This is a genomic window from Exiguobacterium sp. s70, assembly GCF_018618315.1.
GTDB lineage: Bacteria > Bacillota > Bacilli > Exiguobacteriales > Exiguobacteriaceae > Exiguobacterium > Exiguobacterium chiriqhucha.
Genome location: NZ_JACSLV010000001.1, coordinates 859803 through 915762, shown reverse-complemented (window position 1 = coordinate 915762; position 55960 = coordinate 859803). Strand labels below are relative to the sequence as shown.

Below are 55960 nucleotides of genomic sequence, written 5' to 3'. Positions count from 1 at the left end.
CGAGTTCGGATCGATGGAAGATTTCGATCGACTGTTGACGGAAGTCCATGCACGCGGCATGAAGCTGTTGCTCGACCTCGTCGTCAACCATACGTCGGACGAGCACCCATGGTTCATCGAATCGAAGAGCTCGAAAGATAACCCGAAACGTGACTGGTACATTTGGCGTGACGGCAAACCCGACGGCTCGAAACCGAACAACTGGGAGTCAATCTTTGGCGGGTCGGCCTGGGAGTTCGATGAGACGACGGAGCAATACTTCTTGCACGTCTTCTCGAAGAAACAACCGGACCTGAACTGGGAGAACGCCGAGATGCGCCAGACGATCTATAACATGATCAACTGGTGGCTCGACAAAGGCATCGACGGCTTCCGTGTCGATGCAATCAGCCACATCCGCAAACATCCATCGTTCGGCGATTTGCCGAACCCAGAAGGCCTCGACTTCGTGCCATCGTTCGAGATGCACATGAACGTCGATGGGATTCACGGTTATTTGGAAGAGCTTCGCGACGAGACGTTCAACAAGCACGACATCATGACGGTCGGGGAAGCGAACGGCGTGTCGCCTGACGACGCCCACCTTTGGGTCGGCGAGAAGGAAGGCAAGATGAACATGGTGTTCCAATTCGAACACATGGGTCTCTGGCGTGAAGACGCCGAGTCGAAGCTCGACGTCGTCCACTTGAAGAACGTCCTGACGAAATGGCAAAAAGGTCTCGAAGAAGACGGCTGGAACGCCCTCTATGTCGAGAACCACGACCAGACACGGACCGTGTCGTCATGGGGTGATGACGAGCGCTATTGGAAAGAGAGCGCGAAATCGATTGCGATGATGTATTTCCTCATGCAAGGGACGCCGTTCATCTATCAAGGCCAAGAGATCGGTATGACGAACGTGAAGTTCGACTCGATCGACCAGTACGACGATATCGCGACACGCAACCGCTATTACATCGGTCTCGAACATGGCAAGAGCCATGAGGAGATGATGGACATCACGTGGAACTCGTCACGTGACAATACGCGGACGCCGATGCAGTGGAACGCGGGACCGAATGCTGGCTTCACGTTCGCTGATACGCCTTGGTTCGGTATCAACCCGAACTACACGGACATCAACGTCGATGCTCAGCTCGAAGATGAGGACTCGATTCTCAACTTCTATAAAGAGATGATTCGTCTTCGCAAGCAAGACGAGACGTTCGTTTACGGGACGTATGACATCGTCTTGCCGGAACACCCGGAGATTTACGCGTACACGCGCACGCTCGGTGACTCGCAATACCTCGTCATGACGAATTTGACGGGCAAAGAAGCCATCTTTGCGACGGAGCTCACGCTTCGCTCGGAAGATGTCGTCTTGCAAAACATGCCGCTCGAGCCGCATGATGAGACGACACTCGTCCACTTGAAGCCGTTCGAGGGGCGCGTCTATAAAATGAGTTAATCGAAGACAGGGACATTCCCTGTCTTTTTTTGCGTACAGGGAAATGACGAGAGAGCACGAATTCATATATAGACAAGACGAGGAGGGGTTGGAATGAGACTGTTACTGACATCGGCCGGGATTAAAAATGACCGGATTAAACAAGCGTTACTCGAGTTGTTAGGGAAACCGATTGAGGAGTGTACCGCCCTGTGCATCCCGACCGCGATTTACGCGTTGCCGGGTGGGACGAATCACGCGTGGAACTTTTTCAACGGTGATTTCTCGACGCCGATGTGTGAGTTAGGGTGGAAGTCGGTCGGGGTCCTCGAATTGAGTGCCCTCCCAAGCCTTGATGAAACGGTGTGGAGACCGGCGTTCGACGAGGCGGATGTGTTGTTGGTCAACGGAGGCGACCCCCTGTTCTTGCATTATTGGATGCAGCAGTCCGGTGTCGCGCAGCTGTTACCGGATTGGAATGGCGTCTATGTCGGTTTGAGTGCCGGCAGCATGGTCATGACCCCGCGCATCGGGGAGGCGTTTGTCGGTTGGCAGGCACCGGGCGAGCAGGGCGATACGACACTAGGGTATGTCGATTTTTCGATTTTCCCTCACCTCGATCATGAGATGTTGCCGGAGAACACGTCCGAGCATGCGACCGAATGGGCAGGCATGTTGGCTGGGCCGAGCTACGCCATCGATGACGAGACGGCGATTCGAGTCGTCGACGGGCGTGTAGACGTGATTTCGGAAGGGAATTGGCTGAAGTTTTAACGAAACGAACAATCGCGAAGCCTCACATCCGCGATCGTTTTCGTAATGCTCCCTCCCTGCATCCGCATCACGTAAATTTGATCGGGCCCGACGTGTGAAGCGCGTGCGAACCGGGAAAGAAAAAGTTACCGATTCCGGACCATTCGCGAGATATGGTACGATGGGACAGCGGAAAGGGGAATCACCATGGCAATTGAACCGAAACGCGTACGTGTGCGCCAAAAGACGACGATCAGTGAGATCGCGGAACCAATCGAGCTGCAAACCGAGGGGCTCTATTATGAATTGAAGACCGGCTTCATCTTGACGTTCGATCAAGAACGGGAAGACGGTGTCGTTCCGACGACAATCAAATATACGACAGGCCGGCTCGCGCTCATCTGTAAAGGACCGATCGAGATGAATCATTCCTTTATCGAAGGACGTTTGACGCAAAGCCTATATAAAAACCCATATATGTCGATGACGATGGCGACGACGACAGAGCGACTCGATGTCGCGGACGGCCGTTGCCGCTTCGTCTACGAGTTATCGATGAACGAAGACGTGGCGGGCAGTTATGACGTCGACGTCACATGGACGTTTGAAGGAGGAGAGTTCGCATGAATTTTGCAGAACGCGTGAAAAAGATTGAAGAGATGTTGAACGAGGATTGGTTCGAGATGCTCGAGACGAACGAGGACGAGTATGAAGAGTGGCGTGGCCGCCTCGAGGACCATGCTGAGCAGGTCGTCGGGCACTATGACAACGAGACCGGCGTCGATATGGACTCGGTCGACAAGTTGCTCCAGTTGAACGATGAGTTCCCGCTTCTTTATGGAGAAGATACGGTCCGGCTTTACGTCGCGTTGATCGAGGCGCGGCCGGAAGACAAGTCGGTGTACGAACGCTATATCGATTATTTGGCGGCCATCGGTGACGCGACACATGAGGAATTTTTACGGTTCCACACGCTCGTCGAGGCTGGCCGTTTAGACGAGGCCCGTACGCTCGCCCCACAGATGCCAAAACGACTAGGATTAGAAGACTGACCCGCAATCGATTGCGGGTTTTTTGCTAGATGATTCTATGAAAAAGGCGACATCTCGTCACAGGAACGTCTGTTTTCAACGTGAATCGGCTTCGTTATGATGAAGAGAGACCAATCAATTAGGGGGACGTCAGATGCTACAGCTCGTCAAAACAACGATGGCGCAACAAGCGCAAGTACTCGAATTTTTAAAGGAGTGGCGGGAGCGGGAAGAGACGATCGTCCCGAACGCGGTCGACCGCGACGCGTCTGACTTTGCGTCGTACGTCAAACAGATTCGTGATAAAGAGATACGGGTGAACAACGTCAGTTGGGTGCCGAGCACGACGTATTGGCTGACGGACGGGGACGAGTTGCTTGGGGCAGCGAATATCCGCCACGAATTGAATGACAACCTCCTCAACTTTGGGGGCCACATCGGTTACGGCATCAAGCCGAGCGCACGTGGACGCGGTCTGGCAACGAAACAGCTCGAGCTCGCGCTCGAGAAAGCGAAAGAACTCGGGATTGAGCGGGCGTTGATTACGTGTGACCGGACGAACGTGGCGTCACGCCAAGTCATCTTGAATAACGGAGGAATACCGGACACACCGTTCACAGCGGAAGGCGGGAAAATCGTCGAGCGGTTTTGGATTGAACTGAAAGGATGACGTGAGATGGCGAATTGGATCGTGTTCTATTTAGCACTGATCAATTTTTGGGGAATCTATCTGTTTCCACGAGACCGGGTACCGTCTCAAAAATGGTTCTCGTTTTCGAGCGGGATCGCCATCACGTACTTTTTCATGTATCTCTTGCCGTCTTTGAATAAGCGGCAAGACACGCTCCGGGTCGAATGGCTCGACCTGGCCTTGCCGTCGGAGATTTATGTCATCAGCTTGCTCGGCTTCACCGTCTTTTATGGGACGATGCGTGTCGTTCGAACGCCACACTTCAAAGACGAGACGATTGATCAGAACGTGTCGTATTGGCTCCAAGTGACGCTGTTGACGGCATATATGTCGTTCTCGGCTTACGTCGTTACGGCATCATCCGTCACGTTCGTCGCCCGCAGCTTCTACGCAACGGCGCTCGGCGTCCACTTCCTCGCTGTCGGTCACGACTTGTATCGCCATTACGGGGAACGCTACCTTCGGCAAGGACGTTATTTGTTGAGCGGCGGCATCCTCATCGGCGGTTTCTTTTCCCGTTTCATCGATCTCGCCTCGCACGTCGAGGCCATCTTGTTCGCGTTTGTCGCCGGGGCGATGATTCTGAATATCGTCAAGTTCGAACTTCCAGCCGACCGCAACCTCCACTTCCGGACGTTCGTCCTCGCGGTAGTCGGGTATGGCGGCATCCTCTTATTCTTGAAGCATGTGCTCAATTTTTGACCCCTTCGATAAAAATGAATGACTGTTCATTCATTGTTTGATATACTGAATTCAAGATTGAATCCGTTTTCATAAGGGGGAGTTTTGGGGATGTCTACATTTTTAATCGTCAACTGGATTCTATTCTTGCTCGTCCTCGGCTATGGACTGTATTTGTTCGCCTCGCTGGTCTATCAGCGCTATACGTTCATCAAGCTCGGGAAGCAGGCAGAGTGGAGCCAAACGAATAAGGAACGGCTCGAACAGGTCATGATCAATGTGTTCGGCCAAAAGAAATTGTTAAAAGACAAGAAGAGCGGCATCATTCACGTCATGATGTTCTATGGGTTCATCCTCGTCCAGTTCGGGGCCATCGACTTCATCTGGAAAGGGCTTGCTGTCGGGACGCGTTTCCCGCATATCCCGCTCGGTCCGCTCTATCCGATTTTCACGTTCATGCAAGAAATCGTCATGCTCATGATTCTTGTCGCGGTCGTTTGGGGATTCTACCGCCGTTACATCGAGAAGCTCGTGCGCTTGAAACGAAACTTCTTGGCCGGCCTCGCCCTCATCTTCATCGGTGGGCTGATGGTATCGGTCTTGTTCGGGAACGGGTTCTACCTCGTCTATAAGGAAGAACTTCCGATGTGGGGTGAACCGGTCGCGACGCTCATCGGTTCGGCGTTTGCTTGGGTACCGGGCGGTGTTGCCTTCGCCTTGTTCGTCGTCTTCTGGTGGCTTCATCTCTTGTTCTTGCTCAGCTTCATGATTTATATCCCGCAAGGCAAGCACGCCCACTTGATCGCCGGGACGCTCAACGTCTGGCTCGGACGGACGCACCAGGTCGGTCGTCTCGCTCCGGTCGATTTCTCGGCGATGGAAGAAGCCGAGGAGTCGGACGAAGAAGTCATCTTCGGGGTCAATAAAATCGAAGACTTCAACCAAAAACAACTCGTCGATTTGTATGCCTGTGTCGAGTGCGGACGCTGTACGAACGTCTGCCCGGCGACCGGGACCGGTAAGATGCTGTCGCCGATGGACCTCATCGTCAAGCTGCGCGACCATATGAACATGAAAGGGGCCGCCGTCACCCGGAAGTCACCGTGGGCACCGGCGCTCTTGTTCCAAAACACGCAAGGGGCCGAGATTGCCGCCGCGGCCCAAGACGGACATATGCTCGTCGCCGATGAGTTGATCGGCAACGTCATCACTGAAGAAGAAATTTGGGCATGTACGACGTGCCGCAACTGTGAGGACCAATGTCCGGTCATGAACGAGCACGTCGACAAGATTATCGATTTGCGCCGTTACCTCGTCATGATGGAAGGCAAGATGGATCCAGAAGCGCAGCGTACGGTCGCCAATATCGAACGTCAAGGCAACCCGTGGGGGATGAACCGGAAAGAGCGTGAGAATTGGCGCAAAGACCGGGAAGAACTTGTCATCCCGACGGCGAAAGAGAAGAAGAAGGCCGGCGAAGAGTTTGAATTCCTCTTCTGGGTCGGAGCGATGGGCTCATACGACAGCCGTAGCCAAAAAGTCGCGCAAAGCTTTGCGAGCGTCTTGAACAAGGCCGGCGTCTCGTTCGCCATCCTTGGTAACGAAGAGAAGAACTCAGGGGATACGCCACGCCGCATCGGGAACGAGCTGTTGTTCCAAGAGCTCGCCGAAGCGAACATCAAACTGTTCGAGAAGTATGGGGTCACGAAAATCGTCACGGTCGACCCGCACGCGTATAACACGTTCAAAAACGAGTATCCGGACTTTGGACTCACGGGTGTGAAAGTGTATCACCATACCGAGCTCCTCGCCGAGCTGCTCGATACGGGCCGTGTCAAACCGGACTTCTCCGTGAACGAGCGTGTCGTCTATCACGATTCATGTTATCTCGGGCGCTATAACGGTATTTACGACGCCCCGCGTTTCGTCTTGGAACGCATTCCAGGTGTTGAACTTGTCGAGGCGGAGCGGAACCGTGAGAACGGCATGTGCTGCGGCGCCGGCGGCGGTCTCATGTGGCAAGAAGAGAAAGTCGGAACGCGCGTAAACGTGGCCCGGACCGAGCAGTTGCTCGAGACGAAACCGACGGTCATTGGATCGGCGTGTCCGTACTGCTTGACGATGCTCTCGGACGGAACGAAGGCGAAAGAAGTCGATGAGACGGTCGGTACGTTCGACGTCGTTGAACTGCTCGATCGCTCACTTGCTCCAATCGAAGTACCTGAACCACTCGTTCAATAAAAAACAAGGCACGGTCCGCGGACCGTGCCTTGTTCTGTCGTCAGTGCATCTCGGAAGTGGCCAATAAGGAAGACGTCAGGTGTGATAGTCCTTGTGTCGTCTCATTGATGGCCGAAATCGTCTCGACCATTTGGCCGAGGTCTTGTTTGTTCCGTTCGAACGACAGGACGTAATTGCCCATCTCGTCTTTGACGGTCGAGAAGCCAGCTTTGACGGCACCGAGTTGACGCATTGCCTCGTCGTTCGTTCGATGCATCTGTCCCATTTGATCGAGCAGGGCGGCGATGTTCGCTTCATTCTCATGGATGAGGACGTTGATTTGACTGCTCAGCTGTTTTGCATTCTCGGCAAGCGTCCGCACTTCGGTCGCGACGACGGCGAAGCCTTTACCGTGTTCACCGGCTCGGGCCGCTTCGATTGATGCGTTCAACGCCAACAAGTTCGTCTGGTTGGCAATCTGTTCGATACTCCGAGTCATGCTGACGATTTCTTGCGAGCCGTCCTTGAGCGCGGTGATGCGATCGAGCGAGGCGTCGACGTACGTCGCTGACTGTTTGAACTCGGATTCCATCTGTTCGATTTGCTCGCCGTTCGTATGCGTCAAGCTCATCAAGTGACGGCTCATCTTCTCCGTCTGCTCGGTCTCGGACAACACTTGATGGGCTCGCTTGCTCGTCTCGGACATGGCGTGACCGGTCTGCTCCATCGTCGTCGCGACTTCCGTGCTAACGCGGCTGACATCGTTCAATAGCGTCGCTCGGGCGACGTTTGCCGATTCAATCTCATCGAGACGCGCATCGACGTACTGCTCAGTGACGATTTGGGCGTCCAAGTTCATCGCATGGGACAATGCGAGGAGCGATTCGGTCAATGTGGCCGGGTCGTGTTGGTACGTCTCGACGATTTTTGGGACGAGCAACGTGTTGAAGGCAGAATAGGTCGCGAGGAACCAGACGACCGGTACAGCATAGTGGTGATGCGTCTGGCCCATCCGTTTACGCATCGCAAGGAACTTGTCATCGATGTTTCCGGTCAATAGACTACGGAAATAGTCAGCGAACACTTTTTTAAGTCGCTCCCGTGTCGACGAGGCGTTGGCGATTTGGACCATCTCGGGTTGCAACATTAAATGATCGAGCACGTTTTCGAGGACATCGTCTAACACGGATTCGACGAGCGGGGCCATGTCTTGAAGTCGCTTCACTTGCGACGCCGTATAACCCATATAATGGGTGCGCCCGTTCAAATTTGGATCGGTCGGTCGTGCGGTCTTCGCCACATCAGGGAAGCCGATCGACGCGGTGTAGGCGGTAGGTTTTGATTTACGGAACAGTGCCATGTTTCATTCTCCTTTTTCTCGTACAGCTAAAATAGCGTTCTTCTCTATATCGGCAAAAATGTGAAAAAACTGAGAAATCGATGTGCGATGAAGCTTGTTGTTATTGCGCTAGAAGCGGGAAAGAGAAGAAAGAGAGATTGGCTCGGCCATTTTTGAGAAATGAGGTGTCCGTTGTGAAGAACACGGTCGTGTTATTGACGATTGTCAGTGCCCTTAGCAGTCAAATCTTGCCTCAAATTTTATTTTTGTCCATCATGGCGGTCGAAGACGGCGTCGGGCGATTAATCCCGTTCATGATTTTTTACGTGGCGAGTATGTCGGGACTGCTTCTATGGGTGTATATCATCGGGCGGCTCGGCTCGAAACGGACGTTTTTAGTGGCGCTATCCGTCTTGGTCGCGGGCCTTGTCTGCTTCTTGTGGCCGTTCGATTGGGCGATTGAATTGAGCGCTTTTCTTGTCGGTGTCGGATCGATCGGTGTCGGGTCGATTATGACGACGATTTTGTCACAGCTGAAGGAACTGTCCACCACAGACGAGTCGACGGATCAGAAAGGGAGTTCGCTCCCGCTCGTACTCGCACTCGTTGCCTGGATCATCATTTTCTCTTATGTGCTGACTCGATCATATGACGAGGCTGTCATCCTCTTCCTCGTCAGTCTGATCCTGCCTTGGCTGTTCGTGAGAAAGTTGCCGCTCGAGAAAACGGCGACGTGGGCATGGGCGACAGGGAAGTTCGTGCTTGCCTTCATCACCGTCACCGTGTTCACGTTGGTGAGCCGTCTCCTCAGCCTGTTGGAAGGGGCGAGCGGGTATGTGGAAATCTTTTTATTGATGATTATTTTGCTCGGCTACGTCGGGTGGGTATTGTTCCAGGAGCGGACGAGAACGTACGTCAGTGCCACCCGGACGCGCCAAGTTCAACTGCTCGCGTTCGTCGTCGGGTTGTTCGGCGGCTGGACGTTGATTGGCGCCGTATTCATTAGTCTGGCCCTATATTCGTTTCAAGTGCTCTTGTTCTATGTGTTCATGCCGTTCTTGGCGGGCGTCATCGGCTGGATATTATTGAACCGTGTGTTCGACGTGGCGCGTCATCCTTACTACGTCCTGCTCGTCACGTCGCTGCTATTCTTCCTCGGTTTCTTGGAGCCGATCGTGTTTATTCCGGTCCTGTTTGTGAGTGGGTACGTCCAGACGATGTACGCGAGTGCGGGTCACGTCTATCTATATGCATCGTATGGGGACAATAAAGAGTTCGCCTCGCTGCTCTTGCAACTATGGAAACGGTTCGGGATGGTCGTCGCTTATTCCGCGCTCATGGTTGGATTGCTCGGCTACGGTCTATATACCGGCCAGTCCGTCAATGCAGAGTTGTCCTTTAAAATCCCGCGTGGTTGGATGCTCGGGGTGCTCGGTTTGACGTGGATCTTCAACGTCGGATTGATTACGCTGTATTGGTTGCGCATCCAAAAAACCGTTGAAACTTCAAAATAATTTCCTCTAGCTTTTTCATATCGGTTTTGTTTATAATGAGGAGTGATGTTTAACTAGTGACGGAAAAGGAGTGTCCTTTAATGAATAAATCGTTGATCGATTTCGTTTACGAAATTCTTCAAAAGACTGGCGAGCAACCAGTGTCATTTGATGAGATTCGTGAGCTGATCAGACAAAACTATACGTTCGCAAGTGAAGAGGAAGAGCTCGAGAAAATCGCGCAACTCTACACGGACATGAACATCGACGGACTATTCGTCAACTTGGGAGCTAACCGTTGGGCGCTTCGTGTTTGGTATCCGTTCGATAAGTCAGACGAAGATCTCGTCATCGAAGCACGCCAACGCGGTGAGCTCGATGAGTTCGAAGAAGAGATCGATGAGACGGATGAAGGCATCGTCGACATTGAAGACGACCTTGACGTCTTTGCAAAAGGTGAAGATTTTGACGCATCTGAGTTCGATGCCGAGGATGAAGCCGAAAAAGTGGAAGGCCTTGACGAGTTCGAGGACGAAGACTTGGACGACGACCTCGACTTAGAAGACGAGGATGATTTATAAGAGACCGCAAAAAGCCGGGCATTTGTCCCGGCTAGGCGTGTCTCTTTTTCTTTTTTGACAGTTGAAAAAAAGAAAAAATAATGACTTGACGACTGCATCGTCTCTGACGTAAATTAGTCATGGGCTAGTTTAGCACGTAACGATGCAGCAAAAGTGTCCTCCATTTCAGTGGGGGCACTTTTGCTTTTTTTGTTTTTTCGTTTCCCGTTGTGGCATTTAAGAGAGGAGAATGATGATGACAAAGTATATTTTCGTAACAGGTGGGGTAGTATCTTCACTCGGTAAAGGGATCACAGCCGCTTCACTCGCACGTCTACTCAAAAACCGAGGTTTGAACGTGACGATTCAGAAGTTTGACCCGTATATCAATATCGACCCAGGAACGATGAGCCCGTACCAGCACGGAGAGGTGTTCGTCACAGATGACGGCGCTGAGACGGACCTTGACCTCGGTCACTACGAGCGCTTCATCGACATCAACTTGTCGCAAAACGCCAACGTGACGTCAGGTCGCATCTACTCGACGGTCTTGAAAAAAGAACGCCGTGGCGATTATAACGGGGGTACGGTCCAAGTCATTCCACACATCACGAACGAGATTAAAGACCGCGTCTTCCGCGCCGGTCGCGAGACGAACGCGGATGTCGTCATCACAGAGATTGGTGGAACAGTCGGGGACATCGAGTCGCTTCCGTTCATCGAGGCCATTCGTCAAGTGAAGAACGACATCGGCAAAGAGAACGTCATGTACGTCCACTGTACGCTCGTCCCTTACCTTCGCGCTGCCGGTGAGATGAAGACGAAACCGACGCAACACAGCGTCAAAGAGCTCCGTAGTTACGGGATTCAGCCGGATATCATTGTCCTCCGTACCGAGCACGACATCCCAGAAGAGATGCGTGAAAAGATCGCCTTGTTCTGTGACACGCGTAAAGAAGCGGTCATCGAGGCACAAGATGCGTCGACGCTTTACGAAGTGCCGCTCAACCTTCAAAAGCAAGGAATGGACCAACTCGTCAACGATTACTTCGGCTTCAACACGCCGGCCGCTGACATGACGGCTTGGAAAGAGCTCGTACACACGGTCACGCACCTCGAGAAGAAAGTCAAAATCGCTCTCGTCGGAAAATACGTCGAACTTCGTGACGCGTACATCTCGGTTGCAGAATCGCTCAAGCACGCCGGTTATGCCTTCAACGCCGATATCGATATCGATTGGGTCAACGCTGAAGAGGTGACGGCAGAGAATGTCGAGACGCTTCTCGGAGACGCAGACGGGATTCTCGTCCCAGGCGGATTTGGAGAACGCGGCATCGAAGGGAAAATCGAAGCGACGCGTTATGCGCGTGAGAACAACGTCCCATTCTTCGGGATTTGCCTCGGCATGCAGCTCGCGACGGTCGAGTTCGCCCGTAACGTCTTGAAGCTCGACGGTGCCCACTCGGCCGAAATCGATCCGACGACGAACTATCCGATTATCGATTTGCTTCCAGAACAAAAAGATATCGAGGACCTCGGCGGCACGCTCCGTCTCGGCCTCTATCCATGTAAGCTCGAGCCAGGCACGAAAGCGCACGCCGCTTACAACCAAGAGCTCGTCTACGAGCGCCATCGTCACCGTTACGAGTTCAACAACGAGTACCGTGAAGCGTTCGAGGCAGAAGGGTTCAAGTTCTCAGGAACGAGCCCGGACGGCCGTCTCGTCGAAATCATCGAGATTCCAGAGCACAAGTGGTTCGTCGCGTCACAGTTCCACCCAGAACTCATTTCGCGTCCAGAGCGTCCGCAACGCTTGTTCCACGATTTCATCCAAGCCTCACTCGGCGAGTGAGTGGCAGGTCACAGTCTATGACTGTGGCCTTTTTTCTCGGGCAAAAGGCTGATGCGCGCAACAGCTTCAGGTGGATACATGTTGCCCGAAATCCGGGTACACTAATAGTAGAACAGGGAGAGGGCGATGCGACATGCGAGAACGAACTATGATTTATGCAGGATACGGGGGAGCGCTCGTCACGCTCAGCCTGTTGCCGTTCGTCGTCTTGCCGACGCTATTATTGCCGTATCAACTCGGGTGGACCGGAATTGTATTGCTCGCACTGTCGATTGGTCTATTGCGGTCGATTCGCGAGGGCTCGAATACGTACTTGAAACAGATGCTCAAAGTCACGTTCACGTTATTTTTGTTGTTCGTCTTCGTATACTACGTCTCGTTTGGACTCGTCTTGTACGACTCGTACGGGCTCGAACGGTTGCTCGAAAAGTATGGCGACCAGGCGATGTGGGTGTTCGCCGCCTTCAGCTTCTTGCAACCGATCGCGCTTCCGGTCCCGGAGGCGGTCAGTGTCCCGATTGGTAGTGTCGCCCTTGGGCCGCTTCGGGCGGCCTTAATCGGGAGCGTCGCGACGACGCTCGGCATCCTCGTCATGTACGGGCTCGCTCGGTTCGGGCGGGAGCGGGTGATGCGGCTTATCGACGCCGACAAGCTCGCGACGTATGACCGTTACGTCGACAAGTACGGGCTCGGTGTGTTGCTCGTCTTGTTCATCATCCCGATTTTGCCAGATGAGGTCATCTGTCTCGCGGCCGGGTTCAGCCGGGTGCCATTCCCGCGATTCGTTTTGATCGCCATCGGCGCGAAGCTCGTCACGTCGTTCGGTCTCGCCTATTCGGTCTCGCTCGGCGAACTGTTTATCACCGGTGCGAGTCCGTTCGCCGTCGTCTCGGTCACGGCGAGCCTATTGCTCGTCATCTTGGCGCTCGTCTGGCGCAAACGGAAAAAAGGGAATTCGAACTGACATCGCGAAACCGTCAAGAGCACAGTTAGAGAGGAAGACGTTATGGTTCGCGATGAAGAATTAGTGATTCGACCGATTGCGTCACGCGACTTGGATCGGTTATGGGAATTGATGTATAAGGACGAGGCGCCGGAATTCAAAAAGTGGGATGCGCCGTATTTTGAACATCGGGCGCAGACGTATGAGGTGTACTGTCAGAATGCGGGCGAACACGTCGGCCGTGACGACATGTGGGTCATCGAGGTCGATGGGACCGTCTACGGGACGGTTTCCTTCTATTATGAAGACGCCGGACAGAATTGGCTCGAGGTCGGGATCATCCTCCATCAAGCCGACCGCTGGAATCGTGGCATCGGCACGCGGGCGCTCAAGCTGTGGGTCGGCCATCTGTTTCAGACGTTGCCGACGGTCCGGGTCGGATTGACGACGTGGTCGGGCAATGAGCGGATGATGAAAGTGGCCGAGAAAATCGGCATGCGACTCGAAGGTCGGATTCGTCAGGTGCGCGTCGTCGACGACGTGCGTTACGACTCGATTCGCATGGGTTTGTTGCGAGAAGAATGGATGACAGAAAGCGCTAAGTCTCGGTAGAGGCTTAGCGCTTTTCACGTGTGGAACAATTGGCGGTATTGGAGCGGGGTCATTTGTTTGTACGTCTTGAACGTGTTGATATAGGCCGTGCACGAGGCGAAGCGATATTTCTCACCGATGGTACAAATCGGCAAATTCGTTCCGAGCAAATCGGCGATGGACGCATCGATGCGGCGGCGCCGGATTCGTTCGGGTACACTCTCGCCGACTTCCTGTTTGAACAGGGCCGACAAATAATTGTTTGATAACCCGATTTGTTGGGCGATCCACGGGAGCGATAGTTCTGGCTCTTTCAAATGGTCTTCAATCAAATGGATGGTCGTCGTGACGTTCGGGTTCGTCGACACGGGAGGGGATAGAAACGCCATCATCTTCGTCAAATGGTCGACGATGACGGGAATGGCATAGATAAAGTCGAGTGTCGTCGTCAGTTCATCGATTAAGATGAGAAGAGCGCTCGTATAATTGAGCGCGGTCTGGACGTTTGGGTTATCGACTGGAATCAGACGGATGACGTGATAGACGAGGCCGCGGTAGTAGAAACGGACACTCATATACTCATCGGAGACCGGAAGTTTCAATAGGTCGAGCGTCAGCGTCTCGAGCAGCTGTTCGGCCCGAATCGGATGGGCGCTGCGGAGCGCACTCACAATCTGTTGATCGAGCGTATAAAAGTTATCCACATGCTGAAAATCATCGAACAAATTTTTGTCACGATGCAGATGATTCAGAAATTGGCGTTTGATTTTGTTTTCCACCGGATGAGTCACTTCTTTCGTCGTACGATCGGGAACCGTTTATTTATTTCGTGGAACGTTCCGTTTAGTCACTTGCTTTAATTCGGCGATTTCGCGAGCGAGTGCTTCTTCACGGGAACGTGCGGATGATTCGAGGTGGTGTTCGAGTTCCTTACTTTTTTGTCGATACGTTTCAGCGACTTCTTTCGTACGCTGTTGATGCTGATTGAGTTGTTTGTTGTACGCATCGAGATCAATTGGCTTTTTCGTCATACATCATATGCCCCTTTCAAAAGACGGTCAAACAGACAGACAGGCGCGGTGCAAGCGAGGCTTGGCCCGCAGTTTCATCGAGGAAACGGTTCCTGTCCTTAGCTTACGAAGGGGGTGAAAGGTTGGAAAGTTAGGTCAACACGAAAGAAGTGGTGAAAAAGATGAAAAATGTGACGAAATTGTGTCCGTAGCATATCCCATTTCTCACACTACTCGATGAATTGCACAAACCACAAAAAAACCGCAGACATGAAGTCTGCGGTTGAAGGCTTATTTGACGGCTTGGTCTTTGATTGGGAACCAGCCGGCACGTGTTGTGATGGCGTTCCAGAGCGGAGCCGGGACGGCGAGTTCGGCTTGTTTGTTCAAGTCGAGTTCGGTCTCGATTTCGTCTTCACGACCGTCTTTCACTTTCTCGAGCCAATCCGGGTCGATGATGAGTTCGCGGCCGAGCGCGGCGAGGTCGATGACGTTCAGTGCGTCTTCGACTTGACCTGGGCGCTGGAGCTGTCCGACTCCGATGAGCGGGACGGCACCGTTGATGCGTTTAGCGATGCGATCAATCGACCGCTCCGTCACGTTCTCGTTCCGCATTGAACCGATATTGAAGTTCCAGAGCGAGGCGTGGAGGTAGTCGAGATTTTCTTCGAGCAACATATCGATCAATACGTCCGTATCGTCGAGCGTGATGCCTGGCTCTTCGACTTCTTCAGGCGAGAAGCGGTAGCCGATTAAGAAATTGTCCGCGCCTTCAGCTGCACGTTTGACCGAGCGAATGACTTCACGCGGGAATGTGAGGCGTGCGTTTACGTCGCCACCGAAGCGATCGTCGCGTCGATTCGAGTGAGGTGAGAAGAACTGTTGAATCAAATACGTGTTCGCCCCGTGAATCTCGACGCCGTCAAAACCGGCCTCAATGGCACGACGTGTCGCTTCGCCGAACGCCTCGATGATGGCTTCGACTTCTTCAGTCTCAAGGGCGCGTGGTGTGGCGGCACCTTCACGGACCGGTGCGATGGCGCTGGCGCTTACTGGTTGTTCGTTCGGAACGAGTTCCGGAGGAGACATGCGTCCTGCATGGAAGATTTGAAGAATCGCTTTCGCGCCTTCCGCTCTCAAACTTTCAGCGAGCTGACGAAGCCCAGGGATGAACTTGTCGTCATTCACACCGAAGGCGTTCGGGAACCCTTTGCCGTCTTCGGTCACGTAAGCACACGCCGTGATGGCGAGGCCGACGTTCTTCGCTCGCTTGCGGTAATAGGCGAGTTCGTGTTCCGACACTTCACCCGTCGGTTCTGACGAATAATGGGTCATCGGCGCAAGTACGAGCCGATTGTGGAACTCGACGCCGTTTTTGAATTGGAAAGGTTGTAACATGCGTTTCATAAAAAAACTCCTCCTTGTTGGTGATACCTTGAAGTCTAGTCTTCTCATTTTGAAATTGCGAGCGGGACGCTTTCTGAGGAGCAGGTTGCACACTCCGTGAGCGGGTCGATGGTTGAATGCTAGAAAATGGGGTATAATACAGGAGAAAAGTTGATAACCGGTTGGAGACTACAGAGAGACCACGACATGGGGGGCGAAGCCTTGTTTTGTTGTGGTCTCTTTTCGCATACATCGAACCGGATTCATTATAGGAGGGGACAAGATGGAAATCAGAAATTTCTCAGCAAAAGAACGTGCCAAACGATATGAACAGTTAACGGGTGAACGTCACGATGTGCTCGTCGTCGGCGGAGGAATCACCGGTGCCGGAATCGCGCTCGATGCCGCGTCTCGCGGAATGAAGACGGCCGTGCTCGAAATGCAAGACTTCGCAGCCGGAACATCGAGCCGTTCGACGAAACTCGTCCACGGAGGGTTGCGCTACTTGAAACAGTTCGAAGTCGCGCTCGTCGCCGAAGTCGGAAAAGAACGCGCCATCGTCTATGAGAACGGGCCACACGTCACGACGCCAGAACGCATGCTGTTGCCGATGCATAAAGGCGGCACGTTCGGACCGCTCTCCACAGCGGTCGGCTTGATGGTGTACGATTTCTTAGCGGGCGTCAAACGCGCCGAGCGACGTTTGATGTTGAAGCCGGATGAAGTCATTCAAAAAGCGCCGCTCGTCAAAAAAGATGGTCTTGTCGGTGGCGGTTATTACGTCGAATATCGGACAGATGATGCCCGTATGACGATTGAAGTCGCGAAAGAGGCGGCCAACCACGGCGCTCTCCTCTTGAACTATTCGAAAGTGACTGGTCTAATCTATGAGCAAGGCAAAGTCGTCGGCGTCCACGTTGAAGACCAAATCGACGGCAAGACGTACGAAGTCTATGCGAAGAAAGTCATCAACGCGACCGGACCTTGGGTCGACGTGCTCCGCGAACAAGACGGCTCGAACAAAGGGAAGATGCTCCGTTTGACGAAAGGGATTCACCTCGTCATTGACCAGTCGAAATTCCCGCTCAAACAAGCCATCTATTTCGATACACCAGACGGCCGGATGGTGTTCGCGATTCCGCGTGACGGCAAAGCGTACGTCGGGACGACAGACACGTTCTTCGATAAGGATAAAGCTCACCCACGCATGACGACCGAGGACCGCGACTATATTTTAGAGGCAATCCACTATATGTTCCCAGACGTGAACGTGACGGCAGATGACGTCGAGTCGAGCTGGGCCGGGATTCGTCCGCTCATCTATGAAGAAGGCAAAGACCCGTCTGAAATCTCACGGAAAGATGAGGTTTGGCAGTCGGAAAGCGGCTTAATCACGATCGCCGGTGGGAAGTTGACCGGTTATCGCAAGATGTCAGAGACGGTCGTCGATTTGGTGGCGAAACTGCTCAAGCAAGAAGAAGGCATCGTCTTCCTCGCTTCGCGCACGAAACATATGCCGATGTCGGGAGGCCATGTCGGCGGTTCGAAAGGGTTCGATGACTTCTTGACGAAAAAGAAGGCTGAACTGAAAAACCTTGGTCTCGATGACGTCAAAGCCGAGCAACTCGTCCGTCTCTACGGATCGAACATCGATCGTGTCATCGAACGGATGGACTCGAACGCGTACGACCTTCCAGAGTACGTCTATGCACAACTCATGTACGGCATCGAAGAAGAGTCGGTCGTTCGGGCCATCGACTTCCTCGTCCGCCGCACCGGAGCGATGTTCTTCGACATCGACTTCGTCCGCAACTATAAAGACGGCGTGCTCCGTTGCATGGCCGATGTCTTCAAATGGTCGGATGCTCGTCTCGCTGAAGAGCGGGCCGAGATCGAGAAAGAGATTGATCTCGCGGTCGTCCCTGTCACGGTCGACTAACGAAATAAAAGGAACTTCGCCGCGGCGAGGTTCCTTTTCATATGCCTAATTCTTCATAATACGCCATGATGCGTTCGTCGAGCGCCTCGACGACGTCCGGTTCGCCGAATAAATAGAGATAAAGATACGTGCCGTCCTCGCGATATATGTCCGTTTCGAGTGTCAGCGTGGTCGGGCGTCCCTCGAAGATGACCTCGATTGTACCGAGTGCGTGCTGGTTCATTTCGTCGAGTTCCGGATTAGAAGCCAGCTTTTTAATGCGGGCGACGTCACTGTCTGCGATGGGCTCATCGAACGTCTCGGACAAGACGGCGAACGTCTCCGGCAAATCCTCGAGATCGGTTTCGACGGCAGCGGCGAGTGGTGTCTCTTCTATTTCTTCCCCGAAGACGTTCACGACGAGTCCGACCATACTTCCAAGTGCCAAGACGAACAATACGTATAACAAATATGGTTTCATGATTTCGCTCCTGTTCGTTTCATGTTTTCAGTATATCAGCGTACCGGGTGTTTAGAAATAGGGAGACAATGGTATTGAAAAAGATGGAAAAGAGAAAGGCGGGGGAGTTACGATGAAACGAGCATGGGCAATCGGTGGCGTCGTCCTCATCTTATTTCTCGGTTGGCAGTTCGTCGATACGAATCGGCTGTTTGCCGACGTCTACTATACGAAAGTGCCGAGCACAAACGTCACCGACCAAGGAAAGAGACATACGTATGAAACGATTGGCTATGATGAAGACGGCAAGAAACGACCAATCACGTTCGAGGCACCGATTCGGCTGGCCGAAGGCGATTTTTTGAAACTGTATGTGAAAGACGAGCAGACGGTGACGGCCTACGAGCCGGTACCTGAGTCGGAAGTACCGGCCCAGTTAAAGGACGAACAGACCGAAGAACCGGTATCGATACCGTTGCCTTGATTTCAAAATAGGTCCGTCGCCAAACGAAATCGGATTTGGTATGGTTAGACTAGTGCAAACTATGGAGAGAAGGTAGATGGATGTCACGGATGTTGATCGCAGACGACCAAGACGGGATTCGGTTGATGTTGGCGCAAGTGTTCCAAAACCTCGGCATCGAGGTCGACACGGCGAACGACGGACAGAATGCTTGGGAAAAGCTCGAACAGAACGGATACGATTTAGTCTTGCTCGATATGAACATGCCGCGCATGTTCGGTCATGAAGTACTACGCAACATGCGCCAACGGAACATCGACACCCCGGTCATGATTATGACCGCGTTCGGGGAAAAATCGACGCTCGAAGAAGTGCAACGACTTGGCATTACCGCGCAATTTGAAAAGCCGTTCGATATTTATCGGATGATTGAAAAAGTGAAGGAAGTCCTCAAAATCACGTAATTCGTCACGAAGATGACATATGTAAACGCTTGCGCAGAGCCATTTCTATGCCCGAATAGCATAGGCACAAGTTTCGACGTGTGTTATAATGGGAACGAATTGCACGGGGGCATTTTTCCCAAAGTGCACAATAGCGAACAGACAGGAGGATGTCATTATGCCATTAGTATCAATGACAGAAATGCTTAACAAAGCATTCGAAGGCAAGTATGCAGTAGGCCAATTCAACATCAACAACCTCGAGTGGACGCAAGCGATTCTTCGCGCTGCGGAAGACGAGAAATCACCAGTTATCCTCGGTGTGTCAGAAGGTGCAGCGAAGTACATGGGTGGCTTCACAACAGTTGTTAAAATGACTGAAGGTCTCATGCACGACTACAACATCACTGTTCCAGTTGCAATCCACCTCGACCACGGTTCATCTTTCGACAAGTGTAAAGCAGCGATTGACGCTGGTTTCACGTCTGTTATGATCGACGGTTCACACCACCCGATCGAAGAGAACATCGAAATGACGAAACAAGTCGTTGAATACGCACACGCTAAAGGCGCTTCAGTTGAAGCGGAAGTCGGCACAGTCGGCGGCGAAGAAGATGGCGTTGTTGGCGGCGTACAATACGCTGACCTCGACGAGTGCGTACGCGTCGTGAAAGAAGCGAAAGTTGACGCTCTTGCGGCAGCACTCGGTTCTGTACACGGAGAATACCAAGGCGAGCCTAAACTCGGCTTCAAAGAGATGGAAGAAATCGCAGAAGCGACTAAAACTCCACTCGTTCTTCACGGCGGTTCAGGTATTCCTGAGCACCAAATCAAAAAAGCAATCGAGCTCGGTCACAGCAAAATCAACGTTAACACAGAGTGCCAACAAGAATGGACTCGTGCTGTACGTGAGAAGCTCAACACTGACTCGAAAGTATATGATCCACGTAAAGTCATCGGCCCTGGTGTCGAAGCGATCTACAACGTCGTTACTGGCAAAATGCGTGAGTTCGGTTCAAGCAACCAAGCATAATCCTGTCACATCAGTCGGTTCTCCCTGTGAGAACCGGCTTTTTTTATTGAAACGTAAGCGGTTAGGGTACCGTATATAGATGAAAAGGGGGGGAGTTTGCATGAAGTATCAAGAACGTTCGACAGAATCATTTTGGCGCATTTTCTATATCGTCGGTCCCATCATTATAATTGGTGTGACGTTGGCCTTTGCTGCGCTGCCGGTCATTCTCATCCTCATGAATCCGAAACCGTGGTTGATTCCGCTGTTGTCACTCACCGTCCTCGGCGGTTACGGCGTGTATCGGTTCTTGCAACTGTTTCGCCAGCTGTTCTGGAAAGAGCGGCACCAGTCGCACTATGAAGTGACCGCGACATATATTGAGGGGACGACGTATCGGCACGAGCCGGGTGAGTCAGTCGAGCAATCGTTCCCGCTCGACGCAATCAAGCAAGTCGTCTTCTTCCCGGCCATCGTCCGAAAGACAGAAGCGGCCATGCCGCATCCCTATAGACGACGGACGATCGAGTTGTGCCCGATGCTCGCCATCATGACTGACGAGGATTCAATGGAAATCTTGTTCGACCAACGCGATCTCGCCACGTTCGAACAGTGGATTCAGTATTTTATCGGAGATAGCGTGCCAGTTTTCTATACACCGAAACGGCTCTACTGGATCGGGGCGAACATCGCGACACGGCGGGAGCGGTTCGACATGCTCCGTCGACCCGAAGAAATCATCCCGTTCACGTATACAGGCAATCTCGTGACTGACGAAGAGACCGCGGTCGGACTTTGGATCGAGACGCATGGGTCGGAGCGCTTAAAGGAAGGGCCGTATCAAGCGTATGAGACAAAACAAAAAAACGTGAAACGATGGACGGCAGTGGGGACGCTTGTTGGCGTTGGTTTACTCATCGGATCGATGTTCGCCATCGCCGGCTTGACGTAAAGGGTGTAGCAATTCCATGACAATTTCCTCATAATAAGAAGTGTAAGCGATCACAACACCATTCGAGGAGGAATTGTACATGCGTTTTTTCATTGATACGGCAAACGTGGAAGACATCAAGAAAGCTCATCAGATGGGCGTCATCGGGGGAGTGACGACGAATCCATCGCTCGTCGCCAAAGAAGGCGTCGATTTCCATACACGGCTACGCGAAATCTGTGAGATCGTCGGGGATCTCTCAGTCAGCGCGGAAGTTATTGCGCTCGACGCAGCGGGTATGGTGGAAGAAGGAAAGGAACTTGCGGCCATCGCGCCGAATATTACTGTCAAGGTACCGATGACGCCAGCAGGGATGGAAGCGGTCAATACGTTTTCACAGCTCGGCATCAAGACGAACGTGACGCTCATCTTTAACGCCAACCAAGCGCTACTCGCGGCTCGGGCCGGCGCGTCATACGTCTCGCCATTCATCGGTCGTTTGGACGATATCGGTCAAGATGGTCTCGACCTCGTCGAGACGATTGCCAATATCTTTGCCATCCATGGTATCGATACAGAAATCATCGCAGCTTCCGTTCGCCATCCGGTCCACGCGACGAAGGCGGCTCTCCTTGGAGCCGACATCGCCACGGTACCATACAAAGTCATCGAACAGATGATGAAACATCCGCTCACTGACAAAGGGATCGAGCAATTCTTAGCGGATTGGAACAACGCTCAATCCAAATAAGTTTGTCGCAGAAAGGTTTGATCTTCGTGGAAATTCTCCATATCGTAGGACAGCAAAAACTTGAAGGAACAGTTGACATTAGCGGGGCCAAACAGAGCGCCTTGCCTTGTCTCGTCGCAGCACTTTTGACGGAAGAACCGGTGACGATTGAGAACGTCCCCGTCATCGAGGACGTCGAAGTGATGCTCAGTCTATTACAAGAACTCGGCGTCGCGATTGAACGGGACGGGGAGCGGATGACGCTTCATGCGAAAGATGCCGTCGCCATGCCGCTGCTCGGCTCAGAGACGCGTAAAGTCCGAGCCGCTGTCTATTTGCTCGGGGTGTTTGCGGCTCGTTTTGGGAAAGGGGCCGTCGGACTTCCCGGTGGATATGCGATTGGTCCACGACCGATCGATTTACATTTGAAAGCACTCGAACGTCTCGGCATTAAAGTCGAGAACGAGTCGGGACTTTATCATGTGAACGCCGAAAAATTGGAAGGAAATCGAATTTATCTCGATCTCCGTTCGTTCGGGGCGACAGTGAGCGCCATGCTCGCGGCCGTGCTCGCTGATGGGACGACCGTCATCGAGAACGCGGCCATCGATCCGGAAATCGTCGACGTCGCGACGATGCTCACTTCGATGGGGGCCCACGTCATCGGGGCGGGCACCGACGAGATTCGCATCAAAGGGGTCGACAAGCTCCATGGCTGTACACACACGCTCATTCCCGATCGGTTAGAGGCTGGGACGTTCATGATTTATGGCGCCGTCGCGGGTGAAGTGACGGTACGAAACGTCATTCCGACGCACTTAGAAGGCGTCATTCAAAAACTACTGGATTACGGGGCCGACGTCGAAGTCGGGGAAGAGACGATCACGGTGCGGGCGAACGCCTTTAAACCGATTGATATCCGTGTCTTCCACTATTCGGGGTATCCGACCGACCTGCAGCCGATCATGTCGGCCGCACTGTTGAAAGCGGACGGGACGAGTATCGTCACCGACAAGCTGTACGCCCAACGGTTCCGCCATATCGCAGAAATGCGGCGCATGAATGCACAGATTACGCTCGAGGACGCTTCGGCCGTCATTCGCGGCGGGACAACGCTTGCCAATGCGGAAATGGAATGTGCAGACGCACGGAGTGGGGCAGCCCTCGCCTTAGCTGGGCTTCAAGCGAGTGGCGAATCCACGGTGATCCATGCGGAAAAATTGAACGATTCATATGTCGATTTCGTCGGCAAACTAAAACAACTCGGCGCACTCGTCTGGGTCGATGAGGTGTCCGAGTAAAAAGGGGAGAATTCGGGTGGAACGTAGTTTATCAATGGAATTGGTCCGAGTCACAGAAGCGGCAGCGCTATCTTCGGCTCGTTGGATGGGTAAAGGCTTGAAAGAAGAGGCGGACGACGCGGCGACGACCGCGATGCGTGAAGTATTTGATACGATTCCGATGAAAGGGGTCGTTGTCATCGGGGAAGGCGAGATGGACGAGGCACCGATGCTCTATATCGGTGAAAAAGTCGGGAACGGCTATGGCTCACGCCTCGACGTCGCTGTCGATCCACTCGAAGGGACGAGTATCGTCGCGACGGGAACGTGGGGAGCGCTTGCCGTTCTCGCTGTCGCTGACGCCGGTGACCTTCTTCACGCGCCGGACATGTACATGGATAAGATTGCCGTCGGTCCGGAAGCGGCCGGATTGATCAGTCTCGACAACTCGATTGAAGAGAATATCGCCATCGTCGCCAAGGCGAAGAACAAGAACGTCGAAGACGTCGTCGTCACGATTTTACATCGTGATCGTCACGAAGAGATGATTCAACGTGTCCGCGCGACGGGTGCCCGCATCAAGTTGATTCCCGATGGAGACGTGGCCGCGGCCATTAACACGGCGTTCCCGAAAACAGGTGTCGATTTGTTGCTCGGTTCGGGTGGTGCGCCGGAAGGCGTCATCGCGGCCGTCGCGATGAAATGTCTCGGCGGTGACTTCCAAGGTCGTCTGCTTCCTGAAGACGAAGCCCAAGAGAAGCGTTGCCAAGACATGGGCATCGCCGATACGGGCCGGATTTTGCTGTTGGACGACCTCGTCAAAGGTGAAGATTGCATCTTCGCGGCGACGGGCGTGACGGACGGGGAACTCCTCCGCGGCGTCCAGTTCACCGGGCAAGGCGGTCAGACACACTCGGTCGTCATGCGAGCCAAGTCAGGAACGGTCCGCTTCGTCGAAGGCATCCACTCCTTGAAGAAAAAACCGAAAATGGTCATGAAACCTTGATTCTCCTGAACCGTGGACACTTCCGTCCGCGGTTCTTTTTTGATGTGTCGTTTCATATTTAATATACATCGAGAACGGGAATGAATAGGGAGGAGGTGTGTGTCATGATTGAAGTGGAATCACTCGTCAAAACGTTCGGGGACGTGCCGGCCGTCGATGGCATCTCGTTCTCGGTGCAAGAAGGAGAGATTTTCGCCTTCCTTGGACCGAACGGGGCTGGCAAGTCGACGACCGTGCAAATGTTGACGACGCTCGTCCGACCGACCGAAGGGAAGGCGCGGGTGAATGGATTCGATGTCGTCAAACAAGAGAAAGACGTCCGCCTGTCGATTGGCGTCGCCCTGCAAGAGACCGGAATCGACAAAGTGTTGACCGGGCGGGAACTGCTCGTCTTGCAAGGCCGGTTGTTCAAGATGACGAAACAAGAGGCGGAGACGCGCGCCGAGGAACTGCTCCGTGTCGTCTCGCTCACGGAAGCGGCCGACCGGAGAAGTGGCACATATTCGGGCGGGATGCGGCGTCGGCTCGATTTAGCGCTCACGCTCGTCCATCGACCGACCGTCTTGTTTTTAGATGAACCGACGACCGGGCTCGACCCGGCGAGCCGCATCGAGATTTGGAACGAGGTGAGACGGCTCAACGAGGAGTTCGGCACGACGATTTTTTTGACGACCCAGTACTTAGAAGAGGCGGACGAACTGGCCGACCGGATCGCCATCATTAATCATGGAAAAATCGTCAGCGAAGGGACAACGGAAGCGTTGAAACGACTCGTCGGCGGCGAGACGATTGCGATGACGTTCCACAGCGATCAAGAAGCATCTGCAGCCGCTGCGTTGTTCGGTCATACGGCGACCGGGCAACACGTGGCGTTCGAGCTCGTCAATCATACGCTGATGGAAGTCGTGCGCCAGCTCGATGAACGGTCGCTTCAACCGGAACGTCTGACCGTGAAGCAACCGTCGCTCGATGACGTCTTTTTGAAAGTGACCGGTGAGTCATATGAAGGAGGTGTGCCCGATGTGGACTGAGACATGGCTCTTCACGAAACGGAGCCTCATTACGACGATTCGGAATCCGTTTTCGTTCATCCCGAACTTGATTATTTCCGTCTTCTTCCTACTCGTTTACACGAGCGGATTATCGAGCGTCGCATCGCTTCCTCAGTTTGATGGGAGCGCCTATTTGAACTTCATCTTGCCGGTCTCCATCGTGTCCGGGGCGGTCGGTGGGGCCGGGGGGACGGGACAAGCGCTCGTCCGTGATATCGAGAGCGGCTACTTCGCCCGCTTGCTTCTGACTCCCGCGACGCGGACGGCGATCGTGCTCGGCCCGATGATTGCCGGGATGTTGCAACTGCTCGTCCAGACGCTCCTCATCTTCGGGGTAGCGTTCTTGCTCGGTTTGTCGATTCCGGTCGGTCTGCCTGGCTTCTTGTTCACGGTGCTGCTTGCCATCGGATTCGGCCTTGGTTTTGCTGGTTACTCGGTCGGTGTCGCGTTAAAGACACGGAACGCTCAGGCTGCACAAGCCGGGACGCTCTTGTTCTTCCCGCTCATCTTCTTGTCGACGACGTTCGTCCCGAAAGAGTTGATTGAGGCAGAATGGCTCAAAGTAGCGGCGACGTTCAATCCGACGACGTACATCTTTGAAGGGATGCGTGCCGTCTTGACGCAACCGACGATCGACTGGAGCGCGTTATCGGCCGGACTTGCCGTCGCCGGGGCGATGAGCGTCATCATGGTCGTGTTCGCGGCGACGAACGCACGCGGTGCCTTGAAACAAAAATGACGAGCGGGGTTCAGCCCCGCTCGTCCTGGTCGATCATGAACGTCACAATCAAAAAGAGAATAAAACTGATTAACGAGACTGTGCCCCCGACGATGAAATACACAAGGGTGACGGTCTCATTCCATTGGAACGGGTTCATCGTGTAGAACCACATCCCGCTCGTCAATCCGATTGATCCGATGACGGCCGTCCATCCGTGAATCGTGACGAGCAGTTGGTTCTGGACCGCATATAAGCGATAGAAGACTCCCCAGGCGAAGACCGATAGCCAACCGGCGAGCAGAATATGGGCGTGAATCGGACGAAAGGCATAACTGCCGGCACCCGACATATGCGACCCGAGCGCCGTCCCGATGACACCGAACAGCGCGGCGAGGCGAATTAAGCGAAGACTCCAAATCTTTTCCATGGCATAGAACAACTCCTTCAACGTGATGGCTTTATCGTAACGAAGCCAGATGAACGGAAGATGAACAGCGATTGAATGTTGGTGCTTCGTGGAACAGCAGTAGAGAAGGAGGGAGACGATGGACCAACTGCGAACGATGTTGCATATTATACTGACCGGTGTGGGGGGCTATTTGGCGATTATCTTCATCTTGCGGGTCTCCGGCAAACGGACACTTGCTAAAATGAACGCTTTTGATTTTATCGTCACCGTCGCGCTCGGATCGATTCTGGCCACGACACTCACGAGTCAACAGACACCGCTATTGAACGGACTGACCGCGTTTGCGACGCTCGTGTTCATGCAATACGTGATGGCCAAGTTGGCGACCCGCTCGAAACGCGTGAATCAATTGATCAAGTCGACGCCGGCGCTACTTTACTATGATGGGACATATTTAGAAGAAACGATGCGGCGGGAGCGGGTGCTCGAGATTGAGGTGTTGCAGGCGATTCGATCGAGCGGTACGGATTTCAATCAAGTCGAGGCTGTCGTTTTGGAGACGGATGGGACGTTCTCGGTGTTGACGAGCACGGACACGGTATTACGAAACGTTGAGACGAAAAAAACGACCCAGTTCCTATGAACCGGGTCGTTTGGTCGTTTAAATTAGAGATATGATCCTGCACCGACATAACGTGGTGCCCAGTAACCTGATGTGAAGCTCGCGTATTTCACGCCGCCTGTTTCAGAGTTGATCATTTGTGTTTTGCTGAGTGCCATTCCAACGTGTTGGATCGTGCTTCCGTTGTGTGAGAAGAACACGAGGTCGCCGGCTTGAATCGCTGACTTCGAAACTTTTTTCGAGTTAGCGTATTGCGAGCGTGAATCACGTGGGATCGATTTGTTGATGGCTTTCTTGTAAACGTGACCTGTGTAACCTGAGCAGTCAAAGCCAGAAGTTGTCGTTCCGCCGTAACGGTAAGGTGTACCGAGGTACTTCTTCGACTCAGCGACAAGTTTTGTACGAGCGCTTGATGCAGAAGCAGTTGTTACTTTCTTCGCAGTCGCTGTCTTCGTGTTTGCTTTCAAGTACGTGTAAGTAGATGAAGCTGAGATATAACGGTGAGTCCCTTTGTAGTTGATTTTGTAGAACGAACCAACTTTACCAAGGTATGTATAGCGTTGGCCTTTGTTCATCGTTGTCGTGACTTTCGATTTGAGCGACGGTGCTGTACGGATGTTCAAGCCGTTAACTTTCGAGTAAGCGAATTTTCCGGTAGCGGCTTCTGCTTGTTCACCTGTTGTGAAAGCAAGACCCGAGAAAGCGAGAGTGGCAGCGACAATGATAGATGCGAAACGCTTTAACATAGTGTATTTCCCTCCGTTTTTTAAAATAAAACCCTAAGTGGCTGTATATGATCGATGTGTGTTAACGAGATTAGAGCACAAGTTGCGGATATTACCCGGTTTCCTGTGCAAATAAACTATATCATGCGCAAGACCGATAGCATTTTTCAATCACAAGACAAAAACAGTTTTCTTGTAACATATTTGAAACAATATGCGAGAATAAAGACTTGTTTGTTACATAGAAAGCGAAAAGGCTGTTATGTTTTTAACAACAGGGGAATAGACTGACATAAAGCCGTTTTTCAAACAGTGACGGTTTGGCAGAAGTGTGATTAGATGAATGAGGACTGAACGTTTACTTTTGAAATATAGAATCATGAAAGACAGGTGACTTGAATGAGTCAAACGACTGAACCGGCTAAAAACTATACGCTTCGAGAACTCGAAACGAAGACGTTGAAAGAGTTATATGAAATCGCGAAAGAAGTGAACGTGCCCCAATATCGGGAGGCACGTAAGCGCGAGCTCATGTTCCGGATATTGAAATCCCAGGCAGAATCAAAAGATCTTTATTTCCTCGAAGGAATCCTTGAGATCATTCCGCCCAACCCACAGTCGCAAAACGATGGCGGTTTTGGCTTCCTGCGCCCCATCAATTACTCGCAATCGTCTGAAGACATTTATATCGCGGCCTCGCAAATCCGCCGCTTCAACCTCCGTAACGGCGACCTTGTGACGGGGAAAGTCCGTAAACCGAAAGAGAATGAACGGTTCCAAGGGCTTCTCAGCGTCGAGGCGGTCAATGGCGAGACGACGGATTCGACGCGCAACCGGGATTACTTCCCGGCACTCACGCCGATTTATCCGGAACAACAGATGGTGCTCGAGACGGAGCCGAACCATTTGTCGGTCCGCGTCATGGACATGATCGCTCCCGTCGGCTTCGGGCAGCGTGGGTTGATCGTCGCACCGCCGAAAGCAGGGAAGACTTCCCTCTTAAAAGAGATTGCCAATTCGATCACGACGAACCATCCGAACGTCGAGTTGATTATCCTGTTGATTGATGAGCGGCCGGAAGAAGTGACGGACATCCAACGTTCGGTGCCGGGCGCGGATGTCGCTTACTCGACGTTTGACGAGACACCGGAGAACCATGCCCGCATCTCGGAACTCGTTCTCGAACGGGCGATGCGCCTCGTCGAACATAAGAAGGACGTCGTCATCTTGCTCGACTCGATCACGCGTCTGACGCGGGCGTACAACTTGTCCGTCCCGCCGAGCGGACGGACGCTCTCCGGCGGGATTGACCCGGCCGCGTTCCATAAACCGAAGAAATTCTTCGGGGCGGCTCGTAATATCGAGGACGGCGGCAGTTTGACGATTCTTGGCACGGCACTCGTCGACACGGGTTCGCGCATGGATGACGTCATCTATGAAGAGTTCAAAGGAACAGGCAACATGGAGCTGCACCTCGACCGCAAACTGGCAGAACGCCGGATTTTCCCGGCCATCGACATTCGTCGTTCGGGAACGCGCAAGGAAGAATTGCTGCTCGGCAAAGGCGAACTCGACTCGCTTTGGACGATTCGTCGCACGATGAACGAGTCGCCAGACTTCGTCGATCAGTTCTTGCGCCGGGTCCGCGAAACGAAAACGAACCTCGACTTTTTTGCGGCGCTTGAAGCCGATAAGAAAAAGAGTCGACGCCCGGTGAAAAAAACGAAAACGGACTTGTAAATCCTTGAACAGGGTGCTATTATATTCTAGTGAACTTTCTCTAGGTTGAAAGAATACTTAGGGCAGAAGGAGTTGAAAAGCAATGAAACAAGGAATCCACCCAGAATACCGTAAAGTCGTATTCATGGACTCGACGACTGAGTTCAAATTCATCTCTGGTTCGACTCGTTACTCTAACGAGACAATCACGATGGAAGATGGTAACGAATACCCACTCATCCGTGTCGATGTATCTTCTGATTCGCACCCGTTCTACACAGGTCGCCAGAAATTCGCATCTGCGGACGGTCGTATCGAGCGCTTCAACAAGAAGTACCAACGTTAATCGTCAACTTGTATGCACACCGCCTAGGGATTGCCCTTGGCGGTTTTTATTTTTTTTAGATAGAAGTCAACCCTTTTTCTTCAAGAAAAAGATGGGTATAATCGGGAAGCGATTAACGAAGGAGAGGGCGAAGTAGAATGATGCATGTGACGAACCGTTACGGTTGGATAGAAGTGATTTGTGGGAGTATGTTTTCTGGGAAATCGGAGGAACTGATCCGCCGTGTCCGTCGGGCGCACTACGGGAAAATCCCTGTCCAAGTGTTCAAACCGGCAATCGACGATCGGTACCACGAAGAGAACGTCGTCTCCCACAGCGGCAACTCGGTCGTGGCCGTGCCGATTCAATCGAGTCAAGACTTATACGATGCGGTGCGTGAAGAGACGCAAGTCATCGCCATCGACGAGGTTCAGTTCTTCGACGAAGGGATCGTCGACGTGATCGAGCAATTGGCGTCAGAAGACAAACGTGTCATCTGCGCAGGGCTCGACATGGACTTCCGAGGTGAGCCGTTCACGATGATGCCAGAGCTATTGTCGCGTGCCGAATTTGTCACGAAGCTGCAGGCCATCTGTCTATCATGCGGGGCGCCAGCTTCTCGGACACAACGATTGATTGACGGTGAACCGGCGCGTTTCGAAGACCCGGTCATCTTGGTCGGCGCTTCCGAGTCGTACGAACCGCGTTGCCGTCATTGCCACGACGTCCCGAATAAACCACGCCCAGTCCGCCATACAGTGGCCGACTGACGTCAACGGACCGCCCTTGGCGGTTCGTTTTTTGCTATAATGAAGACAGTTCGATTTGACGGAGAAAGGACGGATCATCATGTTTGACCGTTTGAGCGTATTAGAAGAACGCTATATGCAATTAAATGAGATGCTCGCTGACCCTGAAGTGCTCAGCGACGCGAATAAATTACGACAATATTCAAAAGAACAGTCGCAACTCGAAGAAACGGTGCAGGCGTACCGTCACTATAAAGAGACGAGCACGGCGTATAAAGAAGCAAAAGCGATGCTTGAGGACCGCACGCTCGATGCCGATATGCGCGAGCTCGCCAAAGAAGAGATGTCACTCCTTGAGCCGGAAGTAAAGGCGCTCGAGGCGAAACTGCGCGTCTTGCTGTTACCGAAAGACCCGAACGACGACAAGAACGTCATCGTCGAGATTCGCGGGGCAGCCGGCGGAGACGAGGCGGCACTGTTCGCAGTCGACCTGTACAAGATGTACACGCGTTTCGCCGAGCGGCAGAACTGGAAGGCGGAGTTGATTGACGCCAACTATACGGAACTCGGTGGTTTCAAAGAAGTGACGTTCCTCATCAACGGGACGGGTGCCTATTCGAAACTGAAGTTCGAGAATGGGGCGCATCGGGTCCAACGTGTCCCATCGACCGAGTCGGGCGGACGCATCCACACGTCGACGGCGACCGTCGCCGTGTTGCCGGAAGCAGAGGACGTCGAAGTGCACATCGATATGAAAGATGTCCGTGTCGACACGTTCACATCATCGGGTCCGGGCGGCCAGTCGGTCAACACGACCCAATCGGCCGTGCGCTTGACGCACATCCCATCGGGGCTCGTCGTCTCGTGTCAGGACGAGAAGTCACAACATAAAAACAAAGACAAGGCGCTCAAAGTACTCCGAGCCCGCCTGTATGACAAGATGCAAAGCGAACACCTACAAGAACTGTCGGCGCAACGCAAATCGGCCGTCGGGACGGGAGACCGCTCAGAGCGGATTCGGACGTATAACTTCCCGCAGAGCCGTGTGACCGATCACCGCATCGGGCTGACGCTCCAAAAGCTCGACCGCGTCCTCGCCGGGGAACTTGAAGATATCATCGACGCCCTCGTGATGGACGAACAGGCCCGTCTGATGGAGGATGTCGATTGATGCGGATCGCAGCGAGGCTGAAACAAGCAGAACGGGAGCTCGCGCTCTCGGGTCGTGACGTCTCGATGGCGGAGTGGTGGCTCATGCACGTCCTTGACGTCGATCGGACGGGACTACTCATCCGTTTGTCCGATGAATTGACGACGGAAGAGGCGAAGTCGTTTGACGCCGGGTTCAAGCGTCTCTTGGCAGGTGAGCCGGTCCAGCACTTGATTGGTCACGCCCCGTTTTATGGACGGATGTTCGAGGTCAATCGTGACGTCTTGATTCCGCGTCCGGAAACGGAAGAGCTAATTGAATGGGTCGTCGAGCATGTGCATAATGTCTCCGACGATGAGATCGTCGACATCGGGACGGGTAGTGGCGCAATCGCCGTCACACTCAGTCTCGAGCTCGGTGTCCGTGTCCAAACGGTCGATATTTCCCGGGAAGCAATCGCTGTCGCCGAGCGTAATGCAGCGGCCCTCGGGGCGGATGTGTCCTTCCATGAAGGAGATTGCCTCGCGCCGATTGCCGACAACTCGATTCGCGTCCTCGTCTCAAATCCGCCTTATATCGAGGCGGACGAACTGCTCGATGAGACGGTAGTGGGCTTCGAGCCTCACCTCGCCTTGTTCGGCGGAGCAGACGGGCTCGACTTTTATCGAACGATCATCGCCGACTCGATGCGCGTCCTGTGTGCCGATTGGCAATTGATTGCATTTGAAATCGGGTATAATCAAGGACAAGTTGTGAAATCGTACCTGTCCGAACGTTATCCTGAAGCAGAAACGGGTATTTTAAAAGATATAAACGGCAAAGACCGAATCGTCTACGCCGTGAGGGAAGGGATTGCGCATGGAAACGAAATGGATCAAGCCGACAGAAGTTGAGGAAGGGGTACGTCTCTTGAAGGCTGGCGAGGTGATTGCCATCCCGACGGAGACTGTCTACGGACTCGCCGGAGATGCGACGAACGATGTCGCCATCAAAAAGATTTTCGAGGCGAAAGGAAGACCGTCGGATAACCCGCTCATCGTCCACGTCGCTACGGTCGAGCAGGCCGAACATTTCGCGCAAACCATCCCGCCGGTCGCGAGACGCTTGATGGAAGTGTTTTGGCCCGGTGCCTTGACCATCATCTTACCGTCGAACGGTCGGGCGTCGTCACTCGTGACGGCTGGTCTGGATTCGATTGGATTGCGGATGCCGGACCATCCGGCCGCACTTGACTTGATCCGCACGTCCGGTCTTGGACTGGCAGCACCAAGTGCGAACCGTTCGGGACGTCCATCACCGACGTCGGCCCGGCACGTGGCAGATGATTTGACCGGTCGGATCGCGGGTATTATGGATGGGGGACCGACAGGCATCGGCGTCGAGTCGACCGTAATCGATTGCACGGCAGAACCGGCGACGATTTTACGTCCGGGCGGCGTGACGAAAGAAGCGATTGAAGCGGTTATTGGCCCGGTCATTCTCGATGCCAACTTGAGCGATGAAACAGCTGCGCCACGATCACCAGGAATGAAGTACACCCATTACGCCCCGAGTGCGCCCCTGTATTTAGTCGAAGGGGGACGTCAAGACCTCGTCCGTGTCGTCATGGCGCGGCAGGAAGCGGGCAAGCGAGTTGGCGCACTCGTGTTCGATGAAGCGACGACCCCGGCTGACGTCACCCTCTCTCTCGGCACTTCGATGGAGACGGCGGCCCAGCGTCTATACGAGGCGTTGCGTAAATTTGATGAGACGGATGTAGAAGAGATTTACGTGAATCGGATTGAACCGACGGGAGTCGCTCTTGCCGTTTATAACCGCCTCTACAAGGCGGCTGGCGGTAAAGTCATCCGTCCATAGGAAGAGGCTTAAGGACATAGAGGAGGATCACGCGATGTCGATGAAACGCGTATTATTCATATGTAGTGGGAACACATGCCGAAGCCCGATGGCGATGGCCCTGCTCCGTTCGAAAGTGACGGGGGACGAGTTCGATATTCGTTCAGCCGGGCTTCGGACGATGCAAGGGTTTGACGCATCAGAAAATGCACTCCAAGTGTTGCGTGAACGAGGAATTGAGCTCGAGCACGTGACGCAAACGTTTGACGACGTCCTCGGACGCTGGTCGGACGTCATCTTGACGATGACACGGGCGCATCGTGAACAGATTCGGGATACGTATCCGGATTTGGCCGATCGCACATTCACATTATATGAGTTCGTCACGGGACTCGAGCGTGATATTAACGACCCGTTCGGAGGGTCGATGAACGTCTACCGCCAAGTCCGAAACGAACTCGAACCACTCGTGAATCGACTTGTGCTAAAATTGACGAATGACGGGTCAAAGGTGACGAAACCACCGAGACGCCTACCAAAGAAGACGGGGGAATGACGGAATGAAAATCGCAATCGGCGCCGATCATGGCGGATTCAATTTGAAGAAAGACATCATCGGATTATTGGAGGAGCTTGGACACGAGTATAAGGACTTCGGGACACACTCGGCCGAGTCAATCGATTATCCGGACGTAGCCATTCCAGTCGCCGAAGCAGTCGCGGCCGGTGAATTCGACCGTGGCATCTTGATTTGCGGTACTGGAATCGGCATCGGCATTGCCGCCAACAAAGTGAAAGGCATTCGGGCGGCACTCGTACACGACTCGTTCAGCGCGAAAGCGACGCGTCAACATAACGACTCGAACATCATGACGATGGGCGAGCGCGTCATCGGACCGGGTCTTGCACTCGACTTAGTGGCGACATGGCTCGATACGGACTTCGAAGGCGGACGCCACTCGAACCGTGTCGACAAGATGAGCGCTTACGAAACGAAGTGACGACGATGAAGGCGGAGCTTTTGAACTTATTGACGGAGTTGCATGAACGGTTTCCGTTAGATGAGGAAAAGATGCTCGTCATCGGTTGTTCGACGAGCGAGGTCGTCGGCAAGACGATCGGGAAAGCGGGTTCGATTGATGTGGCGTCGGATTTGATCGAGGCGTTCCTTGCGTTTCGGGACAAGACCGGCGTCCATCTCGCCTTTCAAGGCTGCGAACATATCAATCGCGCCCTTACGATCGAGCGACGGACCTTGAAACAGTTCGGGTTGACGGAAGTGACGGTCGTCCCGGTCCGCGCGGCGGGCGGGGCGATGGCCGAGAAGGCGTACGAGCGTTTCGACGCCCCGTGCGTCGTCGAATCGATTCAAGCGGACGCCGGCATCGATATTGGATCGACGCTGATCGGTATGCATTTGAAGCCGGTCGCGATCCCGGTCCGGTTGTCGGCGAAGCAGCTCGGTGAGGCGTACGTCACGTTCGCCGTCACGCGACCGAAACTGATTGGCGGCCCACGGGCCCACTATCCAGCAAAATAAAGAAAGCCGGTCTGCGCGACCGGCTTTCTTTTGCGTTATAACTCTTCACTGAACAAATATGAGATGACCATCGGGAACCGATCGCGCCAAGCGAGCTCGTTATGGACACCTTCCTCGATGACCTCGAAGCGGATATGTTCGACCTTGTCGCGCAGCAGGGCGTAGACACGCTCGCTCGACTCGAGATACATCTCGTTCGTCGGACCGTCCGCTGACGGCTGTTCGACTTCTTTGCGGCCGACGTCCATATACAGACGTTCGACGCCGTTCAAATCACTCGCGTCGATCAATTGCTCAAGCTCGGTCTGGTTGAACCAGAACGCCGAGGACAATGAAGCTACGCGCTTGAAGACATCGGGATAGACGCAAGCGGCGTAAATCGAAATCAAGCCGCCCATCGAGCTGCCCATCATCGCCGTCTCGTCCGGCTTCGTCCGATAGTTCGCGTCAATCATCGGCTTCAACTCTTGGGCGATGTATTCAATGTAGGCCGATCCTTGTCCACCGAGCGTCACGTCTTGACCGAGCAAGCTCTCGCCGATGTACGGGTTCTCCCACGGACCGTACTCGTCGAGCCGCATCTCACCGGGGGCGCTGTCGATGCCGACGATGATGATGTCGCGCTTCGAGGCGTCCATATACTCACCGGCGCGCCAGCTCATCTTATAGCTCGCGTCCTCGTCGGCGAACACGTTCTGTCCGTCATGCATATAGAGCACGGGATAACGTTTATCCGACATGTCGTAATCGGCCGGCGTATAAATCCGAATCGTCCGCTCGCGCTCGAACGGGGTGATGGTAATTTGTTTTGTCTCAATCATAAGTAGCCTCCTCTGATCGTCTTCTTTCATATGATACCCGACTTGCCCGTGGATTAGACGATACCCAAAAAAAGAAGCATATGTTACGATGGGGGTGTTGATTTTTAGACATTCAGAGGGGGTTTCAACATGGTAAACACGACGAAGTTGAAAGTACAGGATGCGGAATTGTTTGAAGCGATGCAAAACGAGCTCGGTCGCCAACGCGAGAACATCGAACTCATTGCCTCGGAGAATTTTGTCTCAGAAGCAGTCATGGAAGCGCAAGGCGGCGTGCTCACGAACAAGTACGCGGAAGGTTATCCAGGCCGTCGCTACTACGGCGGTTGTGAGTTCGTCGACGTGGCCGAGAACTTGGCCCGCGACCGCGCCAAGGAGCTGTTCGGTGCAGAACACGCTAACGTTCAGCCGCACTCGGGTGCCCAAGCGAACATGGCCGTTTACTTCACAGTCCTTGAAGCCGGTGACACGGTGCTCGGCATGAACTTGTCGCACGGTGGCCATTTGACGCACGGAAGTCCGGTCAACTTCTCAGGCGTTCAGTACAATTTCGTCGAATACGGTGTAGACAAAGAGACAGAACACATCGATTATGACGTTGTCGCAGCCCTCGCGAAAGAACATAAACCAAAACTCATCGTCGCTGGTGCCTCGGCGTACCCGCGGACGATCGACTTCGCTAAGTTCCGTGAAATCGCCGATAGCGTCGGTGCCTACCTCATGGTCGACATGGCCCACATCGCGGGTCTCGTCGCAGCCGGTCTTCATCCGAACCCGGTCGAGCACGCGCATTTCGTGACGACGACGACGCACAAGACACTTCGCGGTCCACGCGGCGGCATGATTCTCTGTAAAGAAGAGTTCGCCAAGGCAATCGACAAGTCGATTTTCCCAGGGATTCAAGGTGGTCCGCTCATGCACGTCATCGCGGCGAAGGCCGTGGCGTTCGGGGAAGCGCTCCAACCTGAGTTCAAAGAGTATCAGGCACAAGTCATCAAGAACGCACAGGTGCTCGCACAAGGGCTAGAAGAGGAAGGACTCCGCATCGTATCGGGCGGTACGGATAACCACCTTCTCCTCGTCGACCTCCGCGGCATCGACATCACCGGGAAAGCGGCCGAGCATGCGCTCGACGCAGCCGGCATCACAGTCAACAAGAACACGATTCCATTCGATCCGGCATCACCGTTCGTCACGAGCGGGATTCGTCTCGGGACGGCCGCGATGACGACGCGCGGATTGAAAGAGGACGATATGCGTGAAGTCGCTCGCTTGATCGGACGCGTCTTGACGAACCATGAAGATGAAGCAGTGCTCGCGGAAGCGCACGAAGCAGTTCGCGCGTTGACGTCGAAGTTCTCGCTCTATCCTGAACGAGGCTGACGAATGGACGTACGGACACTCGCAGATCGGGAACTTGCGGAACTGCCGCTCATCGATATGACGGAATGGCTCGTCCGAAAAGGCGAGCATGACCCGACGTTTCGCCTCGTCGCGAACGAGTTCGGGGTCGTGACGACGCTACTCGACCACGGGTATTATATCGAGGCAAGTGAACGGATTGTACCGCTTCTCGGAATGAAAGTGCCGGCGGCGTTTCATCGGCTCGGGCTTGCGCTCGAAGTGAAGGCGAACGGAAAGAAGGCGGCCAAGCGCCGCTTTCGTTCGTTCTCGCCGGCTGTCACCGGTCATGCGGACTTGTCGGCTTGGCGTAACGCCTTCAAATGGAACAAATCGTGGCTCGGTCTGCCGCTCGTCGTTGGTCTCGGTCTAGTCGCACTCCTCTTTTGGCCGGATTCGAAGCCGCCGCCCGTGACGCCGACCGCATCAAACGAACGGGTCGAAACGGTGACAGAGGACGAGGCGCTCGCGAAACGGTTAGAAGAGCTCGAACAAGAAGTTGCTCGACTCGAGGAAGCGAACGAGGCGCTCCAAACCGAGGACGAGACGACCGAAGCCCCTGAGGCACCGGCCGTCATCCCGCTCGGCGAAGTCGAAACGCTCGTCTCGGACAAACGGTACGAGGAAGCCGATGCGCTCCTCATCGGCAAGGCGAAAGCCGGTCAGGAACAGGCCGTCGGGTTTTATCGGTTGCTCGTCGACAACAAGCTCGGCGAAGCAGAGATCGCCGATTATGCCGCCTATGTCGACACGTATCCAGAGTCGGGATATAAGGCGGACGTCTTATGGATGAAAGGCATCGCTGAGAAGAAGGCCGGGGACGACACATACCGGACGACGCTCGCCGAAGTCGCCGCCATGGACGGGACGTATTGGGCCCCGATTGCCAAATCGGTGCTCGAGGAAGAATGAGGTCGCAGCCGTGCTGTGACCTTTTTCTCATCAAATTTTAATCTGTTTCACCGCTCTTTCTCAGCTCGCTCCCGTACAGTAAAGAAAAAGGATAAGGGAGAGGGACATATGCGCTCAACTAGCAGAGGAAAGATTGGAAGATTGATTCGAGGAGTGGCCGTCGGTGCGCTCGCATTGACACTCATGGCGGCAGGTGTCGCCGGGTTCTTATTATTCACCTTGACCGGTAACGCGTGGCTCGACCAAATCGCTCAAGTCGGGACTGATTTGGCGTTTCAGGCGGAAGGGATTGAAACGTCGTTTGACCGGATGGGCGATTCACTCGAATTGCGCATCGAACAAGCGATTCCAGAAGCAGTTCGTCCGTTTTTTGACTGAGGAATCCGGGAACACTTAGAATGATGCGTCGGGCGGACTGCTCGGCGTTTTTTTTAGAAAGGATGAATGGAATGCCTACGATTCTCGTCGTTGAAGACGATGCTAAAATTGCCAGATTACTCGAACTTGAACTCATGCATGCCGGTTATCAAGTCGAGGTCGCCCATGACGGGCGGGCCGGGCTCGACCGGGCGCTCGCCGGTGGGATTGACCTGATGTTGCTCGATGTCATGTTGCCGCAGATGAGCGGACTCGAAGTCGTGCGCCGCGTCAAAGAAGAGCAGCCGCTCCTTCCCGTCTTGATGGTGACGGCACGCGGGGACCGCTACGATAAAGTGAGCGGTCTCGACCTCGGGGCCGACGATTACATCACGAAACCGTTCGAGATGGAAGAGTTACTCGCGCGGATCCGGGCGTTCTTACGGATGCGGCAACACGTCCAAGTCGATACGAGTGAACGGGTTCTTACTTATGAAGGGTTGACTGTCGACGTCAATCGCCACGAAGTGATGTGTGAGGGGCAAAAAGTCGACTTGACCCGACGTGAGTTCGATTTGCTCGTCTATTTGCTCGAACATCCGGAGCGCGTACTCACGCGCGATCAACTCGTCGAGCACGTCTGGGGCTTTGACTATTACGGGGACACGAACGTCGTCGATGTGTACGTCCGCTATGTCCGCAAGAAACTCGGAGGCTCTTGGATTCAGACGGTCCGAGGCGTCGGCTATATGTTGAAGCGTGGTGAGTAAGATGAAGCTACGGACGAAAATCGCCTTGGCGATGGCGGGATTCATGTTGTTCCTGCTGATCACCTCGTTCGGTGTCGCCTGGCTCGTCTCGCAGCAACAGATCGTCGACGCCCGCTATGATGTCTTGCGCCAGGCACTCAGCTTGCTCGAGGAAGACGAGCGGAACCAACAAGCCGTCTTGTCGTTACATGAGGACAGTGTCGTACTCGAACGGCAAGCGAACGGCGATTGGGGCATCATCGGCGGTCAGGCCGAAGAGAGTTTACGTTTTCCCGTCAACTTTGGAGAACCGGCGCTCGTCGATGATTGGTTCGTCATCGCGACGTCGAACGGGCTCGGCTACGCGTTTCAAGACGCGGCCGTGAGCGAGACGCTCCAGACGCTGGCCACGATTTTTCTCGTCATTTTCTTGATTGCGGTGGCGATGACGTTCCTCGGTAGCCTATGGATCGTCAGGCAAGGGCTCGATCCACTCCGCCGTCTCGAGTCGACGATGGAACGGATCACCGAGTCGGGTACGCTCGAGACGATCGATGTCGGGACGAACCGAGACGAGGTCTCGACGCTCGCGACCGGCTTCAACCAGATGATTGCCCGGGTCGAAGGGTCGATGGAGCAACAGCGCCGCTTCGTCGCCGATGTTTCACATGAACTGAAGACGCCGCTCACCGTCATCGAAGGGTACGCCAAACTGCTCCGGCGCTGGGGACAGAGCGACCCGGCCGTTCGTGACGAGGCCATCGACCACATCTTGACCGAATCGCGGCAAATGCGCGAGGACTTGATTGAACCGATGCTCGAACTGAGCCGATTCTCTTCGCTCAAAGAAGTGGAGACCGAGGCGATCGGATTGACTGAGTTGGCCGAACAATTGACCGAACGGTTCGAACGATCGCACGGTATCCACGTACCGATCGAGGCGATGGGTGAGTGGCACGGTCATCGTGATTCGTTGCAACGGCTTGTCGTCATCTTCATCGATAACAGCTTGAAGTATGCGACTGACACACGCGTGACGATGACGCCGGACCGCATCGAAGTACGCGACCATGGGACGGCGCTCAAGGAGGAGGACCGGGCACGGTTATTTGACCGGTTCTATCGACTCGATGAGGCACGGGACCGGAGCGGCAGCGGACTTGGTCTCGCCATCGCCAAAGAAGTGGCGGACTTGAACGGTTGGACGGTCGGCAGTTATGCGAACGCGCCGGACGGCAGCGTCTTCTATGTCACAAAATGACAAAACTTTCGCAGATTCTCATCATTTTCTAATGGAATCCTCGTGGTGCTCTAAGGTCACCGTTCTATGATGAAGATGTAGAACAAGTTCACCACATGAAACGAGGAGGAAACATCATGAAATTAATCGGATGGATTTTAGGAGTCGGGTTGGCGGTACTAGCCGTCGCCGGGATCGGGTTGTATGTCGCGAACGACAAGACGGACACGGTCATCGTCCCACGCGCGGTCGATAGCGTGAACAGCGGAACCGATGATGCCGCAGACGATGCGCAAGATGATGCGAGTCAAGAAGCAGCCACTTCGTCAGAAGGATCAGCATCGAACGATACGCCGGTCCGTTCGGTCGATGACGATGATTATGAATTGTATGGTACCCTCGTCAGCCTATCAGACCGTGACGTGACGATCAGCTTCAGCGGTAAAGAATCGACGTATCCGCTCGCGGCCCGTCATGAGATTGACGACGACACACCGAAAGCCGGTGACCGCGTCAAACTCGAATTCAATCAAAACGAGGAAGTGAAGGAAGTCGACCGTGAAAGTGACGACTTCGACATTTACGGCACGTTCGTCAGCCTGTCGGATCGTGACGTGACCATCGAACGTGATGGCAAGTCAGAGACGTTCAAACTCGCGAGCCGCTACGAGCTTGACGACGAGGCGCCAAAAGCCGGTGACCGGGTCAAACTCGAGTTGAACCTTCAACAGCAAGTGAAAGAGATTGAACGCGACGATGACCGGGATGACCAAGACGATCAAGATGATCAAAACGACGATCAAAATGATGACGACCAAGATGACGACCGTGACGATGATCAAGATGATGATCGCGACGACGACTAAAAAAATGCCACGCAAGTGGCATTTTTTGTTTATTCTTCTAACAAGAGTCGTAATTATTATTGTATGATAAGGTGAAAATGAAAATTTTAGGCGATTCAAACCAAATAAATGTGAAAGGAGGGGACGGGATGAAAAACGTCATCGGACTGATGAGTATAGCCGTCATACTGTTAAGCGGATGCGGGACGAATGAAATCAATGCGCTCAATTTACGACCGCTGTCGACGTATGCGATTCAACAAGACCAAGACATTCCGTTGACGTCTGCGTTGAAGACGCGACTGTTGAATTACTGTGAGCGGCAACCGACAGACGTGTTGCCGACGCGTCGGGCCGAATTGGCGGCCATCACATTCCGCCACCCCTTCTATGACGAATTAGGCAGCAAGACCGTCAAATATTGGCGGAGCGGGGATGACCGTTACATCTCTTGCTTGAACAGCAATGAACAAAATGAGCGTGTCTTCCGGACGGATGCACTCGAGGCGTTCGAGTCCTCGGCCACGTCTGCGCCGAGGGAAGTCGATGTCGGGAACACGCTATCGTTCGTTCCTGAATCGAACATCACGGCTGTGGCACGCGCCTTTGCGGTCAATGAGACACATGAGACGATTATTCCCGGTTCGGTCTTCCGGTATCACACGCCGGACCGTGGTGCGCTACATGTCACGTATCATGTCTATCAAGACGGCACCGAGGCGGGACAATTGATTGAGCCGGGGCTGTTCGTCTTCGAGAGCGGCAAGAATGAAGGAGTGGCGTTCTTGACCCAATTGGCCGATCAACGAATCACACTCCAGATGGGCACAAAACAGGCATGGGACCGCACTGTATTGCCTGCGTCGCTCGCGGGAGAGTACGTGCAAATCGACTCGAAAGAAGCGATTTTCAATTTAGACGCCGAAGGACAGCGTCTGTTGAAGCGAATCGTGCTCGCTGATAAACCGATTGAAGACGTCACGGAGAAAGACTCTGCCGTCTTATCAAGTCGGTATGGTACCGTGATCGAGGTATGGGGGACCGTTCAACGACCAGGTGCCGGTGAATTGACGATCACATCGGAGCAAAAAGAGGCGATGCGGTTGGCGACGTACGAGACGGAGACGAAGACGGCCCACCTCGGCGGCCCGAACACGCGCGAACTGTTCGAACTTTTGTCCCGCGTGAAGACGACGAGTGCCGCACCGACGGGCGAACGACGTGGGACGCTCGCGTTATATGAGCAGTTGACCGAGCAACGGTTCGACGTTTGGATCGAGGAAGGGAAAGATACCCTTCAACTGATGGACGTCGAGACGAAGCGGGTCTATTTGATTGATCAACTGGAATTAGAGGGATTGCTAGACACTTACATATGAGCTAAAAACTAATTCTTTTCCCGTTTCATGACACTTTCATGTCGTGAGACGGGTTTTTGTTGTCAAATTGACACTATGTTTTCGTAAAAAACTATCCTATAATTTTTTTTTGCGAAGGTTCAACATTACATACACGAATCCGATACATCCATAAAACACACAGCACTAACCTTCTCGTCATTTGAATATAAGAAAAGGGGGAGCAACGAGACACAACTCCATTCAACCATCATCGTCCGTCACCACGTTTTGTCAGTCATCAGGAGAGGAATAGGTAGTGAAATTGAAAAAGTTAATTATGTCTCTAACGGTAGTGTTGTTGATTGTTAGTCTGAACATGTCTAAAACGGGGGCACAAACCATGAACCCACTCGACGGTGTGAAGAACTATCAAGTGTATTATGGCCATCCAACGGCAGCGATTTTGAAAGATATGCAAAACTATGACCTCGTCATCATTGAACCGCTCCATTATACGAAAGCGCAAGTGGAGCAAATCAAAGCACGCGGGACAAAAGTACTCGGATATATTAGCGTCATGGAAGTCGCGACATGGAACACGGGTCTCATGTCAAAACTTCAGTCAGGTGACTTCTTTACGCGTAACGGACAACGTGTCCATTACTCGGAATGGGATTCGTACTTGACGAACATCGCCTCACCGCACTTCCAAGGATTGCTCCTCACGGAAATCCAGAACCAAGTCGTCGCCAAAGGCATCGATGGCGTGTTCATGGATACGGTCGGTGATATTGATAACGAACATTTGAACAATCCGACCGTGCTCAAGCAGCAACGTGACGGACTCGTCAACTTCTTGAAGCAAGCACGGGCCCGCTATGGTGAAATCGCCATGGTCCAAAACTGGGGCTTTGACACGTTGGAAACGTCAACGGCACCTTACGTCGACGGCATCATGTGGGAGAGTTTCAACGCCGACACGATCAAGAGCGACGCTTGGTCACAAAACATGATCAAGAAATTACAAGCGGTCGACGCGAAGCATTCGGTCAAGACGCTCACGATTTCGACACGTCTTAGCGCGGACAGCCACAAGCTCGCTAAAGATTCTGGATTCATCCACTTCCACGAAGCGGATGCTTATGTGAACTGGAACGCAGGTCTCGTGACGCGCACACAGGATACGGCGCCGGCACCGGTCGCAGTAGCACCGACGACGAAGCCAGTTACGACGACAACGACGAAACCGGCTACGACGACAACGACGAAGCCAGCTACGACGACAACGACGAAGCCAGCTGAAACGACAACGACGAAGCCAGCTGCGACGACAACGACGAAGCCAGCTGCGACGACAACGACGAAACCGGCTACGACGACAACGACGAAGCCAGCTACGACGACAACGACGAAGCCAGCTACGACGACAACGACGAAGCCAGCTGCGACGACAACGGCGAAGCCTGTAACAGAAACGGCGACAAAGCCAGTCACAAAGCCAGTCTCAGCTCCGAAAGCAGATGCCTCGACGGACAAACCGACCGAGTCGAAACAAAAAGCAAAAGCTGACTGGAAGCAAGAGAAGAAAGACAAAAAAGAGAAGAAGAAGGCGAAAAAGCATGCCAAAAAGCATGCCGCCAAGCACAGCTCGTCTAACGACCATCACGCCGCCAAAGGAAACATGTGCGGAAAAGTGAAACACAAGACGGCCGGTTTCCTAAACTTCTTCAAATTCTAAACCATGTGTCACCTGAACCCCGAGGGATCGATTTCGTTCCTTCGGGTTTCGTCTGACCTCTTAAAAAACAGAAGTTGACCCTACCTTTCTCAGAAAAGTTAGGGTACAATGCTCAAGAGAGATTGAGAGAGGAGTGAAGCATGATGGGCAAAGTACACGTTTATGACCACCCATTGATTCAGCACAAGATGACGATTATGCGTAAAGTAGAGACGGGGACGAAGCAGTTCCGTGAACTCGTAGACGAGGTTTCGTCACTCATGGCATATGAAATTACACGCGACCTTCCGCTTACTGATGTGGAAATCGAGACACCGGTCTCTGTATCGACACAGAAGATGATTGCCGGCAAGAAATTGGGAATCGTCCCAATTTTACGGGCAGGCCTCGGCATGGTGGATGGCTTCCTCAAAATGATGCCGAACGTCAAAGTCGGTCACATCGGTTTATACCGTGACCCAGAGACGCTCGAGCCGCACGAATACTATCTCAAGTTGCCGACGGACGTCACAGAACGTGACTTCATCGTCGTCGACCCGATGCTCGCGACAGGCGGTTCAGCAGCCGACGCGATTGCCGCGCTTAAAAAGCACGGTGCCAAGTCGATCAAGCTCGCTTGCCTCTGTGCAGCCCCTGAAGGTGTGGAACGTGTTCAAGCCGAACACCCGGACGTCGAAATCTATCTCGCCGCACTTGACGAGAAGTTGAACGACCACGGCTACATCGTACCAGGACTCGGTGACGCAGGTGACCGTCTGTTCGGAACGAAATAAGCATGAACCCGATGAGAGGATCCTGGTGATCCTCTCTTTTTTGTGGGAATGTGCACCAATCGATTCAAATTAGTTGAGACGATCGAAGAGACGGCCGATAGTAGAAGAGGAAGAGACCGTAAGTCGGTCCGATGTCGGGATAAGGGAAGAGACACGATGAAGACTAAATTCTCGCTACTGCAAAGATACTTACTCATCTCCTTGATGGCGTTGTTTTTGACGAGCGTCTGGAGCTATAGCGCGTTTCAGGACATCGAGCAGGAAAATCGACGAATTGTCGAGGAAGCCATCCCGATTTCGAACGCTGCCTCGGAGCTGTTTCGGTTACTGCTCGACCAAGAGCTATCGGTTCGGGGCTATACATATAACCAAGACGCGCAGTCGCTCGAACAGTATGAGGCGACGAAACAATCATTGGAGGAGACGATTCGTATTATTCGTGAACTCGACGAGCGTCATCCGATTATGCAGGAATTGATTCAAGACGAGGCGTTGCCGCTCATTCAAAAAATGGAGGCGTTTCATGCGTCGCAAATCGAACTCATCGAGGCGGGGGATGTCATCGCCGCGAACGCGCGTCGCTATAGTGGCATCGATTATATCAACCAGTTCCGAGACGTCGATGCGGCCCTTCGTGAAGACATCGACAACATCATCCAACAAGCCACGCTTCGGAGTGAAACTGCCTCGAATTCAGCGAAATGGGTCATCTTCATCGTCGTCGGCATCGCATTGTTGCTGTTGATGACGTTCATGCATACGTTCCGGCTCGAGCGCAGCAAACAAGCGCTCATCCATCGCTCGCTCCATGACGCCTTGACCGGGATTTGGAATCGTCGAGCTTTTGACGAGAAGTTAGAACGGATGTGGGACGAAGCGACCGATACCGGAGACGTGCTTGCGCTCCTCTTGCTTGATATCGATGCGTTCAAGACGTATAACGACACATACGGACATTTGGCGGGAGACGCTTGCCTCGAGCGGGTGGCGAACGCGATCGACAAGGCGGTCGGAGAAGACGGTATGACGGCCCGCTATGGAGGCGAAGAGTTCGCGGTGCTCCTGCGGCCACGCCACGCGCGCCAACCGAAAGAAATCGCGGAACGGATTCGGCAGGCGGTGCTCAAACTGAACATCGTGCACGAAATGTACACTCCGTTGCGAAAAGTGAGTGTCAGCATCGGCGTCGCCGAACATGCGCCAACGCCAAGTGGCGATAAGACCGACTTGATTGAGACGGCCGACCAAGCCCTCTATCAGGCGAAGCAGAGTGGGCGCAACCGCGTCTCGGTCGGACAGGCGACGAACGTAGGTTAAAAGCGGCCACAGAAAAAAGACGACCTTCCCGATTCGAACGGGAGGGTCGTCTTTCGTATAGGTTTATTGTTCAATCAATCCTTCTTGGATGAGGAAGTCGCGGGCGACTTTCTCCGGACGTTGTTTCTCGACGTCAGCAAGATAATTGAGCTCTTGCATCGTCTCGTCCGTGATTTTCCCGCTCAGCAAGTTCAATACGTCCGCGAGCTCAGGATGCTCGGCGAGCGTCTCTTCGCTGACGATTGGGACCGCGTAATACGGCGGGAAGAACTGTTTGTCGTCCTCGAGGACGGTCAAATCAAAGCGTTTAAGCAAGCCGTCGGTCGAGAAGCTGTCGATGGCGTTACTCTCATTGTTCATGAGTGCCGTATAGCGGAGTCCGCCGTCGACCGGTTTCACGTCCTGGAAGTCGAACGGATACGCTTCTTTCAAGCCGAGGTATCCGTCTTCCCGGTTCGAGAACTCGATTGTCGGACCGAAGACGAGCTCGTCACTCACCGCAGCGAGATCTGAGACGGTCTTTAAACCGTATTTGTCGACGTCTTCTTGTTTGACGGCGATGGCGTAGGTGTTATTGAAGCCGATCGGGTCGAGCGTGCGGATATCGAAACGTTCGTTCACTTGTTTCACGACTTTGTCGTAGACGACGTCCGGGTCGTTCTCGACTTCTTGCTTCAATACATCGACGAACAACGTGCCCGTATATTCGACGTACGTATCAATCTCACCGGTCCGTAGGGCGCTGAAAGCGACCTGGGTCCCCCCGAGGTTCAATTGACGTTTCACATCGAGGTCTGTCTTGTCTTCAATCAAGTCGGCGACCATGTTCCCAAGAATCAATTGCTCGGTAAAGTTTTTCGATCCGACGACAATCGTGTCGTCTTCACGGGTGAAGGCGTAAATCGAACCGGCGAGGAGTAGGACGAACGCCGTCGCGATGACGATGAGTGGTTTCGTGACTTTCTTCGCCGAACGACGCGTCTTTTTTTTCATCCGGCCATCCGCGAGGACGATGCCGTTCGGTGCGACCTTGTACTCGATGCGGCTGACGATGAAATCAATCAACAGTGCGAGCAGACCGGCCGGGATGGCACCGGCAAGGATTTGGTTGTTGTCAACGGTCTGAATCCCGGCGAAGACGAGATAGCCGAGACCACCGGCTCCGACGAACGCGGAGATGGTCATGAGTCCGACGGCCGTGACCGCCGAGATGCGAATCCCGGCCATGATGATCGGGAGCGCGAGCGGGAGCTGAATCTTACTCAAAATCTGGCGATCGGTTAGGCCGATCCCTTTAGCTGATTCGAGCGTATCACCCGGGATGCTCGACAGGCCCGTGTACGTGTTTTTCACGATCGGGAGGAGCGAGTATAGGACGACCATGATGATGGCCGGCGTCGACCCGATTCCGATGAACGGGATGAGGAAACCGAGGAGCGCCAAACTTGGTACGGCTTGGACAACGCTCGTCAGCCCGAGAATCGGTTTCGCGAGGCGCGGAATCCGTAAGATGAGAATCCCGAGCGGTACCCCTAACAGGACCGCGAGTGAGACGGCGAACACCGTCAGTTGTAAGTGTTCGAGCAAGAGCGTCCCGATTTGATCGGTGTTGCTCGTGAAGTAATCGAAAAATGATTGAATGGCGTTCATAGCGTTTCCTCCTCTTGCATGAATTGCTCACTGAGGACGGAAAGCAAACTGCTGCGTGTAATCAAGCCGTGAAGTATTGAACCGTCGACGACAGGGAGGTACCCTTGGTCGCTCGTGTTCATGACGTCTAAAATGTCGAGAAGCGAGTCCTCGATTGAGACGAAGGCGTAATTCGTATTCATGACTTCCTCGAGTCGCTTCGTCTTGTCTTGGATGCTGTGGACGTCCTTCAATTTGATGAGTCCTTGGAGGACGCGATCACGGTCGGTGATCAACAGGCTGTCGACTTTGCGTGAACGCATGATTTCAATCGCTTGAAGCACCGTGCGTTTCCCGCTGATGGATACCGGATCGGTAATCATGATATCTTTCGCTTTGATGAATTCAGGACTGTTCCAAATTCGATTTTTCCCGATGAACGATTCGACGTACTCGTCTTTCGGGTTCCGAAGGATTTGTTCCGGGGTATCGAACTGGACGATTTCCCCGTCGCGCATGATACAAATGCGATCGGCCAGCTTGATCGCCTCATCCATATCATGGGTGACGAATACAATCGTCTTTTTCACTTCTTCTTGCAGGTTGAACAGCTCTTCTTGGAGGTCGTTTCGCGTGACAGGGTCGAGGGCGCTGAACGGTTCATCCATCAAAATGACTTCGGGGTCGTTCATGAGGGCACGGGCGAAACCGATGCGTTGTTGTTGCCCACCGCTCAATTCGCTCGGATAGCGATCGATGAACTGGTCCGGGTCGAGACCGACCATACGGAGAAGGTGTTCGGTGCGTGCGTCCATGTCTTGTTCGGCATGTCCTTCGAGGCTCGCAATCAATTGAATGTTTTCGCGAATCGTCATATGCGGAAAGAGGCCGGTCTGTTGAATGACGTAGCCCATCTGGCGCCGCAATTCGATCGGATCCATTTTGCGTGTGTCTTGGCCGTTGACGATAATCGTGCCTTCCGTCGGCTCGATCAAGCGGTTAATCATTTTCAACGAAGTCGTCTTCCCACAGCCGGACGGGCCGATAAAGACGACGAGCTCACCTTTGTTGATCGTGAGATTCATCTCTTTCAAGACGGTCGTTTGTTTGAACGTTTTCTTGACTTGTTTAAACTCAATCATGCAGTCACCCTTTTCAGTAATTATTTTCACATAATCTTATATGCCCGTTGTTAGATGATTGTAAACATTTTTTTCGAAAAAAGAGTTTGAACCTCTGATAAAGCGGGGATTATTATTGTCATTTTTATTCGAAATGAAAAAGAGAGGAGGACACGTGTAGCCAGTGTCTTCCTCTCAATACGTTAGTTTACATGAATATCCATCGCCTCGACGAGTAAATCTGCCAAATGGACAGCGCGCATCGAGTCGGTCCCGTGTTCTTGAATGCCGAGCTGCATCTGCATGTGGCAGCCCGGATTCGATGTCACAATCGTTTGTGCCGCCGTGGCGTTCACGTGACCCATCTTCATCTCGAGGATGTCGTTCGCAATCACCGGTTGCAATAGATTGTAGACGCCGGCCGAGCCACAGCAGTGGTCGGCATGCTTCTGTTCGATATAGACGGCGCCTTCGATTGCCTGGAGCAATACCCGCGGGGCGAGTGCCCCTTTTTGCACGTTGCGGAGGTGGCACGAGTCTTGGTACGTGATGAGCTGCTCCGGTAGGGAGAGCGGTACGCGGTCGAGAAAGCCGACCTCAATCAAAATCGAGGCGAAGTCTTTGATCTTGGCCGTGAACCGTTCCGCGCGTTCGGCCCATTCGGGGTCGTGCTTTAACAGATGGTCATAGCCGACGAGGAACGCACCGCAACCGCCGGCGTTCGTGATGATGTAATCGACGTCCTCGGCCTCGAACGCTGCGATATTCTGCTTGGCGAGCGTGACGGCACCCGTCTGTTCACCGGCATGACCATGTAAGGCCCCGCAACACTGTTGCGTTTTCGGGATGACGATGTCGCAGCCCGCCGCTTGGAGCAGTTTAATCGTGTTGGCATTCGTCTCATAGAACATCGTGTCCATCAAACAGCCGCTGAAGAAGGCGACTCGGGCCGTTGTCGCTCCCGTCGCCGGGATTCGCTCCGGACGCCGACGTCGCTCCGTCTTCGGCGGGACCGTCGGTAAAATCGTCTCCATCTTCTGGAGCTGGTCCGGGAACCAATCGAGGATGCGGAGCTTGTGAGTGAGCGTCTGGACGCCAGACTGTTGATAGAAGCGGAGAAAGCCCGTCGCCGTCTCCATCTTCGCCTTATTCAAGAACAGCCCGTCAAAGACGACTTTCCGGACGAGCCGCTCGCGGACCGGCATTTGTCCCGTCGCACGTTTATGTTCGGTGATGGCGGCGCGTGCGTCCTCGAGCAGGACGCTATAGCGTACCCCGGCCGGACATGCCGGCTCACAGGCGAGACAACCGAGACATTCGTTGAGCGTCTTTTCGACGCCCTCGTCGGGTTCAATCAATCCGTCGACGACACCTTTCATGATGGCGATGCGACCGCGCGGGGAGGCGGACTCGTCTTTCGAGCGGATATACGTCGGGCACGTCGGCAGGCAAAAACCGCAACGCATGCAGCCGAGCATCTCTTCATAGTCGAGCTTCTCGGTCATGCGGGTGGCGAGTTCGGGCGTCTGTTTCATGATTTACCTCCTTGGACGATGCGTTTTTTCGCCGCTTTGGCGAACATCTTCTGCGGATTCATGATGCCGTGCGGGTCGAAGGCGAGCTTGATGCCTTTCATGACGTCTATCCCGGCCGGACCGAGCTTCCATTCGAGATACGGTGCTTTCATCGCCCCGACCCCATGCTCGCCGGTGATCGTCCCTCCGAGGTCGAGCGCGGCAGCGAAAATATCGGCGAACGCCGCCTCGACACGTTCCATCTCCTCATGATTCCGGGCATCGGTCGCGACCGTCGGATGCAGGTTGCCGTCCCCGGCATGACCGAACGTGGCGATTTGAATGTCATACGCCCGTCCGATCGCTTCGATGCGCCGGACCATCTCGGCAATCTCGCTCCGTGGCACGGTCGCATCCTCTAAAATCGTCGTCGGGCTGAGCCTGGCGAGGGCGGACAAGGCGATGCGCCGGGCGTAGCGGAGCGTCTCGGCATGCGCCTCGTCTCGAGCCACTTCGACCGACAAGGCACCTTCTTCTAAGCAGACGGCATGCATCGCTTCGATATCTTGTCGGACGACGTCACGCGGGCCGTCCTGTTCTAATAGAAGGAGAGCGCCGACGTCAGTCGGCAATCCGATGTTCGCATACGCCTCGACGACCTCGATTGTCTTCTTGTCCATGAACTCGAGCGTCGCCGGGATGACGCGATTCTCGATGATGCGGCTCACCGTTCGGGCCGCCCTGTCCAAGTCCTCGAAATAAGCGAGCATCGTCTGTTTTGTCTCGGGGAGCGGGATGAGCTTGAGTGTCGCTTGCGTAATGACGGCGAGTGTCCCTTCCGAGCCGACGAGGAGACGTGTCAAATCGTACCCGGCCACGTCCTTGGCGAGCTTGCCGCCCGTATGGAGGACATCCCCGTTCGGGAGCACCGCCTCGAGCGCGAGCACGTAATCGGCCGTCACACCGTATTTCAATCCGCGTAACCCACCTGAGTTCTCGCTGATGTTGCCGCCAATCGTCGAGATTTTCATCGAGCTCGGATCCGGCGGGTAGAACAGTCCTTTCGCCTCGACGGCTTGCGCTAGGTGGGCAGTGATGCAGCCCGGCTCGACCGTCACCGTCAAGTTCTTCTCATCAATCTCGATGATGCGGTCCATATGGCGGAAATCCATGACGACACCACCAGAAAGCGGTGTCGTCCCGCCGGCAAGGTTCGTCGCCGACCCACGGGGGACGACCGGGATGCGGTATGTATGGCACAGCCGTAGCACAGCCTGTACATGCTCGGTCGAGCGAGGGGCGACAATGGCGTCGGGCATCGCCTGATAGTTCGGTGTCGCGTCAAACGAATAGGCAAGTCGGGTCGTCGGGTCCGTGAAGACGACGTCGGCACCGATTTCCTCACGTAATTGATTCATCCAGTCCATGGTAGTTCCTCCTCACACGCATCAAAATTTTCATGATGCGGGCGTCGGTTTCGAAAGTCACAAAATCGACACATTTTTAGATAGCGCTTACACCGTAATCGTAGCCATTCGAACTGGTATTGTCCACCCATTTCGGCTTGATGGGAAGGGATTTCCAGACGTGTGGACGAGAAAAATCGCCCTGTGAGATTCATCACTACAAATTCGTCAGAACCCCTCGACATGACAAAAAGATAATCGGTATACTGATACAGGACGATGAAAACGATTTCAAAATCGGGTCAACGTCCGTTTCAAAACCTTTTGTGAACGTAAGCCGTTTGTCATTGTGTTTTCCAAAACGTGGAGGTATAACTGAACTATTCTTCATCTGATTCGCAATGTGAAATGTTATAAAGTCAACATTTTTATTTCACCGTTTCTTCATACTTTTTTAAAATTTAGCGATTTTAATTTAGTTTGTGAACTGCGTAAAAGCCTTGATACACCTTGATTTAAAGCGCTTTTATAATTGTGAAATTCATTGACTTCTTATGCCATTTCCAGTACTCTGAACTTGTGTGACTTTTGATGGTCACGCGAGTGTGAATTCGATGGAGAAGACGGAAAGCTCGGCAGCTCGAAAGGAGGATCAGGATGACGAAAAAAGACAATCGTTACCTATCCTACGCCTCGCTCGCCTCTCAAATTTCGACCGCGCTCGCTGGACCGATCGTCATCGGTTATCTCGTTGGCCAATACGGGGCGAGACGTGAGTTTTGGGGCACGTTTGGTTGGAATGTGTCGGTGTTTCTGGGGATGGCTCTCGGAATCACGGCGCTTGTTCTCACCCTTCGAAGTTTACTGACAGGAGAGGACGAATGAAGCTAGAACAAACGGAACTACAACAAGTGCAAGCAGACAGAAAAGCACAAAAGCAGTTGATGAAACGCTATACGAAGTGGTTTATCGGATGGTTCGCCATTCTCCTCATCGGAGCGCTCATCGTCCCTATGTACAAACCGATATTTCTCGGCTTGTTCCTAGGTGGGGTCGCCAGTCTCATTATTCTACATATGCAGAATCGAAGCGTCATTCGTATGTTTGACGTCATCGAACATGGACGACGCCCAAAGTCGCACGGGACTGTTTCAAGAATGGCAGTCGGTGCACTAGCCGTGATAGTCGGTCTCTTTTATGAGGATCGAGTATCGCTGATTGCGGTGGTAACTGGTCTAATCGCCGGCCACATCATACAATTTGGCGAGTTCACACTTGCCCAGCTCAGCAGGAAAAGAGGTGAATACTAATGGGTCATGAGTTTCCCACATATTCTCTACAACTCGGAGATTATACGTTATATGGGAGCTGGACGAACGTCATTACGGTGCTGATCGCATCACTACTCGTATTTACGTTTGCCGTTTGGGGAACGCGACGCTTGGCTATGAAGCCGACTGGTAAGCAGAACTTAATGGAATTCTTCGCAGAATTCACACGCGGGATTATCTCGAGTGCGATGGACTGGAAGACTGGGGGCCGTTTCATCGGGTTTGGAATGACGTTGATTTTGTTCATTCTCTTCTCGAACTTGATGGGTCTACCGTTTAACGTCATTTCTGGTCACTATCTATGGTTCAACTCACCAACGGCCGATCCTTACGTCACGTTGGCATTGTCGACACTCGTCGTTGCAATGTCGCACTATTACGGCGTGAAGCTACACGGTTTGAAGCACTACTCGGCGGAATTCGTGAAGCCGGTCTGGTTCTTATTGCCGATCAAGCTCATCGAGGAGTTCGCGAACACCTTGACGCTCGGTCTGCGTCTTTACGGTAACATCTTTGCCGGTGAAATCATGATTACCATCATCTTGGGACTCGCAATTACCGCAGAAGGGGCACTTAACCCACTCGGTGCTGTGTTCGCAATTCTCCCAATGATTTTATGGCAAGGCTTCTCAATCTTTATCGGGGTTATCCAATCCTACATTTTCCTGACGCTTGCAATGGTGTACATCGGGCATAAAGCTTCTGCCGAGCATTAATTCGGGCAGGTCTCGCCAAAGCGTTGAACAAAAAAACTATTTACTTAACTTTTAGGAGGAATATACACAATGGAACAAATGAATCTTCTCGCAACAGCACTCGTTATCGGTCTTGGAGCACTCGCGGCTGGTATCGGTAACGGTCTCATCGTATACGGAACAGTACAAGGACAAGCACGTCAGCCAGAACTCAAAAACGAACTTCGTCAAACAATGTTCATCGGTATCGGTTTGGTTGAAGCCCTCCCGATCATCGGTGTGGCTGTCGGTTTCCTTCTCCTCAACTCTTGATTACGAGTTAACGAGAACAACGTAAGAGGGAGCGTGTCTCCCTCACTTATTTAGTCAAGAGGAGGGTATGCATGGATACGATGATGATTGCAGCTGGTGCTGGTGGCGAAGGCCTCCGCATCCTGGATATGATCTTTACACTTTTCACATTCCTCGTACTCTTGGCCCTGTTGAAGAAATTTGCTTGGGGACCACTCCTTGGAATGATGAGACAGCGTGAAGAGTATGTAGCGAACGAAATTGAGCTCGCTGAAAAGAGCCGCAAAGATGCGGAAACATATGTAGTCGAACAACGTGACGCATTAAGTGCAGCACGTACAGAATCGAAAGAAATGCTTGATTCAAGCCGTCGTCAAGCAGAAGCGGAACAAGCACGCTTGGTGGAGCAGGCGCGTTTGGAAGCCGAACAAATCAAGATCGAGGCGGGTAAAGCGATCGAACGTGAGCGTGAGCTCGCGAAACAATCGCTCCAGACCGAAGTCGTCACACAGGCGCTCTCGGCCGCACGCCACGTCCTTCAGTCAGACCTTAAAGGCGACGAAGTGAAACAACGTGCCCTCGTTACAGACTTCCTGTCTAAAGCGAAAGGTGCTAACTGATGAACACATCGTTAGCAAAACGCTATGCCAAAGCGCTCTTCGACTTAGCGCGGGAACAAGGCACGCTCGACCAAGTCGAAGCGGAAGTGCGTCTGCTCGATGAAGTGCTCCACGCGACTCCTGAACTCACGGATCTCTTAACGAATCCGGCAATCAGTGACAGCGAGCTTGCACAGCTTTTAACACATAGCTTTGGTGACATGACAGATATCGTGCTCAACACACTTCTCGTCATGGTCGAAAACGACCGTGCGAGCGAAGTTCGCGGCTTGTCGCGATACGTCCTTGATTACATCAACGACTACCGTGGCATCGCCGAAGGGTTCGTCACGAGTGCTTACCCGTTGTCGGCAACAGAGTTGAAAGAAGTCGAACTCGTCTTCGGTCAGAAGATGAACAAGACGCTTCAATTGAAGAACGTCGTCGATGAAGACGTCATCGGTGGACTCCGTGTCCAGATCGGCTACACGACGTATGATGACACAATCGAAAACAAACTAACACGCCTCGAGCGTGAATTGTTGAATGCGTAAGAAATAGGGGTGAATTCAATGACGATCAAAGCTGAAGAAATCAGCGCCCTGCTAAAAGAGCGGATCGCTTCGTACGGTTCTGAAATCGAAGTCAGTGAGACAGGTACAGTCATTCAAGTAGGTGACGGTATCGCTCGTGCATACGGACTCGATAACGTTATGGCGGGGGAACTCGTAGAGTTCTCTAACGGCGTAATGGGCTTGGCGCAAAACTTAGAAGAAGGTAACGTCGGGATTATCATCCTTGGCGACTACAA

61 protein-coding genes (2 of these 61 only partly in view) are annotated in these 55960 nt (G+C 53.4%); 49 read left to right on the top strand and 12 right to left on the bottom strand.

What is annotated here, in order from left to right; translation table 11 throughout:
• The 7 genes from KNP84_RS04580 to KNP84_RS04550 all read left to right on the top strand — a co-directional run.
• Positions 1-1450 carry the 3' portion of a glycoside hydrolase family 13 protein gene (locus KNP84_RS04580; RefSeq protein WP_285800456.1) on the top strand. Its footprint begins 260 nt before the window's first position, so the window shows 1450 of its 1710 coding nt (coding positions 261-1710); the start codon falls outside the window, past its left edge; it ends in the stop codon at positions 1448-1450.
• A gap of 93 nt (positions 1451-1543) precedes the next feature.
• Complete coding sequence (locus KNP84_RS04575; RefSeq protein WP_215114372.1) at positions 1544-2203, top strand: Type 1 glutamine amidotransferase-like domain-containing protein; 660 nt, start codon at positions 1544-1546, stop codon at positions 2201-2203.
• A 186-nt stretch (positions 2204-2389) separates the two neighbouring features.
• Positions 2390-2809 (top strand): YwiB family protein, encoded by a 420-nt coding sequence (locus tag KNP84_RS04570; RefSeq protein ID WP_215114371.1) that lies wholly within the window; start codon positions 2390-2392, stop codon positions 2807-2809.
• On the top strand, positions 2806-3234 hold the full coding sequence (locus tag KNP84_RS04565) for a hypothetical protein (RefSeq protein ID WP_021066082.1): 429 nt from the start codon (positions 2806-2808) through the stop codon (positions 3232-3234). The genes KNP84_RS04570 and KNP84_RS04565 overlap by 4 nt, the downstream gene beginning before the upstream one ends.
• 133 nt (positions 3235-3367) lie before the next feature.
• Positions 3368-3883: a GNAT family N-acetyltransferase gene (locus KNP84_RS04560; RefSeq protein ID WP_029594648.1), complete on the top strand. Its 516-nt coding sequence runs from the start codon at positions 3368-3370 to the stop codon at positions 3881-3883.
• 6 nt (positions 3884-3889) lie between these two features.
• Positions 3890-4606: a hypothetical protein gene (locus KNP84_RS04555; RefSeq protein ID WP_215114370.1), complete on the top strand. Its 717-nt coding sequence runs from the start codon at positions 3890-3892 to the stop codon at positions 4604-4606.
• A gap of 90 nt (positions 4607-4696) precedes the next feature.
• Positions 4697-6826 (top strand): (Fe-S)-binding protein, encoded by a 2130-nt coding sequence (locus tag KNP84_RS04550; protein ID WP_215114369.1) that lies wholly within the window; start codon positions 4697-4699, stop codon positions 6824-6826.
• A 40-nt stretch (positions 6827-6866) separates the two neighbouring features.
• On the opposite strand, the gene KNP84_RS04545 is transcribed toward KNP84_RS04550, so the two are convergent.
• On the bottom strand, positions 6867-8165 hold the full coding sequence (locus KNP84_RS04545; protein WP_021066086.1) for a methyl-accepting chemotaxis protein: 1299 nt from the start codon (positions 8163-8165) through the stop codon (positions 6867-6869).
• 173 nt (positions 8166-8338) lie between these two features.
• Between KNP84_RS04545 and KNP84_RS04540 the strand changes: the two genes are divergently transcribed.
• From KNP84_RS04540 to KNP84_RS04520, 5 genes are all read left to right on the top strand, one after another.
• Positions 8339-9658, top strand: a complete 1320-nt coding sequence (locus KNP84_RS04540; RefSeq protein WP_215114368.1) for a hypothetical protein — start codon at positions 8339-8341, stop codon at positions 9656-9658.
• An 80-nt stretch (positions 9659-9738) separates the two neighbouring features.
• Positions 9739-10218 (top strand): DNA-directed RNA polymerase subunit delta, encoded by a 480-nt coding sequence (rpoE, locus tag KNP84_RS04535; protein WP_021066088.1) that lies wholly within the window; start codon positions 9739-9741, stop codon positions 10216-10218.
• A gap of 235 nt (positions 10219-10453) precedes the next feature.
• On the top strand, positions 10454-12049 hold the full coding sequence (locus KNP84_RS04530; protein ID WP_021066089.1) for a CTP synthase: 1596 nt from the start codon (positions 10454-10456) through the stop codon (positions 12047-12049).
• A 133-nt stretch (positions 12050-12182) separates the two neighbouring features.
• Positions 12183-13013 (top strand): TVP38/TMEM64 family protein, encoded by an 831-nt coding sequence (locus KNP84_RS04525; protein ID WP_215114367.1) that lies wholly within the window; start codon positions 12183-12185, stop codon positions 13011-13013.
• Positions 13014-13055: 42 nt separating this feature from the next.
• Positions 13056-13604 carry a GNAT family N-acetyltransferase gene (locus tag KNP84_RS04520; protein ID WP_021066091.1) on the top strand — a complete coding sequence of 183 codons (549 nt, stop codon included), beginning with the start codon at positions 13056-13058 and terminating at the stop codon, positions 13602-13604.
• 14 nt (positions 13605-13618) lie between these two features.
• Here the strand turns inward: KNP84_RS04520 and KNP84_RS15355 are convergent, their stop codons facing one another.
• The 3 genes from KNP84_RS15355 to KNP84_RS04505 all read right to left on the bottom strand — a co-directional run bounded on the left by KNP84_RS15355 (position 13619) and on the right by KNP84_RS04505 (position 16000).
• Positions 13619-14287 carry a helix-turn-helix transcriptional regulator gene (locus KNP84_RS15355; RefSeq protein ID WP_144429859.1) on the bottom strand — a complete coding sequence of 223 codons (669 nt, stop codon included), beginning with the start codon at positions 14285-14287 and terminating at the stop codon, positions 13619-13621.
• A 114-nt stretch (positions 14288-14401) separates the two neighbouring features.
• Positions 14402-14614 (bottom strand): hypothetical protein, encoded by a 213-nt coding sequence (locus KNP84_RS04510; protein ID WP_029594656.1) that lies wholly within the window; start codon positions 14612-14614, stop codon positions 14402-14404.
• 270 nt (positions 14615-14884) lie between these two features.
• Complete coding sequence (locus KNP84_RS04505) at positions 14885-16000, bottom strand: NADH-dependent flavin oxidoreductase (RefSeq protein ID WP_215114366.1); 1116 nt, start codon at positions 15998-16000, stop codon at positions 14885-14887.
• A gap of 262 nt (positions 16001-16262) precedes the next feature.
• On the opposite strand from KNP84_RS04505, the gene KNP84_RS04500 reads away from it, so the two are divergent.
• Positions 16263-17918: a glycerol-3-phosphate dehydrogenase/oxidase gene (locus tag KNP84_RS04500; RefSeq protein ID WP_029594658.1), complete on the top strand. Its 1656-nt coding sequence runs from the start codon at positions 16263-16265 to the stop codon at positions 17916-17918.
• Between the two features lie 37 nt (positions 17919-17955).
• On the opposite strand, the gene KNP84_RS04495 is transcribed toward KNP84_RS04500, so the two are convergent.
• The gene (locus tag KNP84_RS04495) at positions 17956-18378 is read right to left on the bottom strand and encodes a hypothetical protein (protein WP_215114365.1); all 423 of its coding nucleotides are present in this window, start codon (positions 18376-18378) and stop codon (positions 17956-17958) included.
• A 112-nt stretch (positions 18379-18490) separates the two neighbouring features.
• On the opposite strand from KNP84_RS04495, the gene KNP84_RS04490 reads away from it, so the two are divergent.
• From KNP84_RS04490 to KNP84_RS04450, 9 genes are all read left to right on the top strand, one after another.
• On the top strand, positions 18491-18841 hold the full coding sequence (locus KNP84_RS04490; RefSeq protein WP_029594660.1) for a YxeA family protein: 351 nt from the start codon (positions 18491-18493) through the stop codon (positions 18839-18841).
• Between the two features lie 80 nt (positions 18842-18921).
• Positions 18922-19284, top strand: a complete 363-nt coding sequence (locus KNP84_RS04485) for a response regulator (RefSeq protein WP_251131124.1) — start codon at positions 18922-18924, stop codon at positions 19282-19284.
• Between the two features lie 157 nt (positions 19285-19441).
• Positions 19442-20296: a class II fructose-1,6-bisphosphate aldolase gene (fba, locus tag KNP84_RS04480; protein ID WP_021066099.1), complete on the top strand. Its 855-nt coding sequence runs from the start codon at positions 19442-19444 to the stop codon at positions 20294-20296.
• Positions 20297-20396: 100 nt separating this feature from the next.
• Positions 20397-21227, top strand: coding sequence for a hypothetical protein (locus KNP84_RS04475; RefSeq protein ID WP_215114364.1), 831 nt, complete (start codon positions 20397-20399; stop codon positions 21225-21227).
• Positions 21228-21306: 79 nt separating this feature from the next.
• Positions 21307-21957 carry a fructose-6-phosphate aldolase gene (gene fsa, locus KNP84_RS04470; RefSeq protein ID WP_021066101.1) on the top strand — a complete coding sequence of 217 codons (651 nt, stop codon included), beginning with the start codon at positions 21307-21309 and terminating at the stop codon, positions 21955-21957.
• A 26-nt stretch (positions 21958-21983) separates the two neighbouring features.
• On the top strand, positions 21984-23237 hold the full coding sequence (gene murA / locus KNP84_RS04465; protein WP_214802302.1) for a UDP-N-acetylglucosamine 1-carboxyvinyltransferase: 1254 nt from the start codon (positions 21984-21986) through the stop codon (positions 23235-23237).
• Between the two features lie 16 nt (positions 23238-23253).
• Positions 23254-24222, top strand: coding sequence for a class II fructose-bisphosphatase (gene glpX, locus KNP84_RS04460; protein ID WP_029594665.1), 969 nt, complete (start codon positions 23254-23256; stop codon positions 24220-24222).
• A 104-nt stretch (positions 24223-24326) separates the two neighbouring features.
• Positions 24327-25253, top strand: coding sequence for an ATP-binding cassette domain-containing protein (locus KNP84_RS04455; RefSeq protein WP_215114363.1), 927 nt, complete (start codon positions 24327-24329; stop codon positions 25251-25253).
• A complete protein-coding gene (locus tag KNP84_RS04450) occupies positions 25243-26013 on the top strand; it encodes an ABC transporter permease (RefSeq protein ID WP_131471449.1) in 771 nt (256 codons plus the stop codon). The genes KNP84_RS04455 and KNP84_RS04450 overlap by 11 nt, the downstream gene beginning before the upstream one ends.
• A gap of 10 nt (positions 26014-26023) precedes the next feature.
• On the opposite strand, the gene KNP84_RS04445 is transcribed toward KNP84_RS04450, so the two are convergent.
• Positions 26024-26422: a hypothetical protein gene (locus tag KNP84_RS04445; RefSeq protein ID WP_215114362.1), complete on the bottom strand. Its 399-nt coding sequence runs from the start codon at positions 26420-26422 to the stop codon at positions 26024-26026.
• Between the two features lie 118 nt (positions 26423-26540).
• Here KNP84_RS04445 and KNP84_RS04440 point away from each other — a divergent pair, with 118 nt between their 5' ends.
• A complete protein-coding gene (locus tag KNP84_RS04440) occupies positions 26541-27047 on the top strand; it encodes a DUF421 domain-containing protein (protein WP_214835791.1) in 507 nt (168 codons plus the stop codon).
• Positions 27048-27070: 23 nt separating this feature from the next.
• On the opposite strand, the gene KNP84_RS04435 is transcribed toward KNP84_RS04440, so the two are convergent.
• Entirely contained in the window at positions 27071-27772 is a 702-nt protein-coding gene (locus tag KNP84_RS04435) for a C40 family peptidase (RefSeq protein WP_215114361.1), read from the bottom strand.
• A 378-nt stretch (positions 27773-28150) separates the two neighbouring features.
• Here KNP84_RS04435 and rho point away from each other — a divergent pair, with 378 nt between their 5' ends.
• From rho to KNP84_RS04390, 9 genes are all read left to right on the top strand, one after another.
• The gene (gene rho / locus KNP84_RS04430) at positions 28151-29491 is read left to right on the top strand and encodes a transcription termination factor Rho (RefSeq protein WP_021066108.1); all 1341 of its coding nucleotides are present in this window, start codon (positions 28151-28153) and stop codon (positions 29489-29491) included.
• An 82-nt stretch (positions 29492-29573) separates the two neighbouring features.
• A complete protein-coding gene (locus KNP84_RS04425) occupies positions 29574-29816 on the top strand; it encodes a type B 50S ribosomal protein L31 (protein ID WP_021066109.1) in 243 nt (80 codons plus the stop codon).
• Positions 29817-29953: 137 nt separating this feature from the next.
• Positions 29954-30565 (top strand): thymidine kinase, encoded by a 612-nt coding sequence (locus KNP84_RS04420; RefSeq protein ID WP_021066110.1) that lies wholly within the window; start codon positions 29954-29956, stop codon positions 30563-30565.
• Between the two features lie 79 nt (positions 30566-30644).
• Positions 30645-31715 carry a peptide chain release factor 1 gene (gene prfA / locus KNP84_RS04415; protein WP_029594669.1) on the top strand — a complete coding sequence of 357 codons (1071 nt, stop codon included), beginning with the start codon at positions 30645-30647 and terminating at the stop codon, positions 31713-31715.
• Positions 31715-32587 (top strand): peptide chain release factor N(5)-glutamine methyltransferase, encoded by an 873-nt coding sequence (gene prmC / locus KNP84_RS04410; protein ID WP_215114403.1) that lies wholly within the window; start codon positions 31715-31717, stop codon positions 32585-32587. Before prfA ends, prmC begins: the two co-directional genes overlap by 1 nt.
• A complete protein-coding gene (locus KNP84_RS04405; protein ID WP_214802273.1) occupies positions 32553-33551 on the top strand; it encodes an L-threonylcarbamoyladenylate synthase in 999 nt (332 codons plus the stop codon). Before prmC ends, KNP84_RS04405 begins: the two co-directional genes overlap by 35 nt.
• 34 nt (positions 33552-33585) lie before the next feature.
• Positions 33586-34086 carry a low molecular weight protein arginine phosphatase gene (locus tag KNP84_RS04400; RefSeq protein ID WP_021066114.1) on the top strand — a complete coding sequence of 167 codons (501 nt, stop codon included), beginning with the start codon at positions 33586-33588 and terminating at the stop codon, positions 34084-34086.
• 4 nt (positions 34087-34090) lie between these two features.
• The gene (rpiB, locus tag KNP84_RS04395) at positions 34091-34531 is read left to right on the top strand and encodes a ribose 5-phosphate isomerase B (RefSeq protein ID WP_021066115.1); all 441 of its coding nucleotides are present in this window, start codon (positions 34091-34093) and stop codon (positions 34529-34531) included.
• Positions 34528-35070, top strand: coding sequence for a TIGR01440 family protein (locus KNP84_RS04390; protein ID WP_125318036.1), 543 nt, complete (start codon positions 34528-34530; stop codon positions 35068-35070). The genes rpiB and KNP84_RS04390 overlap by 4 nt, the downstream gene beginning before the upstream one ends.
• 35 nt (positions 35071-35105) lie before the next feature.
• On the opposite strand, the gene KNP84_RS04385 is transcribed toward KNP84_RS04390, so the two are convergent.
• Complete coding sequence (locus tag KNP84_RS04385) at positions 35106-35891, bottom strand: alpha/beta hydrolase (RefSeq protein WP_021066117.1); 786 nt, start codon at positions 35889-35891, stop codon at positions 35106-35108.
• A 129-nt stretch (positions 35892-36020) separates the two neighbouring features.
• Between KNP84_RS04385 and glyA the strand changes: the two genes are divergently transcribed.
• From glyA to KNP84_RS04335, 10 genes are all read left to right on the top strand, one after another.
• Positions 36021-37274: a serine hydroxymethyltransferase gene (gene glyA / locus KNP84_RS04380; protein ID WP_214835785.1), complete on the top strand. Its 1254-nt coding sequence runs from the start codon at positions 36021-36023 to the stop codon at positions 37272-37274.
• 3 nt (positions 37275-37277) lie between these two features.
• A complete protein-coding gene (locus KNP84_RS04375; RefSeq protein WP_215114360.1) occupies positions 37278-38204 on the top strand; it encodes a hypothetical protein in 927 nt (308 codons plus the stop codon).
• A 108-nt stretch (positions 38205-38312) separates the two neighbouring features.
• Complete coding sequence (locus KNP84_RS04370) at positions 38313-38582, top strand: hypothetical protein (RefSeq protein ID WP_215114359.1); 270 nt, start codon at positions 38313-38315, stop codon at positions 38580-38582.
• 71 nt (positions 38583-38653) lie between these two features.
• Entirely contained in the window at positions 38654-39331 is a 678-nt protein-coding gene (locus KNP84_RS04365; RefSeq protein WP_215114358.1) for a response regulator transcription factor, read from the top strand.
• Position 39332: 1 nt separating this feature from the next.
• Entirely contained in the window at positions 39333-40571 is a 1239-nt protein-coding gene (locus tag KNP84_RS04360) for a sensor histidine kinase (RefSeq protein ID WP_215114357.1), read from the top strand.
• A gap of 116 nt (positions 40572-40687) precedes the next feature.
• A complete protein-coding gene (locus tag KNP84_RS04355; protein WP_236355746.1) occupies positions 40688-41416 on the top strand; it encodes a hypothetical protein in 729 nt (242 codons plus the stop codon).
• Positions 41417-41544: 128 nt separating this feature from the next.
• Positions 41545-42774, top strand: coding sequence for a hypothetical protein (locus KNP84_RS04350; protein ID WP_215114356.1), 1230 nt, complete (start codon positions 41545-41547; stop codon positions 42772-42774).
• 361 nt (positions 42775-43135) lie between these two features.
• Positions 43136-44473 (top strand): glycoside hydrolase family 191 protein, encoded by a 1338-nt coding sequence (locus KNP84_RS04345; RefSeq protein WP_215114355.1) that lies wholly within the window; start codon positions 43136-43138, stop codon positions 44471-44473.
• A gap of 143 nt (positions 44474-44616) precedes the next feature.
• On the top strand, positions 44617-45246 hold the full coding sequence (gene upp, locus KNP84_RS04340; RefSeq protein ID WP_021066126.1) for a uracil phosphoribosyltransferase: 630 nt from the start codon (positions 44617-44619) through the stop codon (positions 45244-45246).
• Between the two features lie 156 nt (positions 45247-45402).
• Positions 45403-46563, top strand: coding sequence for a GGDEF domain-containing protein (locus KNP84_RS04335; RefSeq protein ID WP_251131123.1), 1161 nt, complete (start codon positions 45403-45405; stop codon positions 46561-46563).
• A gap of 63 nt (positions 46564-46626) precedes the next feature.
• Here KNP84_RS04335 and KNP84_RS04330 read toward each other — a convergent pair whose 3' ends face one another.
• From KNP84_RS04330 to KNP84_RS04315, 4 genes are all read right to left on the bottom strand, one after another.
• Positions 46627-48213: an ABC transporter permease/substrate-binding protein gene (locus tag KNP84_RS04330; RefSeq protein WP_215114354.1), complete on the bottom strand. Its 1587-nt coding sequence runs from the start codon at positions 48211-48213 to the stop codon at positions 46627-46629.
• Entirely contained in the window at positions 48210-49334 is a 1125-nt protein-coding gene (locus KNP84_RS04325; protein ID WP_021066129.1) for an ABC transporter ATP-binding protein, read from the bottom strand. The genes KNP84_RS04330 and KNP84_RS04325 overlap by 4 nt, the downstream gene beginning before the upstream one ends.
• Before the next feature lie 182 nt (positions 49335-49516).
• On the bottom strand, positions 49517-50779 hold the full coding sequence (locus KNP84_RS04320) for a (Fe-S)-binding protein (RefSeq protein WP_215114401.1): 1263 nt from the start codon (positions 50777-50779) through the stop codon (positions 49517-49519).
• Between the two features lie 65 nt (positions 50780-50844).
• Entirely contained in the window at positions 50845-52245 is a 1401-nt protein-coding gene (locus tag KNP84_RS04315) for an FAD-binding oxidoreductase (protein ID WP_251131155.1), read from the bottom strand.
• Between the two features lie 645 nt (positions 52246-52890).
• Here KNP84_RS04315 and KNP84_RS04310 point away from each other — a divergent pair.
• The 7 genes from KNP84_RS04310 to atpA all read left to right on the top strand — a co-directional run.
• Positions 52891-53118 (top strand): hypothetical protein, encoded by a 228-nt coding sequence (locus KNP84_RS04310; protein WP_021066132.1) that lies wholly within the window; start codon positions 52891-52893, stop codon positions 53116-53118.
• Positions 53115-53543 carry an ATP synthase subunit I gene (locus KNP84_RS04305; protein WP_058764799.1) on the top strand — a complete coding sequence of 143 codons (429 nt, stop codon included), beginning with the start codon at positions 53115-53117 and terminating at the stop codon, positions 53541-53543. The genes KNP84_RS04310 and KNP84_RS04305 overlap by 4 nt, the downstream gene beginning before the upstream one ends.
• On the top strand, positions 53543-54280 hold the full coding sequence (gene atpB, locus KNP84_RS04300; RefSeq protein WP_021066134.1) for a F0F1 ATP synthase subunit A: 738 nt from the start codon (positions 53543-53545) through the stop codon (positions 54278-54280). Before KNP84_RS04305 ends, atpB begins: the two co-directional genes overlap by 1 nt.
• A gap of 78 nt (positions 54281-54358) precedes the next feature.
• A complete protein-coding gene (gene atpE, locus KNP84_RS04295; RefSeq protein ID WP_024370837.1) occupies positions 54359-54571 on the top strand; it encodes a F0F1 ATP synthase subunit C in 213 nt (70 codons plus the stop codon).
• A 71-nt stretch (positions 54572-54642) separates the two neighbouring features.
• Complete coding sequence (gene atpF / locus KNP84_RS04290; protein ID WP_021066136.1) at positions 54643-55170, top strand: F0F1 ATP synthase subunit B; 528 nt, start codon at positions 54643-54645, stop codon at positions 55168-55170.
• Positions 55170-55703, top strand: a complete 534-nt coding sequence (locus KNP84_RS04285) for a F0F1 ATP synthase subunit delta (protein WP_021066137.1) — start codon at positions 55170-55172, stop codon at positions 55701-55703. The genes atpF and KNP84_RS04285 overlap by 1 nt, the downstream gene beginning before the upstream one ends.
• An 18-nt stretch (positions 55704-55721) precedes the next feature.
• Positions 55722-55960: the 5' portion of a F0F1 ATP synthase subunit alpha gene (atpA, locus tag KNP84_RS04280; RefSeq protein ID WP_021066138.1), read on the top strand. The gene runs 1270 nt beyond the window's last position; the window shows 239 of its 1509 coding nt (coding positions 1-239); the start codon lies at positions 55722-55724; the stop codon falls past the right edge of the window.

What these genes read in the sequence shown, in the direction of transcription:
- KNP84_RS04575 (WP_215114372.1), top strand. Translation starts at nt 1,544, where the DNA reads ATGAGACTGTTACTGACATCGGCCGGGATTAAAAATGACCGGATTAAA.
- KNP84_RS04570 (WP_215114371.1), top strand. Translation starts at nt 2,390, where the DNA reads ATGGCAATTGAACCGAAACGCGTACGTGTGCGCCAAAAGACGACGATC.
- KNP84_RS04565 (WP_021066082.1), top strand. Translation starts at nt 2,806, where the DNA reads ATGAATTTTGCAGAACGCGTGAAAAAGATTGAAGAGATGTTGAACGAG.
- KNP84_RS04560 (WP_029594648.1), top strand. Translation starts at nt 3,368, where the DNA reads ATGCTACAGCTCGTCAAAACAACGATGGCGCAACAAGCGCAAGTACTC.
- KNP84_RS04555 (WP_215114370.1), top strand. Translation starts at nt 3,890, where the DNA reads ATGGCGAATTGGATCGTGTTCTATTTAGCACTGATCAATTTTTGGGGA.
- KNP84_RS04550 (WP_215114369.1), top strand. Translation starts at nt 4,697, where the DNA reads ATGTCTACATTTTTAATCGTCAACTGGATTCTATTCTTGCTCGTCCTC.
- KNP84_RS04545 (WP_021066086.1), bottom strand. Translation starts at nt 8,165, where the DNA reads ATGGCACTGTTCCGTAAATCAAAACCTACCGCCTACACCGCGTCGATC.
- rpoE (WP_021066088.1), top strand. Translation starts at nt 9,739, where the DNA reads ATGAATAAATCGTTGATCGATTTCGTTTACGAAATTCTTCAAAAGACT.
- KNP84_RS04530 (WP_021066089.1), top strand. Translation starts at nt 10,454, where the DNA reads ATGACAAAGTATATTTTCGTAACAGGTGGGGTAGTATCTTCACTCGGT.
- KNP84_RS04525 (WP_215114367.1), top strand. Translation starts at nt 12,183, where the DNA reads ATGCGAGAACGAACTATGATTTATGCAGGATACGGGGGAGCGCTCGTC.
- KNP84_RS04520 (WP_021066091.1), top strand. Translation starts at nt 13,056, where the DNA reads ATGGTTCGCGATGAAGAATTAGTGATTCGACCGATTGCGTCACGCGAC.
- KNP84_RS04510 (WP_029594656.1), bottom strand. Translation starts at nt 14,614, where the DNA reads ATGACGAAAAAGCCAATTGATCTCGATGCGTACAACAAACAACTCAAT.
- KNP84_RS04505 (WP_215114366.1), bottom strand. Translation starts at nt 16,000, where the DNA reads ATGAAACGCATGTTACAACCTTTCCAATTCAAAAACGGCGTCGAGTTC.
- KNP84_RS04500 (WP_029594658.1), top strand. Translation starts at nt 16,263, where the DNA reads ATGGAAATCAGAAATTTCTCAGCAAAAGAACGTGCCAAACGATATGAA.
- KNP84_RS04495 (WP_215114365.1), bottom strand. Translation starts at nt 18,378, where the DNA reads ATGAAACCATATTTGTTATACGTATTGTTCGTCTTGGCACTTGGAAGT.
- KNP84_RS04490 (WP_029594660.1), top strand. Translation starts at nt 18,491, where the DNA reads ATGAAACGAGCATGGGCAATCGGTGGCGTCGTCCTCATCTTATTTCTC.
- KNP84_RS04485 (WP_251131124.1), top strand. Translation starts at nt 18,922, where the DNA reads ATGTCACGGATGTTGATCGCAGACGACCAAGACGGGATTCGGTTGATG.
- fba (WP_021066099.1), top strand. Translation starts at nt 19,442, where the DNA reads ATGCCATTAGTATCAATGACAGAAATGCTTAACAAAGCATTCGAAGGC.
- KNP84_RS04475 (WP_215114364.1), top strand. Translation starts at nt 20,397, where the DNA reads ATGAAGTATCAAGAACGTTCGACAGAATCATTTTGGCGCATTTTCTAT.
- fsa (WP_021066101.1), top strand. Translation starts at nt 21,307, where the DNA reads ATGCGTTTTTTCATTGATACGGCAAACGTGGAAGACATCAAGAAAGCT.
- KNP84_RS04455 (WP_215114363.1), top strand. Translation starts at nt 24,327, where the DNA reads ATGATTGAAGTGGAATCACTCGTCAAAACGTTCGGGGACGTGCCGGCC.
- KNP84_RS04450 (WP_131471449.1), top strand. Translation starts at nt 25,243, where the DNA reads ATGTGGACTGAGACATGGCTCTTCACGAAACGGAGCCTCATTACGACG.
- KNP84_RS04445 (WP_215114362.1), bottom strand. Translation starts at nt 26,422, where the DNA reads ATGGAAAAGATTTGGAGTCTTCGCTTAATTCGCCTCGCCGCGCTGTTC.
- KNP84_RS04440 (WP_214835791.1), top strand. Translation starts at nt 26,541, where the DNA reads ATGGACCAACTGCGAACGATGTTGCATATTATACTGACCGGTGTGGGG.
- KNP84_RS04435 (WP_215114361.1), bottom strand. Translation starts at nt 27,772, where the DNA reads ATGTTAAAGCGTTTCGCATCTATCATTGTCGCTGCCACTCTCGCTTTC.
- rho (WP_021066108.1), top strand. Translation starts at nt 28,151, where the DNA reads ATGAGTCAAACGACTGAACCGGCTAAAAACTATACGCTTCGAGAACTC.
- KNP84_RS04425 (WP_021066109.1), top strand. Translation starts at nt 29,574, where the DNA reads ATGAAACAAGGAATCCACCCAGAATACCGTAAAGTCGTATTCATGGAC.
- KNP84_RS04420 (WP_021066110.1), top strand. Translation starts at nt 29,954, where the DNA reads ATGATGCATGTGACGAACCGTTACGGTTGGATAGAAGTGATTTGTGGG.
- prfA (WP_029594669.1), top strand. Translation starts at nt 30,645, where the DNA reads ATGTTTGACCGTTTGAGCGTATTAGAAGAACGCTATATGCAATTAAAT.
- prmC (WP_215114403.1), top strand. Translation starts at nt 31,715, where the DNA reads ATGCGGATCGCAGCGAGGCTGAAACAAGCAGAACGGGAGCTCGCGCTC.
- KNP84_RS04405 (WP_214802273.1), top strand. Translation starts at nt 32,553, where the DNA reads ATGGAAACGAAATGGATCAAGCCGACAGAAGTTGAGGAAGGGGTACGT.
- KNP84_RS04400 (WP_021066114.1), top strand. Translation starts at nt 33,586, where the DNA reads ATGTCGATGAAACGCGTATTATTCATATGTAGTGGGAACACATGCCGA.
- rpiB (WP_021066115.1), top strand. Translation starts at nt 34,091, where the DNA reads ATGAAAATCGCAATCGGCGCCGATCATGGCGGATTCAATTTGAAGAAA.
- KNP84_RS04385 (WP_021066117.1), bottom strand. Translation starts at nt 35,891, where the DNA reads ATGATTGAGACAAAACAAATTACCATCACCCCGTTCGAGCGCGAGCGG.
- glyA (WP_214835785.1), top strand. Translation starts at nt 36,021, where the DNA reads ATGGTAAACACGACGAAGTTGAAAGTACAGGATGCGGAATTGTTTGAA.
- KNP84_RS04375 (WP_215114360.1), top strand. Translation starts at nt 37,278, where the DNA reads ATGGACGTACGGACACTCGCAGATCGGGAACTTGCGGAACTGCCGCTC.
- KNP84_RS04370 (WP_215114359.1), top strand. Translation starts at nt 38,313, where the DNA reads ATGCGCTCAACTAGCAGAGGAAAGATTGGAAGATTGATTCGAGGAGTG.
- KNP84_RS04365 (WP_215114358.1), top strand. Translation starts at nt 38,654, where the DNA reads ATGCCTACGATTCTCGTCGTTGAAGACGATGCTAAAATTGCCAGATTA.
- KNP84_RS04360 (WP_215114357.1), top strand. Translation starts at nt 39,333, where the DNA reads ATGAAGCTACGGACGAAAATCGCCTTGGCGATGGCGGGATTCATGTTG.
- KNP84_RS04355 (WP_236355746.1), top strand. Translation starts at nt 40,688, where the DNA reads ATGAAATTAATCGGATGGATTTTAGGAGTCGGGTTGGCGGTACTAGCC.
- KNP84_RS04350 (WP_215114356.1), top strand. Translation starts at nt 41,545, where the DNA reads ATGAAAAACGTCATCGGACTGATGAGTATAGCCGTCATACTGTTAAGC.
- KNP84_RS04345 (WP_215114355.1), top strand. Translation starts at nt 43,136, where the DNA reads ATGAACCCACTCGACGGTGTGAAGAACTATCAAGTGTATTATGGCCAT.
- upp (WP_021066126.1), top strand. Translation starts at nt 44,617, where the DNA reads ATGGGCAAAGTACACGTTTATGACCACCCATTGATTCAGCACAAGATG.
- KNP84_RS04335 (WP_251131123.1), top strand. Translation starts at nt 45,403, where the DNA reads ATGAAGACTAAATTCTCGCTACTGCAAAGATACTTACTCATCTCCTTG.
- KNP84_RS04330 (WP_215114354.1), bottom strand. Translation starts at nt 48,213, where the DNA reads ATGAACGCCATTCAATCATTTTTCGATTACTTCACGAGCAACACCGAT.
- KNP84_RS04325 (WP_021066129.1), bottom strand. Translation starts at nt 49,334, where the DNA reads ATGATTGAGTTTAAACAAGTCAAGAAAACGTTCAAACAAACGACCGTC.
- KNP84_RS04320 (WP_215114401.1), bottom strand. Translation starts at nt 50,779, where the DNA reads ATGCGTTGCGGTTTTTGCCTGCCGACGTGCCCGACGTATATCCGCTCG.
- KNP84_RS04315 (WP_251131155.1), bottom strand. Translation starts at nt 52,245, where the DNA reads ATGAATCAATTACGTGAGGAAATCGGTGCCGACGTCGTCTTCACGGAC.
- KNP84_RS04310 (WP_021066132.1), top strand. Translation starts at nt 52,891, where the DNA reads ATGACGAAAAAAGACAATCGTTACCTATCCTACGCCTCGCTCGCCTCT.
- KNP84_RS04305 (WP_058764799.1), top strand. Translation starts at nt 53,115, where the DNA reads ATGAAGCTAGAACAAACGGAACTACAACAAGTGCAAGCAGACAGAAAA.
- atpB (WP_021066134.1), top strand. Translation starts at nt 53,543, where the DNA reads ATGGGTCATGAGTTTCCCACATATTCTCTACAACTCGGAGATTATACG.
- atpE (WP_024370837.1), top strand. Translation starts at nt 54,359, where the DNA reads ATGAATCTTCTCGCAACAGCACTCGTTATCGGTCTTGGAGCACTCGCG.
- atpF (WP_021066136.1), top strand. Translation starts at nt 54,643, where the DNA reads ATGGATACGATGATGATTGCAGCTGGTGCTGGTGGCGAAGGCCTCCGC.
- KNP84_RS04285 (WP_021066137.1), top strand. Translation starts at nt 55,170, where the DNA reads ATGAACACATCGTTAGCAAAACGCTATGCCAAAGCGCTCTTCGACTTA.